50 protein-coding genes (1 of these 50 only partly in view) are annotated in these 57671 nt (G+C 69.2%); 28 read left to right on the forward strand and 22 right to left on the reverse strand.

What is annotated here, in order from left to right; all coding sequences use genetic code 11:
• Nucleotides 1-339, reverse strand: partial view of a LuxR C-terminal-related transcriptional regulator gene (locus tag NDR87_RS27785; protein WP_251916254.1) — the 5' portion only. Its footprint begins 2187 nt before the window's first position; only the first 339 of its 2526 coding nucleotides appear in the window; it begins with the start codon at nucleotides 337-339; the stop codon falls past the left edge of the window.
• Between the two features lie 9 nt (nucleotides 340-348).
• Nucleotides 349-2013 carry an Hsp70 family protein gene (locus tag NDR87_RS27790; protein ID WP_251916256.1) on the reverse strand — a complete coding sequence of 555 codons (1665 nt, stop codon included), beginning with the start codon at nucleotides 2011-2013 and terminating at the stop codon, nucleotides 349-351.
• 258 nt (nucleotides 2014-2271) lie between these two features.
• On the opposite strand from NDR87_RS27790, the gene NDR87_RS27795 reads away from it, so the two are divergent.
• The 3 genes from NDR87_RS27795 (at nucleotide 2272) to NDR87_RS27805 (ending at nucleotide 8056) form a co-directional block, all read left to right on the forward strand.
• Entirely contained in the window at nucleotides 2272-4587 is a 2316-nt protein-coding gene (locus NDR87_RS27795; RefSeq protein WP_251916258.1) for an IniB N-terminal domain-containing protein, read from the forward strand.
• Nucleotides 4588-4610: 23 nt separating this feature from the next.
• Entirely contained in the window at nucleotides 4611-6437 is a 1827-nt protein-coding gene (locus NDR87_RS27800) for a dynamin family protein (protein WP_251916260.1), read from the forward strand.
• Nucleotides 6438-6511: 74 nt separating this feature from the next.
• A complete protein-coding gene (locus NDR87_RS27805) occupies nucleotides 6512-8056 on the forward strand; it encodes a dynamin family protein (RefSeq protein ID WP_251916529.1) in 1545 nt (514 codons plus the stop codon).
• Nucleotides 8057-8071: 15 nt separating this feature from the next.
• Here the strand turns inward: NDR87_RS27805 and NDR87_RS27810 are convergent, their stop codons facing one another.
• The gene (locus tag NDR87_RS27810; protein ID WP_251916261.1) at nucleotides 8072-9232 is read right to left on the reverse strand and encodes a zinc-binding dehydrogenase; all 1161 of its coding nucleotides are present in this window, start codon (nucleotides 9230-9232) and stop codon (nucleotides 8072-8074) included.
• 245 nt (nucleotides 9233-9477) lie between these two features.
• Between NDR87_RS27810 and dnaK the strand changes: the two genes are divergently transcribed.
• The 5 genes from dnaK (at nucleotide 9478) to NDR87_RS27835 (ending at nucleotide 15268) form a co-directional block, all read left to right on the forward strand.
• Nucleotides 9478-11319 carry a molecular chaperone DnaK gene (gene dnaK, locus NDR87_RS27815; RefSeq protein WP_251916263.1) on the forward strand — a complete coding sequence of 614 codons (1842 nt, stop codon included), beginning with the start codon at nucleotides 9478-9480 and terminating at the stop codon, nucleotides 11317-11319.
• Nucleotides 11316-11984 carry a nucleotide exchange factor GrpE gene (gene grpE / locus NDR87_RS27820; RefSeq protein ID WP_251916265.1) on the forward strand — a complete coding sequence of 223 codons (669 nt, stop codon included), beginning with the start codon at nucleotides 11316-11318 and terminating at the stop codon, nucleotides 11982-11984. Before dnaK ends, grpE begins: the two co-directional genes overlap by 4 nt.
• Before the next feature lie 21 nt (nucleotides 11985-12005).
• Complete coding sequence (gene dnaJ / locus NDR87_RS27825) at nucleotides 12006-13181, forward strand: molecular chaperone DnaJ (protein WP_251916267.1); 1176 nt, start codon at nucleotides 12006-12008, stop codon at nucleotides 13179-13181.
• Nucleotides 13181-13573 carry a heat shock protein transcriptional repressor HspR gene (locus NDR87_RS27830; protein WP_251916268.1) on the forward strand — a complete coding sequence of 131 codons (393 nt, stop codon included), beginning with the start codon at nucleotides 13181-13183 and terminating at the stop codon, nucleotides 13571-13573. Before dnaJ ends, NDR87_RS27830 begins: the two co-directional genes overlap by 1 nt.
• Before the next feature lie 522 nt (nucleotides 13574-14095).
• Entirely contained in the window at nucleotides 14096-15268 is a 1173-nt protein-coding gene (locus tag NDR87_RS27835; protein WP_251916270.1) for a globin domain-containing protein, read from the forward strand.
• A gap of 9 nt (nucleotides 15269-15277) precedes the next feature.
• On the opposite strand, the gene NDR87_RS27840 is transcribed toward NDR87_RS27835, so the two are convergent.
• From NDR87_RS27840 to NDR87_RS27850, 3 genes are all read right to left on the reverse strand, one after another.
• Nucleotides 15278-16060: an FAD-binding oxidoreductase gene (locus NDR87_RS27840; RefSeq protein WP_251916272.1), complete on the reverse strand. Its 783-nt coding sequence runs from the start codon at nucleotides 16058-16060 to the stop codon at nucleotides 15278-15280.
• Between the two features lie 268 nt (nucleotides 16061-16328).
• A complete protein-coding gene (locus tag NDR87_RS27845) occupies nucleotides 16329-17489 on the reverse strand; it encodes an FAD-binding oxidoreductase (RefSeq protein WP_251916274.1) in 1161 nt (386 codons plus the stop codon).
• Nucleotides 17490-17617: 128 nt separating this feature from the next.
• Nucleotides 17618-18544: an NADP-dependent oxidoreductase gene (locus NDR87_RS27850; protein WP_251916276.1), complete on the reverse strand. Its 927-nt coding sequence runs from the start codon at nucleotides 18542-18544 to the stop codon at nucleotides 17618-17620.
• Nucleotides 18545-18805: 261 nt separating this feature from the next.
• Between NDR87_RS27850 and clpB the strand changes: the two genes are divergently transcribed.
• The 7 genes from clpB (at nucleotide 18806) to NDR87_RS27885 (ending at nucleotide 26247) form a co-directional block, all read left to right on the forward strand.
• Nucleotides 18806-21361 (forward strand): ATP-dependent chaperone ClpB, encoded by a 2556-nt coding sequence (gene clpB / locus NDR87_RS27855; protein WP_251916278.1) that lies wholly within the window; start codon nucleotides 18806-18808, stop codon nucleotides 21359-21361.
• Between the two features lie 81 nt (nucleotides 21362-21442).
• Complete coding sequence (locus tag NDR87_RS27860; RefSeq protein ID WP_251916281.1) at nucleotides 21443-22264, forward strand: DUF5666 domain-containing protein; 822 nt, start codon at nucleotides 21443-21445, stop codon at nucleotides 22262-22264.
• A 66-nt stretch (nucleotides 22265-22330) separates the two neighbouring features.
• Nucleotides 22331-23401: a hypothetical protein gene (locus NDR87_RS27865; RefSeq protein ID WP_308212158.1), complete on the forward strand. Its 1071-nt coding sequence runs from the start codon at nucleotides 22331-22333 to the stop codon at nucleotides 23399-23401.
• Nucleotides 23402-23570: 169 nt separating this feature from the next.
• The gene (locus tag NDR87_RS27870; RefSeq protein WP_251916283.1) at nucleotides 23571-23858 is read left to right on the forward strand and encodes a hypothetical protein; all 288 of its coding nucleotides are present in this window, start codon (nucleotides 23571-23573) and stop codon (nucleotides 23856-23858) included.
• Nucleotides 23855-24400, forward strand: coding sequence for an orotate phosphoribosyltransferase (gene pyrE / locus NDR87_RS27875; protein ID WP_251916285.1), 546 nt, complete (start codon nucleotides 23855-23857; stop codon nucleotides 24398-24400). Before NDR87_RS27870 ends, pyrE begins: the two co-directional genes overlap by 4 nt.
• A 94-nt stretch (nucleotides 24401-24494) precedes the next feature.
• The gene (locus tag NDR87_RS27880; RefSeq protein ID WP_251916287.1) at nucleotides 24495-25553 is read left to right on the forward strand and encodes a beta-ketoacyl-ACP synthase III; all 1059 of its coding nucleotides are present in this window, start codon (nucleotides 24495-24497) and stop codon (nucleotides 25551-25553) included.
• A 4-nt stretch (nucleotides 25554-25557) separates the two neighbouring features.
• Nucleotides 25558-26247, forward strand: coding sequence for a lysoplasmalogenase (locus NDR87_RS27885; protein WP_251916289.1), 690 nt, complete (start codon nucleotides 25558-25560; stop codon nucleotides 26245-26247).
• A 9-nt stretch (nucleotides 26248-26256) separates the two neighbouring features.
• Here the strand turns inward: NDR87_RS27885 and NDR87_RS27890 are convergent, their stop codons facing one another.
• The 3 genes from NDR87_RS27890 to NDR87_RS27900 are packed head-to-tail and all read right to left on the reverse strand — an operon-like array spanning nucleotide 26257 to nucleotide 28784.
• Entirely contained in the window at nucleotides 26257-26703 is a 447-nt protein-coding gene (locus NDR87_RS27890) for a hypothetical protein (RefSeq protein WP_251916291.1), read from the reverse strand.
• Nucleotides 26704-26760: 57 nt separating this feature from the next.
• On the reverse strand, nucleotides 26761-27423 hold the full coding sequence (locus NDR87_RS27895) for a response regulator transcription factor (RefSeq protein WP_251916293.1): 663 nt from the start codon (nucleotides 27421-27423) through the stop codon (nucleotides 26761-26763).
• Nucleotides 27420-28784, reverse strand: a complete 1365-nt coding sequence (locus NDR87_RS27900; protein WP_251916295.1) for a sensor domain-containing protein — start codon at nucleotides 28782-28784, stop codon at nucleotides 27420-27422. Before NDR87_RS27900 ends, NDR87_RS27895 begins: the two co-directional genes overlap by 4 nt.
• Before the next feature lie 113 nt (nucleotides 28785-28897).
• Here NDR87_RS27900 and NDR87_RS27905 point away from each other — a divergent pair, with 113 nt between their 5' ends.
• Nucleotides 28898-29221 carry a DUF4190 domain-containing protein gene (locus NDR87_RS27905; protein WP_251916297.1) on the forward strand — a complete coding sequence of 108 codons (324 nt, stop codon included), beginning with the start codon at nucleotides 28898-28900 and terminating at the stop codon, nucleotides 29219-29221.
• Nucleotides 29218-29895 (forward strand): TrmH family RNA methyltransferase, encoded by a 678-nt coding sequence (locus NDR87_RS27910; RefSeq protein ID WP_251916299.1) that lies wholly within the window; start codon nucleotides 29218-29220, stop codon nucleotides 29893-29895. Before NDR87_RS27905 ends, NDR87_RS27910 begins: the two co-directional genes overlap by 4 nt.
• A 4-nt stretch (nucleotides 29896-29899) precedes the next feature.
• Here the strand turns inward: NDR87_RS27910 and NDR87_RS27915 are convergent, their stop codons facing one another.
• On the reverse strand, nucleotides 29900-32149 hold the full coding sequence (locus NDR87_RS27915) for an excinuclease ABC subunit UvrA (RefSeq protein WP_251916301.1): 2250 nt from the start codon (nucleotides 32147-32149) through the stop codon (nucleotides 29900-29902).
• A gap of 62 nt (nucleotides 32150-32211) precedes the next feature.
• Between NDR87_RS27915 and NDR87_RS27920 the strand changes: the two genes are divergently transcribed.
• Both NDR87_RS27920 and NDR87_RS27925 read left to right on the forward strand, forming a co-directional pair.
• Entirely contained in the window at nucleotides 32212-33189 is a 978-nt protein-coding gene (locus tag NDR87_RS27920; protein ID WP_251916303.1) for a YafY family protein, read from the forward strand.
• A gap of 43 nt (nucleotides 33190-33232) precedes the next feature.
• Nucleotides 33233-34381, forward strand: coding sequence for a glycoside hydrolase family 76 protein (locus tag NDR87_RS27925; protein ID WP_251916305.1), 1149 nt, complete (start codon nucleotides 33233-33235; stop codon nucleotides 34379-34381).
• A gap of 4 nt (nucleotides 34382-34385) precedes the next feature.
• Here the strand turns inward: NDR87_RS27925 and NDR87_RS27930 are convergent, their stop codons facing one another.
• Nucleotides 34386-35105 (reverse strand): DedA family protein, encoded by a 720-nt coding sequence (locus NDR87_RS27930; protein WP_251916307.1) that lies wholly within the window; start codon nucleotides 35103-35105, stop codon nucleotides 34386-34388.
• A 4-nt stretch (nucleotides 35106-35109) separates the two neighbouring features.
• The gene (locus NDR87_RS27935) at nucleotides 35110-35808 is read right to left on the reverse strand and encodes a VTT domain-containing protein (protein WP_251916534.1); all 699 of its coding nucleotides are present in this window, start codon (nucleotides 35806-35808) and stop codon (nucleotides 35110-35112) included.
• 246 nt (nucleotides 35809-36054) lie between these two features.
• On the opposite strand from NDR87_RS27935, the gene fbaA reads away from it, so the two are divergent.
• Complete coding sequence (fbaA, locus tag NDR87_RS27940) at nucleotides 36055-37092, forward strand: class II fructose-bisphosphate aldolase (protein ID WP_251916310.1); 1038 nt, start codon at nucleotides 36055-36057, stop codon at nucleotides 37090-37092.
• 87 nt (nucleotides 37093-37179) lie between these two features.
• Nucleotides 37180-38301 carry a BTAD domain-containing putative transcriptional regulator gene (locus NDR87_RS27945; protein ID WP_251916312.1) on the forward strand — a complete coding sequence of 374 codons (1122 nt, stop codon included), beginning with the start codon at nucleotides 37180-37182 and terminating at the stop codon, nucleotides 38299-38301.
• On the opposite strand, the gene NDR87_RS27950 is transcribed toward NDR87_RS27945, so the two are convergent.
• Nucleotides 38298-38630: an excalibur calcium-binding domain-containing protein gene (locus tag NDR87_RS27950; protein ID WP_251916314.1), complete on the reverse strand. Its 333-nt coding sequence runs from the start codon at nucleotides 38628-38630 to the stop codon at nucleotides 38298-38300. The two genes, NDR87_RS27945 and NDR87_RS27950, sit on opposite strands and share 4 nt — an antisense overlap.
• A 181-nt stretch (nucleotides 38631-38811) precedes the next feature.
• On the opposite strand from NDR87_RS27950, the gene NDR87_RS27955 reads away from it, so the two are divergent.
• Nucleotides 38812-40278 carry a DUF4185 domain-containing protein gene (locus NDR87_RS27955; protein ID WP_251916317.1) on the forward strand — a complete coding sequence of 489 codons (1467 nt, stop codon included), beginning with the start codon at nucleotides 38812-38814 and terminating at the stop codon, nucleotides 40276-40278.
• On the opposite strand, the gene NDR87_RS27960 is transcribed toward NDR87_RS27955, so the two are convergent.
• Nucleotides 40275-41315, reverse strand: a complete 1041-nt coding sequence (locus NDR87_RS27960; RefSeq protein ID WP_251916319.1) for a fused (3R)-hydroxyacyl-ACP dehydratase subunits HadA/HadB — start codon at nucleotides 41313-41315, stop codon at nucleotides 40275-40277. The genes NDR87_RS27955 and NDR87_RS27960 overlap by 4 nt on opposite strands.
• A gap of 191 nt (nucleotides 41316-41506) precedes the next feature.
• A complete protein-coding gene (locus NDR87_RS27965; protein WP_251916321.1) occupies nucleotides 41507-44362 on the reverse strand; it encodes a hypothetical protein in 2856 nt (951 codons plus the stop codon).
• A gap of 82 nt (nucleotides 44363-44444) precedes the next feature.
• Here NDR87_RS27965 and NDR87_RS27970 point away from each other — a divergent pair, with 82 nt between their 5' ends.
• Nucleotides 44445-44900, forward strand: a complete 456-nt coding sequence (locus NDR87_RS27970) for a DUF3151 domain-containing protein (protein WP_251916323.1) — start codon at nucleotides 44445-44447, stop codon at nucleotides 44898-44900.
• 30 nt (nucleotides 44901-44930) lie between these two features.
• Entirely contained in the window at nucleotides 44931-46064 is a 1134-nt protein-coding gene (locus NDR87_RS27975) for an aromatic acid exporter family protein (protein WP_251916536.1), read from the forward strand.
• Nucleotides 46065-46337: 273 nt separating this feature from the next.
• Here NDR87_RS27975 and NDR87_RS27980 read toward each other — a convergent pair whose 3' ends face one another.
• Complete coding sequence (locus NDR87_RS27980) at nucleotides 46338-47126, reverse strand: site-2 protease family protein (RefSeq protein WP_251916325.1); 789 nt, start codon at nucleotides 47124-47126, stop codon at nucleotides 46338-46340.
• Nucleotides 47123-47782: a hypothetical protein gene (locus NDR87_RS27985; RefSeq protein WP_251916327.1), complete on the reverse strand. Its 660-nt coding sequence runs from the start codon at nucleotides 47780-47782 to the stop codon at nucleotides 47123-47125. The genes NDR87_RS27980 and NDR87_RS27985 overlap by 4 nt, the downstream gene beginning before the upstream one ends.
• 508 nt (nucleotides 47783-48290) lie before the next feature.
• Between NDR87_RS27985 and NDR87_RS27990 the strand changes: the two genes are divergently transcribed.
• Complete coding sequence (locus NDR87_RS27990; RefSeq protein ID WP_251916329.1) at nucleotides 48291-49580, forward strand: adenylosuccinate synthase; 1290 nt, start codon at nucleotides 48291-48293, stop codon at nucleotides 49578-49580.
• Nucleotides 49581-49680: 100 nt separating this feature from the next.
• Here NDR87_RS27990 and NDR87_RS27995 read toward each other — a convergent pair whose 3' ends face one another.
• Entirely contained in the window at nucleotides 49681-51177 is a 1497-nt protein-coding gene (locus NDR87_RS27995) for a PLP-dependent aminotransferase family protein (RefSeq protein ID WP_251916332.1), read from the reverse strand.
• A 62-nt stretch (nucleotides 51178-51239) separates the two neighbouring features.
• Here NDR87_RS27995 and NDR87_RS28000 point away from each other — a divergent pair, with 62 nt between their 5' ends.
• From NDR87_RS28000 to NDR87_RS28010, 3 genes are all read left to right on the forward strand, one after another.
• Nucleotides 51240-51428 carry a hypothetical protein gene (locus NDR87_RS28000; RefSeq protein WP_251916334.1) on the forward strand — a complete coding sequence of 63 codons (189 nt, stop codon included), beginning with the start codon at nucleotides 51240-51242 and terminating at the stop codon, nucleotides 51426-51428.
• A 77-nt stretch (nucleotides 51429-51505) separates the two neighbouring features.
• Nucleotides 51506-51778: a hypothetical protein gene (locus NDR87_RS28005; RefSeq protein ID WP_251916336.1), complete on the forward strand. Its 273-nt coding sequence runs from the start codon at nucleotides 51506-51508 to the stop codon at nucleotides 51776-51778.
• 52 nt (nucleotides 51779-51830) lie between these two features.
• Nucleotides 51831-52391 carry a methylated-DNA--[protein]-cysteine S-methyltransferase gene (locus tag NDR87_RS28010; RefSeq protein WP_251916338.1) on the forward strand — a complete coding sequence of 187 codons (561 nt, stop codon included), beginning with the start codon at nucleotides 51831-51833 and terminating at the stop codon, nucleotides 52389-52391.
• A gap of 23 nt (nucleotides 52392-52414) precedes the next feature.
• On the opposite strand, the gene NDR87_RS28015 is transcribed toward NDR87_RS28010, so the two are convergent.
• From NDR87_RS28015 to NDR87_RS28030, 4 genes are all read right to left on the reverse strand, one after another.
• A complete protein-coding gene (locus NDR87_RS28015) occupies nucleotides 52415-52888 on the reverse strand; it encodes a hypothetical protein (RefSeq protein WP_251916340.1) in 474 nt (157 codons plus the stop codon).
• A 218-nt stretch (nucleotides 52889-53106) separates the two neighbouring features.
• Nucleotides 53107-55722: a LuxR family transcriptional regulator gene (locus tag NDR87_RS28020; protein ID WP_251916342.1), complete on the reverse strand. Its 2616-nt coding sequence runs from the start codon at nucleotides 55720-55722 to the stop codon at nucleotides 53107-53109.
• Between the two features lie 99 nt (nucleotides 55723-55821).
• Nucleotides 55822-56919, reverse strand: a complete 1098-nt coding sequence (locus NDR87_RS28025; RefSeq protein ID WP_251916344.1) for a CaiB/BaiF CoA-transferase family protein — start codon at nucleotides 56917-56919, stop codon at nucleotides 55822-55824.
• A gap of 117 nt (nucleotides 56920-57036) precedes the next feature.
• On the reverse strand, nucleotides 57037-57609 hold the full coding sequence (locus tag NDR87_RS28030) for a hypothetical protein (protein WP_251916355.1): 573 nt from the start codon (nucleotides 57607-57609) through the stop codon (nucleotides 57037-57039).
• Nucleotides 57610-57671 lie beyond the last annotated feature (62 nt).

Here is a 57671-nt window from a genome sequence, read left to right on the forward strand (position 1 = left end):
CGTGTCGTGCGGGCGGGGGCGGGCCGCGGCGACGATCGTGCAGCAGCCCGCCTCCACCGCGGCGGTGAGCCTGCCGAGTCGGTCGGCGTCGAGGGTGTGGGCGTCGTCGATGATCAGGGCGGGAGCCGCGGCGGGGTCGGCGGTATCGATCTCGTCGCAGGAGGTGACGCCGCGGCCGCGCAGGCGCTGCCGGAGGGCGGCGAGGAGCGTGGACTTGCCGGTGCCGGAGCGGCCGCGGATCAGATAGACCCGCGGCTCGCGGTCCTGGGCGTCCAATTCCCGGAGAATCTCTCGCGCGCCCGGCAGGGATTCGAGCGCGACTGCGTTGGTGGCGACCACGTTTCGACCTCAGCCACCCGTATGACCGAGTACCTGGCCCGGGGCCTGCAGCACGGTGCCGAGGGTGTTGCCCGCCTGGCCGAGGCCGTCGTTGAGCGTGCCGCCGATATCGGGCAGCGGGCGGCTGGGCGCCGTGGGCGGCGACGGCTGCTGCACGGTCGGCGGCTGCACCGTCGGCGCGGATGGCGCCGGGGGCGGAGCCGGGGCCGGATTGGGTTGCGGGGCGGCGGCATTGGGCTCGGGCGCGGCCGGGGCTCCGGCGGCGGGAGCGGGTTGCTCCGCCGCGGGCGTCGCGGATGTGCCCGGTGCGGCGGGAGCGGTGGTGGATTTCGCGCCGACCGACGCCGCGGTCCGGGTCCGTCCCCCGGGTGCGGAACCGTTGTCCGCGACCGGGGCCGCGACGCCGGGAGCGCTGGTCGGTGCGTCGGTGGCCGAGATCGCAGGGGAGGGAGACGAATTCGAGGTCTGCGAGGTCTGCACCGCCGTGCCGAGCGCGAGTGTGCCGGTCGCGAGCGCCGCGACGGCGACCGCGGCGCCGCCGATGAAGGCCACTCGTCGCCAGGCGCCACGGCGTTCGGGGCGCGGGGACTGCGGCAGGGGTGGCAGCACCGGCGAGCGATCCGGCTCCGGAAGTCGGTGCCGCAGTGCGGGAATGGCGTCGGTGGGTGCGGCCGGGAGTTCGGGCTCGGCCACGGTGTCGAGTGCGGCCGTCGACTGTTCGGCCGCCAGCAGGGCGGCGCCGGAGGCGGCGGTGTGTGCGGGTTCGGCGGCCGAGACGACCGCCACGCCGAACTCGGTGGAGACCAGCTCGGTCAGCAGCGGAATCGCGGCACCGCCGCCGGTGAGCAGGATCTTCTCGATCGCGCCCAGGCCAGCTCGGCGCGCGGCCTGATGGATCAGCTCCAGCGAACCGAGCAGCGGCTCGCGCAGCAGGTCCTCGAGCTCGTCGCGGACCAGGCGGACATCGCGGGCGGTGCCGGACAACCGGACCGGAACCACCGTCGCGGTAATTCCGGAAAGCTCCTCTTTCGCTTTTCCGCAGCGTTGGCGGAGGGCGGCCAATTCCCTTTCGACCATCGGGTCGAAGGGGTCGAAATCGTTTTCACCCTGAACGTTTGCCAGCACGTAACGCATTGTCAGTAGATCGAATTCGGCGCCGCCGATCTCGGTGGAGCGCAGCGGTTCGGCGAGCAGTCCGCCGCACGGTCCGGTGCCGACCGCCGAGACGGTGACCCCGGTCGTGCCCAGGTCGTACACCAGCACCGCGGCGGCATCGATGGGGCCGCGCGCGGTTTCCAGCCAGCGCACCGCCGCCACCGGCTCGGAGACCAGCGCCACCTCGGACAGGTCCGCGCGGTCCAGTGCGGCTCGCTGCGCCGCCGCCGTATGGCGCGACCACCACGCCGGATGCGCGAGCATCGCGGCGCTCGGACCGGTCGTATTGACGGTGTGACTGACCAGTTCGGCGACGAGATCGGCGGCGGCGATCGAGGTGCCGTCGTCGGTCAGGATGGCGACCGGATCGCCGACGCGGGACAGGAGGTCCGTCGTTCCCGGTGCGCTCGGCCGGACGTGTGCCGCGGCGTCGCGAAGATCGCCGCCTCCCCCCGAAGTCGTCACGGCGACCGTGTTCGACGACCCGACTGTGATGCCGAGCGCCAGGCCCTGAGTCATTCGAGATCCCCTTGTTCATTTGCGCGGGTGAGGTCGGCGCGACCTACGGGGCCTGTCGGTTGCTGGGGGGACCTCGTTACTTCGATTCGGGTAACACTGGGGAAATTCCCCTAATGCCATGCTTGCCCCCAATGCGCTCGGCTTCGCGATGAGGGGGTTTCCCCCCGTTTCGGCGTAACGGATCGTCTTCCTAGCGTGAAAGGCAATTCGACTACCGCGGATCGCCACTAGGTCCGCCGAACCAGGAGACGACGTGCGATGAGTCCCAACGCGATTCTCGAGTTCATTCTCGGCCTGCTGCGCGATCAGGAGGCCGCGGTGGGCTACTGCACCAATCCGGCCCAGGCGCTGGCCGCCGCGGGTCTGGAGGCGGTGACGCCGGAGGATATCGCCGCCGTGGCCCCTATGGTGGCCGAATCGGCGCTGATCAGCGGCGGTTCGCAGCTGGCGGCGATCGTGGCCGCCGGTGCCGGTGTCGCCGCGAGCGCCACCGCTGCCGCGAGCGCCACCGCCGCCGCGACCGCGGCGACCCAGGCGAATCTGGCCGCGGGCCTCGCGGCCGGGGTGAATACCGGCGTGCAGGGTGGCACCGGCCTGGACATCGGCCTGTCCGGTGTGACCGGAGCCGACCTGGGCGCGGGCCTGTCCGCGGGTCTGCAGACCGCGGCCGGATTGGGCGCGAACCTGTCCGCCGGATTGGGTGCGGCCGCCGCGGCCGGGGCAGGCGCGGTGGGCGGCATCGAGGCCGGACTCGCCGCCGGGATCGGTGCCCTGACCGGTGCCGCCGCGACCCTCGGCGAAACGGTCGCCGGCGGTGCGAACGTGACCGCGGGCATTGATGCGGCCCTGCACAGCGATATCGGCGCCGACGTGACAACCGGCCTCGAAACCGGTTTCAGCACGGCCGCCACGGCCCTCACCAACACCACCGCCGACCTCACCGGCGCGGTGAACGGCACCCTCAACGGTGTGACCGATGCCACAGCCCACCTCGGCACGAACCTCTCCGCAGCCCTGAACACCGCGGTCGACGCGGGCACCGACCTCGGCGCGTCGCTGAGCACCGGCCTGACGGCCGGACTGCACGGTGCGACCGGTGCGGCCGGGAATCTCGGCGCGGCGCTGGATGGTGCGGCGCGGGCGGATGCGGATCTGGGTGCCTCGCTCGGCGGTGCCGCGCAGGCGGGCTCGAATCTCGCTGACTCGCTTGGTGGTTCGGTGGCCGGTGGGCTGCAAGGTGCGACCGGTGCCGCTGGGAATCTGGGCGCGGCGCTGGGTGGTGCGGCGCAGGCGGGTACTGATGTGGGTGCCTCGCTCGGCGGTGCCGCGCAGGTCGGATCGAATATCGGTGCTGGGCTGGGCGGTTCGCTGACCAGCGGGCTGGAGGCCGGGGTGAACGGGGCGACGGGTGCGGCCGGGAGCCTTGGTGGGGCGCTGGGTGGCGCGGCTCAGGTGGGCGCGGATCTGGGCACCCCCGTCGAGGGTGCCGCGCAGGTCGGCTCGAATCTTGCCGGCTCGCTGGGTGGTTCGGCGGCCGGTGGGGTGGAGGCCGGGTTGCAGGGTGTGACCGGTGGCCTCGGTGGGGCGCTGGGCGGTGCGGCTCAGGTAGGGACGGAGGTGGGTGCTTCCCTCGGCGGTGCGGCGCAGGTCGGCTCGAATGTCGCCGGTTCGCTGGGTGGTTCGGCGGCCAGTGGGTTGGAGGCCGGGCTGGGTGGGGCGGCCGGTGCGGCCGGGAACCTTGGCGGGGCGTTGGGTGGTGTCGCGCAGGCTGGGGCCGGGCTGTCCTCGGGTGTGGAAGGGGCCGTGGATAGCGGGTTGCGTGCCGTTGGTGATGTGACGTCCGGCGTCGGCGGGGCGGCGCAGGTTGGATCTGGCTTGGGCGCAGGGCTTTCCACCGGTGTGGGTGGGGCTGTGGATACCGGGCTGCATGCCGGTGGTGATCTGACGTCCGGTGTGAGCGGCGCACTCGGTGGGGCGGGCCAGGTTGGAACCGGTTTGGAGGCGGGGTTGTCCTCGGGTGTGGATGGTGCGCTGGGTGGGGCGGCGCATGCCGGGTCCGGTTTGGACGCGGCGCTTTCCACCGGTGTGGGTGGGGCTGTGAATACCGGGCTGCATGCCGGTGGCGATGTGGCGTCGGGCTTGGGGGGTGCGGCCCAGGTTGGAACCGGTTTGGAGGCGGGGCTGTCCTCCGGTGTGGATGGTGCGCTGGGTGGGGTGGCGCATGCCGGGTCCGGTTTGGGCGCGGGGCTTTCCACCGGTGTCGGTGGGGCTGTGGATACCGGAGTGCATGCCGGTGGTGAGGTGAGTTCGTCGGTCGGGGGGAGTGTGGAGTCCTCGGTGGCGAATACCTGGTCCAGCGTGGATGTTTCGCAGGCGTTCGGGAGTGGGGTCGGGACCTCGTTCGGGACGGGTGTGGACGCTGGTGTCGGTGGGTCCGCGCACGGGGCGATCGACAGCACGCTGGAGGCGGGCGCGCAGGGGTCGAGCGGGCTGTTCGGGGATGCGGGTGGTCATCTCGGCGGTGGCGTGGAGACGCACGCCAGCGGTGATGTCACCGGCGGACTGCTGCACTGAGCGAAGGGCGAGTGAGGACGGGTATGGGGATCGTGGTGGCCGGGGCCGCGAGCAGCGCACCGGCATTGCCATTGCCGACGGTGCTCGCGGAGACCATCACCGCCGCACGCGCCGCGCAGCGCGACGACCTGGTCGGTCGGCTGGAGCAGCTGGCCGACCGGGTCCGCGATCCGCGGCGGCGGATCGTGGTGGCGGGGCTGGGAAATCAGGGCAAGAGTCAATTCGTCAACGCCCTGTTGAATCTCGACGTCTGCCCGGTCGGTGACGATGCGACCACCACCGTCCCCGTCCTGCTCGCGCACGGCCCACAGCCGCGGGCCGAGCTCGTGCTCGCCGGTCCAACCGGTACCGAGGCGGACGGCCGCCGAATGCCGCTGCCGCTCGACGCGATAGCCGCGGTCACCCCGCATTCCCCGCACGGCCACGTACTGCGCCTGGAGATCCAGGCCCCCAACCCCCTGCTCGCCGACGGCATCGTGCTCGTCGACACCCCGGCCATCGGCGGCCACGGGAATCCCGGAGCCACCAGCGTTCTCGGCCTGGCGCCGACGGCCGACGCGGTACTGGTGCTATCCGACGCCTCGACCGAACTCACCGAACCCGAGGTCGACTTCCTGCGCCAGGTCCACCAGCTCTGTCCGGCGGTGGCGCTGCTGCTCAGCAAGATCGATCTCTATCCGCACTGGCGACAGGTCCATCAGGCCGACGAGCAGCATCTGCACCGCAACAATCTGCGGCTGCGGATCCTCCCCGTCTCCGCACTCCTGCGCGCCCACGCCATGCGACTGCGCGACGAACAACTCGGCCGCGAATCCGGCTTCGGCGCCCTGTTCGACTTCCTGCGCGACCAGGTCGTGGCCCGCGACCAGGCCGCGACCCGCCGCGCCGTGGCACTCGACATCTCCTCCGCCGCAGAACATCTGGCTCTCGCCCTGGGCAGTGAGCTGGTGGCCCTGCGCGATCCCGAGCGCGGCGCCGTCGCCATCCGCGAACTGCGCACGGCCAAGACACAGGCCGAGGATCTGCACCGCCGCACCGCCACCTGGCAGCAGACCCTCGGCGACGGCATCGCCGACCTGGCCGGAGACATCGACCATGATCTGCGCGACCGGCTGCGCGCCATCGGCCGCACGGCCGAGGAGTGGATCGACGAGAACGATCCGGGACGGCTCTGGGAGCATATGGCCGAATGGCTCACCGCGACGGTCGACACCGCCATCGGCGACAACCTGCTGTGGACCCACGCCCGAGCCCTGCACCTGGCCGAGCGGGTGGCCGAGCACTTTCGGGAATTCGGCGCGGTCGATCTGCCGAATGTGCGCGCGGGGCTGGATCCGGCGGGTTCGCGGGTCGACTCGATCACCCTCACCGATCTGGAACCGGATCTGGGGCTGGGCCACAAGCTGCTGGTCGGCATGCGCGGCTCCTACGGCGGCATGGTGATGGTCGGCCTGGCCAGCACGGTCGCGGGACTGGCGCTGATCAATCCGGTCTCGCTTGGCGCCGGAGTCCTGCTGGGCGGCAAGGCCTTCCGCGACGACAAGCGCGAACGGCTGATGCGCCGCCGCAACGAGGCCAAGAATGCGGTCCGCCGCTATCTCGACGACGTGAGCTTCGAGGCGGGTAAGGAGTCGCGCGACCGGCTGCACCGCGTGCACCGGGTGCTGCGCGACCACTTCACCGGCATCGCCGACCGCAGCCTGCGCTCGATCAACGAGTCGCTGCAGGCGGCCCAGGACGCGGCCGGGGTGGAGACGGCCCGGCGCAACGAGCGCTGCGCCGAATTGGAGCGGCAACTGCGCATCGTGGCCGAGCTGCGCCGCCATGCCGATGCCATGCTGCCCGGGTAAACCGGGAGGCCGTGCACCCGCTCCGGTACGGTGACCGCGTGAGTTTCGAGGTCCCCGGCGCGACCCAGGGCATCATGCCCGAGGCCCGCCGGTTGGTGGCGGCCGCCCGGCAGGCGTTCGCACCGCGTTCCCGCCCGGCCGCACAGCTCGACGAGTGCGCCCGCAGGCTCGATCAGCCGCTGCGGGTGGCGCTGGCCGGTCATCTCAAGGCCGGTAAGTCGACGCTGCTCAATGCCCTGGTGGGACAGGACATCGCCCCCACCGACGCGACCGAGTGCACGCGGATGGTCACCTGGTATCGCAACGGTTCCGCCCCGCGGGTGACCGCCTTCGCCGCCGACGGCTCCCGGGCCGATGTGGTGGTGCGGCGGCAGGCCGGCGCGGACGGACTGCCCGGCGCGCATGGATTGACCTTCGATCTGACCGCGCCGCGCTGGGACCGCGGGCCCGCCCGCGAGGTCGATCACCTCGAGGTGGAATGGCCCGCCGCGGCGCTGGCCCGCACGACGATCATCGATACCCCCGGCACCTCCTCACTGTCGCGGGAGGTATCGATCCGAACGGCGCGGCTGTTGACGCCGGAGGATTCCGAGTCGGCGGCCCCGCCGGGTGCGGACGCCATCGTCTACCTGCTGCGCCGTCTGGACGCCGCCGATGTGGGATTTTTGGAGCGAATCGGCTCGACGACCGGACGATCGGGACCGCTCGGGGTGATCGGCGTGGTCTCCCGCGCCGACGAGATCGGCGCGGGCCGCATCGATGCCCTGCATTCGGCGCGTGATGTCGCGGCCCGTTTCGCGGGCGAACTCGAGCGAACCGGCTTGTGCCAGGCGGTGATCCCGGTGGCGGGCCTGCTCGCCTTCGCCGCCGTCACGCTGCGGCAGCGCGAATACGACGCGTTCGAGGCGCTGGCCACGGTCCCGGCCGAGGAATTGGGTGCGGCGCTGCTGTCGGCGGATCGGTTCGCCCGCCCCGATCTGCCGCTGCCGGTGCCGCCGGAACTGCGCGCCCATCTGGCGGCCCGCTTCGGCCTGTTCGGAATCCGCATGGCCGTCACCCTGATCCGGCTCGGCGTGCGCGATTCCGCCTCGCTGGCAACGGAACTGACCCGACGCAGCGGCCTGGACGAGCTGCGCTCGGTGCTCGACATCCAATTCGCCCAGCGCGCCGACCAATTGAAGGCGCATTCGGCCCTGACCGCGCTGGATCGCATTGTCTCCGCCCATCCGGGCACCGCGGCGGATCAGCTGCTGCCCCGGGCGCGCACGCTGCTGGCAGATGTGCACGGCTTCGCCGAGCTGCGCCTGCTAGGCCGCCTGCGCACCGACGAACTCCCGCTTCCCGCCGACGATCTCGCCGAGATGTATCGCCTGATCGGCGGTTCGGGCATCGCGCCGCAGCTGCGCCTCGGACTGCCTGCCACCGCCGATCCGGCGACCGTGCGCGCGCAAGCCCTTGCCGCCGTGCGCAAATGGCGCGCCCGCGCCCGGCATCCGCTGGCCGACCAGGTCACCGCGAACGCCTGCCTCGTCGCCACCCGCAGTGCCGAGGGCATCGCCGAACTGCTGCGTGAGCCGCCCACCGCGCCGCTGACCCGGGTGCGCCCACGCCACCCATGATCGGCCGCGGCCGGTTCAGGGGGCGGTCGCCGTGGCGGCGGGATCGATGAGGATCTTGGCGTGCTGTTCCGGACTGGCCAGGGCGGCGAAGGCGTTGTCGACGCCGTCGAGCCCGACCGTGCCGGTGATGAGCGGGGACGGATCGACCTTGCCGTCGGCGATCATATGCAGTGTGTCGCGGAATTCGCCCGGGTCGTAGCCCAGGACGAAGCGCAGGTCGATCTCCTTGTTGATGGCCATCGCGGGATGGATGGTGTCGGCCTGCATACAGACGCCGACCACGACCACCCGCGAGCGCGGGGGCGCGGCGGTGAGGATGTCGTCGATGATGCCGGGCACGCCGACGCATTCGAATACGACCGGCCCCGACGGCCCGGCGTCCAGGGTGTGCGCCAGCCGGAAGCCGTACCACCACGGCAGATTCGGGATCCGGCGCAGCCGTTCCATGGCGTCGAAGCCGAGATTGAGCACGTCGGTGACGCGGGTGATGCGGGTCTTGCGCGGCGCGGCGGTCCACGGTGCGTCGGTGGCGGGGTCGACCACCACATCCGCGCCGCAGCGGGTGGCGAGCTCCCGCCGACGCGGTGAGAAATCGCTGGCGACAACGGTTTTCACCCCCGCCGCCTTCAGCATCACGACGACCGCGAGTCCGATCGGCCCGCAGCCGATGACGTAGGCGGTCTGCTTGGTGCTCACCCGGCCCCGGCGCACGGCGTGCCAGGCCACCGCCATCGGCTCGGTGAGTGCGGCATGGTCGGTCGAAACTCCGTTGGGCACGGGAAATGTCATCGACTCCTGGACCACGACCTGTTCGGCATACCCGCCGGGCGCGGCCTCGGACAGTCCGGTCAGATGCGGTTCCCGGCCGTGCCGCAGGATCGGCAGCGCCACCACCCGGGTGCCGGGCCGCCACCGTTTACGACAGTCCGGGCCGTATTCGATGATCTCCCCGACGAATTCGTGACCGAGCACGATGCGCTGATCGGACCGCATGAAGTGGTCGTAGCCGGTGGCCCGGGACAGCTCGGCCAATTCGTCGCAGTGCACCCGCGCGTGCAGATCCGAACCGCAAATGCCGCAGCGCAACACATTGATCAGCACCTGGCCGGGCCCGGGCCGCGGCGGCTCGATATCGGCGACTTCCAGTTTGCCTTCGGAACAGACGACTGCCTTCATACCGGCACGGTACCGCGCGGGGTGATGGAGGTCACTGCGCTGCGTGGGCGCGGGTGGGTCATCGGTGACCACGAAAAAATCTTGGTCCCCCGGGAATCATCCGGAGCGGGTGGTCGTTGAGCTGTACAACACCAGGTTGAGCGAGATGCACTCAAGTCTGTGGTTGACTCGGATAGGGTCGGCGGGCAGGATTGAGCGGACCCCGCTCAGTGTTGTGAGATGTACGTCAACTAGGAGGAACCACTATGGCTCGTGCGGTCGGTATCGACCTCGGGACCACGAACTCGGTTATCGCCGTTCTCGAAGGCGGGGAGCCGGTCGTCGTCGCCAACTCGGAAGGATCGCGCACCACCCCGTCGATCGTCGCGTTCGCGAAGAACGGTGAGGTGCTCGTCGGTCAGCCCGCCAAGAACCAGGCCGTCACCAACGTCGACCGCACCATCAAGTCCGTCAAGCGCCACATGGGTGAGGACTGGACGGTCGAAATCGACGGCAAGAAGTACACCCCGCAGGAGATCTCCGCGCGCACGCTCATGAAGCTGAAGCGCGATGCCGAGGCCTATCTGGGTGAAGAGATCACCGACGCGGTGATCACCGTCCCCGCCTACTTCGAGGACGCGCAGCGCCAGGCCACCAAGGAGGCAGGCCAGATCGCGGGCCTGAACGTGCTCCGCATCGTCAACGAGCCCACCGCCGCCGCGCTGGCCTACGGGCTGGACAAGGGCGACAAGGAGCAGACCATCCTGGTCTTCGACCTCGGTGGCGGCACTTTCGACGTCTCGCTGCTGGAGATCGGCGAGGGCGTCGTCGAGGTCCGCGCCACCTCCGGTGACAACCACCTCGGTGGCGACGACTGGGACGAGCGCATCGTCAAGTGGCTGGTCGACAAGTTCAAGGGCAGCTCGGGCATCGACCTGACCAAGGACAAGATGGCCATGCAGCGGCTGCGTGAGGCCGCCGAGAAGGCCAAGATCGAGCTGTCGTCCTCGCAGTCGACCTCGATCAACCTGCCCTACATCACCGTGGACGCGGACAAGAACCCGCTGTTCCTCGACGAGCAGCTGACCCGGGCCGAGTTCCAGAAGATCACCTCCGATCTGCTGGACCGCACCCGCAAGCCGTTCCAGTCGGTCATCAAGGACGCCGGCATCTCGGTCTCGGATATCGACCACGTCGTGCTGGTCGGCGGTTCGACCCGCATGCCCGCCGTCTCCGAGCTGGTCAAGGAGCTGACCGGCGGCAAGGAGCCCAACAAGGGCGTGAACCCGGACGAGGTCGTCGCCGTCGGCGCCGCCCTGCAGGCCGGTGTGCTCAAGGGTGAGGTCAAGGACGTCCTGCTGCTCGATGTCACCCCGCTGTCGCTGGGCATCGAGACCAAGGGCGGCGTGATGACCAAGCTGATCGAGCGCAACACCACCATTCCGACCAAGCGGTCGGAGACCTTCACCACGGCCGACGACAACCAGCCGTCCGTGCAGATCCAGGTCTTCCAGGGTGAGCGCGAGATCGCCTCGCACAACAAGCTGCTCGGTTCGTTCGAGCTGACCGGTATTCCGCCGGCCCCGCGTGGCGTGCCGCAGATCGAGGTCACCTTCGACATCGACGCCAACGGCATCGTCCACGTGACCGCCAAGGACAAGGGCACCGGTAAGGAGAACACGATCAAGATCCAGGACGGCTCCGGCCTGTCCAAGGAGGAGATCGACCGGATGATCAAGGACGCCGAGGCGCACGCGGCCGAGGACAAGCAGCGTCGCGAGGAGGCGGAGACCCGCAACCAGGCCGAGTCGCTGGTGCACCAGACCGAGAAGTTCATCAAGGACAACGAGGACAAGGTCCCGGCCGAGATCAAGGGCAGGGTCGAGGCCGCCATCGCCGAGGCCAACGAGGCGCTGAAGGGCACCGATATCGCGGCCATCAAGACCGCGGTGGAGAAGCTGGCCACCGAATCGCAGGCTCTCGGCCAGGCGATCTACGAGTCCAGCGCGCAGGATGCCCAGGCGTCCGGCAACGGCGCGGGCCCGAGCCAGGCCTCCGATGACACCGTGGTCGACGCCGAGGTTGTGGAAGAGCCGGAGAAGAAGTGACGAATCAGAGCCCGGAACAGGAGCCGGTCACCATCGTGGACAACCGCAAGGTAGATCCGGAGACGGGCGAGGTTCGTCAGGCCGCGGCGGCCGAGGGTGCCGCCGCGGCTCCGGCCGATTCCGCTGGAGAGAACCAGGATTCGGCCCAGCCCGCCTCGGAGAACGGTTCGGATTCACTGGCCGACGCGATCAGTGGTGAGCTTGCCGAGCGCACCGCGGATCTGCAGCGGCTGACCGCCGAGTACACCAACTACCGCCGCCGCGTCGAGCGCGACCGCAAGGCCGCTGTCGAAACCGCCAAGGCGGCGGTGGTCACGGAGCTGCTCGGCGTGCTCGACGACCTCGACCGTGCCCGCGCGCACGGCGATCTGGAGTCGGGACCGCTGAAGTCGGTGGCGGACAAGCTCTCCGACGCGCTGCGCAAGCAGGGCCTCGAGGAATTCGGCGTCGAGGGCGAGCCCTTCGACCCGACCCTGCACGAGGCGGTGCAGCACGAGGGCGACGGACACGATCCGGTGATCGGTGTGGTGATGCGCAAGGGCTACCGCTTCGGTGACCGCGTGCTGCGGCACGCCCTGGTCGGAGTCACCGACGGGGTGGCAGATCTGGCGGCGACGCCGGATGCGACGAACGCTGGCACGGATGCCGGCACAGGCGAGCAGTAGGAAGAAAGGAGGAGATGCCCGGTGAATCGGGAGTGGCTGGAAAAGGACTTCTACAAGGAACTGGGTGTTTCCTCCAGCGCCACCCAGGACGAGATCAAGAAGGCCTACCGCAAGCTGGCCCGTGATCTGCACCCGGACAAGAATCCGGGGGATGCCAAGGCCGAGGAGCGGTTCAAGACCGTCAGCGAGGCGCATGCCGTGCTGTCGGATCCGGAGAAGCGCAAGGAGTACGACGAGGCGCGCAGGCTCTTCGCCAGCGGCGGCTTCGGCCGCGGCGGCTTCTCGCCGGGTGGTGGCTACGCCGGACAGGGCGGCTTCAGCGAGTTCAACCTGGGCGATATCTTCGGCGGCGCGGCTTCGGCCGGAGCCGACGGGGGCCTGGGCGATCTGCTGGGCGGCCTGTTCAATCGGGGCGGCGCGGGCGCGCGAGCGTCGTCGCGGCCCCGGCGCGGCAGTGATGTGGAGACCGAGACGACCCTCGGCTTCCGCGAGGCCGCCCAGGGCGTGACCGTCCCGCTGCGGATGACCAGCCCGTCGCCGTGCACCACCTGTCACGGCAGCGGCGCCAAGCCGGGGACCAGCCCGCGGGTCTGCCCGCATTGCAATGGAACCGGCGTGATCAGCCGTAATCAGGGCGCGTTCGGATTCAGCGAGCCGTGTGACGACTGCCGCGGGACCGGGTCGATCATCGACGATCCGTGTTCGGACTGCCGCGGCACCGGCATTCAGAACCGGACGCGCACGATCACCGTGCGCATCCCGCCCGGGGTGCGCGACGGTCAGCGAATTCGGTTGGCGGGTCAGGGCGAAGCGGGCCTACGCGGCGCCCCGGCGGGTGATCTGTATGTCACTGTGCACGTCAGCCAGGACAAGGTCTTCGGCCGCAACGGCGACGACCTGACCCTGGTGCTGCCCGTCAGCTATGCCGAATTGGTTTTGGGCACAACGGTTTCCGTGCCTACACTGGACGGTCGGGTCGGCGTGAAGGTGCCCCCGGGCACCGCCGACGGCCGGACGCTGCGGGTGCGCGGGCGCGGTGTGCCCAAGCGCGGCGGCGGTGCCGGTGATCTGCTGGTGACCGTCAAGGTCGCGGTACCGCAGAAGCTGGACGACAATGCCTCCGAGGCCTTGCGGCGTTATGCGGAGGCGGAGAAGGAAGGCGGGTTCGACCCGCGTGCCGGATGGGCAGGGGCGTGATGGACCGGGAGCCACAGGACAGGACGACGGGCACCGAGTACTTCATGATTTCGGTGGCGGCTCAGCTGGCCGGTATGCACGCGCAGACGCTGCGTACCTATGACCGGCTGGGACTCGTTACGCCGCAACGCACTTCGGGCGGCGGCCGGCGCTATTCGGCCCGCGATGTGGAGCTGCTGCGCGAGGTGCAGCGGCTGTCGCAGGACGAGGGCGTCAACCTGGCCGGTATCAAGCGGATCATCGAACTCACCAATCAGGTCGAGGAACTGCAGCAGCGGGTCCGCGAGCTGACCTCGGAGGTCGAGCGACTGCGCTCGCGCTATCTGCCCGAACTGTCGCCGCAGCGCAGTACCGCGCTGGTGGTCTGGCAGCCACGCAACAAGCGCCGGTAGTTCTCCGCGGAAACACCTGTAAGGCAGCGCCTCTGGAGACAGAGGCGCTGTTTTCGTCCGACGAAATCCCTTTCGCATCATTGCGTTTTGTTGCGAGTTATGTGCTGAGCTTTCATCTGAACGGACACCACTTACGAGTGGGACATTCGTACCGAACTGGGCGCGGCGATCGCCAAATCGTTGCCGAAAGGTCGGTTTTGTCCTGCGGGGAGAGTGCGTGAGAAAGCGAGATCGGTTGCCGCACAATCGCTGCAAATCCGAGTTTTTCATGTAGAACCGTGCAAATCGATTGAGGCGCAGGCCGATACACTCGGCGTGTCCTGTACTAATGGTCTGTTTCGGGCGGTGAATGACCAAGAACGCCTGGTATTTTCGGAATTACACACGTGTTGTTTAAACGACGCGTTCCGTTGCTGGCAAACCTCGCCTACACTCGTTTGACATCGGCTGCTGTCGAGTGTCCCGCAGCACCTCACTCGCCGGCTAGGCCTGGTTCTAGTGCGAAATGGGGTTGTGAGACAAATGGATTCGCGGACCGTCGCATTGATAAGAACGACGTTCAAGGCGGTTGCTGCGGAGGAGGGGGGACCGGAGAAGCTCGCCCGGTCTTTCTACGCCATCCTGTTCACCGACCATCCACATGTGCGCGACTTCTTTCCGGCGGCCCTGGACGCCCAGCGCGATCGGCTCGTGAAGGCGATCGGCTACGTCGTCGATCGGCTGGAGGAACCGGAGAAGCTACTGCCCTTCCTGGCCCAGCTCGGGCGCGACCACCGCAAGTACGGGGTGACGGCGGAACACTACGCGGCTGTTGGCACCTCGCTGCACGCGGCGCTGCGCGCCTATACCGGCACCGAGATGTGGACCGACGAGGTGGAGCGGGCCTGGGACGAGGGCATCGGGCTGATCGCCGAGACCATGATCAAGGCCGCCGACCAGGAGGACACGCCGCCCTACTGGACCGGCACGGTCATCGAGAATCGCGCGGTGCTGCAGAATCTGTCCGTGGTGCGGCTGCGCCTGGACCAGCCCATGCAGTACGCGGCCGGGCAGTACATCAGCGTGCAGATCCCGGCCCGGCCGCGCATGTGGCGCTACCTGTCCCCGGCCATACCCGCGAATGCCAACCGCGAGGTGGAGTTTCATATTCGTGCCGTGGCCGGTGGCTGGGTGAGTCCGGCCATGATCGGGCATACCGCCATCGGTGATCAGTGGCTGCTCGGCTCGCCGCTGGGCGGGCTCGGCGTGCCGCGCAATACCCGCCGCAAGATGTTGATGGTCGGCTGCGGGACCGGAATCGCCCCGCTGCGTGCGCAACTCATGGCGATGACCCAGCGCCGTTCGAATCCGAAGGTGCGGCTGTTCGTCGGCGGCCATCATCCGTGCGATCTCTACGATCTGCGGACGCTGAGCGAGCTGGCCGTCGCCAATAAGTGGCTCACGGTCACACCCGTGGTGGAGAACGAGGAAAACCCCTGGTGGTATGTCGATTCCGGGGACGAGCGGGCCGGGGAGCTGCCGGGGCTGGAGCCGCGCCGGATCGGTCAGATCGGCAGGGTGGTCGCCGCCGAGGGGCCGTGGAAGGACCACGACGTCCAGATTGTCGGCTCGCCCTCGATGGTGCAGACCACCAAGTTCCGCCTGATGGCCGCCGGGACGCCGACCAAGAACATCCGCCACGATCCGTTGTTCTGAAGGAAAACCTCAAAGTCCTTCGTAGCGAATGGCTTCCGCCGGAGTGCCGGTCTGGATGAGCCGGTCCACCGTGGCGCGGGTCATGCCCGGGGAGCCGCAGACCAGGACCTGGTGGTGCAGTAGCGGGCCCATATCGCCGATGACCTCGGGGAGGGTGCCCTCGAGCATTTCGTCGACGTCGAAACCGATGTCCACCCGGCTGTTCTCGTACCACTCGTCGACCCAGTTCGGATCGTCGGCGTATTCGACCACGGGAACCACCGTGAGCCAGGGCATATCGCCCGCGAGCAGGTACAGCATGTCCGAGGCGTAGAGGTCGCGCGGGGAGCGACCGCCCACGAACAGATGGGTGCGCGGGGGCTCGGGGCGGCGGGCCAGTTCGAGCAGCAGGGCGCGTAGCGGCGCCAAACCCGTTCCGCCCGCGATCATCACGACATCGGTGGCCCAGTCGTCCACCGAGAGCCAACCGCCCGGATCGCTGATCCGCCACTCGTCGCCCGGCCGGGTGTCGGCCACGATGGAGCCGCTGCACCAGCCGCCCGGCACCGTGCGCACATGGAATTCCAACTTGCCGTCCAGCGAGGGCGGCAGCGCGGGTGAGAGCCGCCGCCGCAGCCCCGGATGCTGCGGCACCTGCACCTCCACCGATTGTCCGGCCACGAACGGCACGAACTCTCCGATGAGCCGGATCACCGCGATGTCGTGGCGCAGCCGATGATGACCGACCACGGTCGAGGTCCACTCCTGCGCATCGAGCCGGATCTCACCGGTCGCGCCGGGGTCCAACGTCACGCTCTCCCTTGCCTTTCCCGTTCCCCGCTGTTCCTGTACGCAACGCCTCCGCCCACCCACTGTTCCCGTGGGCAGCCCGAGCGCTTCCGCCCCCTCGTTCCTGTGGAGGGCTCGTGCGTTTCGGCTCCCTCGTTCCGGTGGGGCTCGTGCGTTTCGGCTCCCTCGTTCCGGTGGGGCTCGTGCGCTTCGGCTCCGTAGTTCCGGTGGGGCCCGAGCGCTTTCGCCCTATCCCTTTTCCTGTGTGATGTCGGCACGCTTTTCGCCGACATCACACAGGATCCGTCATGATGATCGACTCCGGCGTCCCCACGGCCAGTAGGGCGCGCTTGGTGTCGGCGATCATGCGGGCCGAGCCGGCGATCTGGATCTGCCGGTCGGCCCAGGCGCCGAAGCTGGCAACCACCGCGCCCAGATTACCGATGAGTCTGCGGTGCATGCCGAACGGCGGATCGGCCGGGGGATAGGGATGCCACCACGGGTTGGATTCGTTCTCGCACACCGGAACCACGGTCAGCCACGGATTGCTCAGCGACAGCTGCCACATGTTCTCCACATCGTAGAGATCGCAGGGGTAGCGGCCGCCGATGAAGAAGTGCACCCGCGGATTCATCCCGCGCCGCCCCATCTCGATCAGCTGCGCGCGCAGCGGGGCCACGCCCGTGCCCGCGCCGATCATCAGCACATCGCGCCCGCTGTCGCGGTCCACGTGCAGCGCGCCCAGCGGTCCCGCGATCGACCATTTGTCGCCGACCTGGGTCTCGTTCACGATGGCCGGGCTCACCCAGCCGGTGCGCACCTTGCGGACGTGGAACTCGATCTCCCCGTACGGATTCGTGGGAATCGCCGGGGACAGGTAGCGCCACATCTTCGGCCGCTGCGGAATCGACACCGGAACATACTGTCCGGCCTGATACGGAATCGGACTCTCCGACTGTAACCGCACGATCGCCAGATCATCGAGGACGCGGCGGTGCCCGACCACCGTGGCCTCCCAATACGGTTGCGATTTGTCCGAATTCGCGCCGATCGCCATCGAGGCGGAGATGAGGATGCCGATATCGCGCCAGCCCTCCTCCAGCTCCCGGCTCCAGCCCGTCGCCCCGTGATAGGTGCGGAACGCGGCCACCAGCGCCCGCCCCGCGATGTCGTAGTGCGCCGCCTCGACCCCGTACTTGCGATGATCGCGGGCCAACTGCTCCAGGAACCGCTGCGCCCGGTCCCAGTCCTCGAGATGATCGAGCACGAATTGGATGGCCGTGACCACCTTCTTCGGCATCATGTCCATGGCGGGGGGGAAGAGTTCACGCAGGTGGGGATTCTCGGCGAACATATGACCGAAGAACGCGCTGATCAACCGTTCGGGCCCGTTGGGCGCCTCGAGTATCGACCGGAAGTTGGCGCGGACCAGCGCTGCCGAACGCGCATCCACGACGTCGAGCTTCCTTTCTGCATGCATCTGCCCGGGGACCGCACGCCGCTCGGCGGTCCTTCGCGTCAAGTATCCAGGAATTATCCGCAGTCGCTCGGTTATGGGGTGATTGAGTAAGCCACAGCTCATCACATGACGAGCACTGCCCTGCCGGAGCGGTCATCGAGATCGAGGATCTGCGGGAGTTCGACGAGCGGACGGGCGATGTCGACGGGGACCACCATATCGCCCGCGACCACCCGCTGCAGCACCCGCCGCAGCTCGGCGGCGTCGCCGGTGGGTTCGATGTTGCAGCCCTGTAGCCCGCGGGCCCGCAATGCCTCGACATCGACGGCGCCGACCGTGCTGTAGACCTGCCCACCCGCCCGCACGACCCGGCTCAGGTGGATCAGCGTGGCCGGGGTGGAGACCGGATCGAACAGCACGTCCACGCCGTGGGGGTGGCGGTCCCGGAGCTGATCCACGACGGGGGCCTCGATGTAATCGACCACCTCGGTCGCACCCAGCCGGATCATCCGGTCGGTGTCCTCGGGCCGGGCGACCGCGATCACCCGGGCGCCCGCGGTGGCGGCCAGCTGCATGGTGAACGTTCCGACGTCCCCGGCGGCGCAGTTGATCAGCACCCACTGTCCCGGGGTGAGGCCGGCGGCGTCGACCAGGCGCTGCGCGGTCAGTCCGGCCGTGGGCAGGGCCGCGGCCTGCACGGTGCCGATGCCGTCGGGGATGCGGGCGATCGTGCCGTCCGCGGGCGCGGTGGTGTACTCGGCGAAGCTGCCGTGGCCGACGCGCGGGGCGAGGAAGGTGCCGACCACGCGGTCGCCGACGGCGAAGGTGGTCACATCCGAGCCGATCGCCGAGACCGTTCCGGCGCCGTCGATGCCCGGGATCATCGGGAAGTCGTGCGGCAGTTCGTCGGCGAGCAGGCCGTCGATGAGCATGCGGTCGTAGGTGGTGAGTCCGGCGGCGGCGAGCCGGATGAGCATATGACCCGAACCCGCGTCGGGGGTCGGCATCTCGGAGGGTTCCGGGACACCGCCGAACTCGCGTACCACCATCGCGCGCATCGTCTCGCCGATCCTTTCCGAAGGAAAAAGCCTGCTCAGCGTGGGTAAGGACAATTCGGACGGTCTGGCACATCGTAAGGGGGATCGACCGGATCGTTACGTAAGCGAGGGTTGTCGGTTTGTCTCGGCGCGTAGATTCGGGCCGGACGAGGCGGGCATTGCGGAGAACGCGGAAATTTTCCAGACTTGAGCGGAACAGACTCAACTCCTACGACGTTGGATCTGTCGGAAGCGACTAGTAGGAAGGTGACAGTGGACTCGTTCAATCCCACCACCAAGACCCAGGCGGCCCTGACCGCCGCCCTGCAGGCGGCCTCGGCCGCGGGTAACCCGGAGATCCGCCCGGGGCACTTGCTGGTGGCGCTGCTGGATCAGACCGACGGCATCGCCGCCCCCCTGCTGAAGGCCGTCGGCGTCGACCCGGCAACGGTGCGGCGCGAGGCCCAGGACATCGTCGACCGGCTGCCGCGCGCGACCGGCGCGACCACGACCCCGCAGCTCGGCCGCGAGGCCCTGGCCGCCATCACCGCCGCCCAGCGACTGGCCACCGAACTCGGCGACGAATACGTCTCCACCGAACATCTGATGGTGGGGCTGGCCGACGGCGATTCCGACATCTCCCAGCTACTGCTGAAGTACGGCGCGACCAAGGACGCGCTGCGCGAGGCGTTCACGACCGTGCGCGGCAACGCGCGCGTCACCACGGCCGACCCCGAGGGCACCTATCAGGCCCTGGAGAAGTACTCCACGGATCTGACCGCCGCCGCGCGCGAGGGCAAGCTCGATCCGGTCATCGGCCGCGACACCGAGATCCGCCGCGTCGTGCAGGTGCTGAGTCGCCGCACCAAGAACAACCCGGTGCTGATCGGCGAGCCCGGTGTCGGCAAGACCGCGATCGTCGAGGGCCTGGCCCAGCGCATCGTCGCCGGTGACGTGCCGGAGTCGCTGCGCGGCAAGCGGCTGATCTCGCTCGATCTGGGCGCGATGGTCGCGGGCGCGAAGTACCGCGGCGAATTCGAGGAGCGGCTCAAGGCCGTCCTCGAGGAGATCAAATCCAGTGCGGGACAGATCATCACGTTCATCGATGAGCTGCACACGATCGTCGGCGCGGGCGCGACCGGCGAATCGGCGATGGACGCGGGCAACATGATCAAGCCCATGCTGGCCCGCGGCGAGCTGCGCCTGGTCGGCGCGACCACGCTGGACGAATATCGCCAGCACATCGAGAAGGATCCGGCGCTGGAGCGCCGATTCCAGCAGGTACTGGTCGGTGAGCCGTCGGTGGAGGACACCATCGGCATCCTGCGCGGGCTCAAGGAGCGCTACGAGGTGCACCACGGCGTGCGCATCACCGACTCCGCGCTGGTGGCCGCGGCCACGCTGTCCGACCGCTACATCACCTCGCGGTTCCTGCCCGACAAGGCGATCGACCTGGTCGACGAGTCGGCCTCGCGGCTGCGCATGGAGATCGACTCGCGGCCGGTGGAGATCGACGAGATCGAGCGCGCGGTGCGCCGCCTCGAGATCGAGGAGATGGCGCTGGAGAAGGAGACCGACGAGGCCTCCAAGCAGCGGCTGGAGAAGCTGCGCTCCGAACTGGCCGACGACCGCGAGAAGCTCAGCCAGCTGATGACCCGCTGGCAGAACGAGAAGCAGGCCATCGACTCCGTGCGCGTCATCAAGGAGCAGCTGGAATCGCTGAAGGGCGAATCCGAGCGCGCCGAGCGCGATGGTGATCTGGGCAAGGCCGCGGAACTGCGCTACGGGCGAATCCCGCAGCTGGAGAAGGAACTCGCCGAGGCCGAGCGCAAGGCCGGTGCCGCGCCGGATGGGCAGGTCATGCTCAAGGAGGAGGTCGGCCCGGACGATATCGCCGAGGTGGTGTCGTCGTGGACCGGAATTCCGGTGGGCCGCATGCTCGAGGGCGAGACCCAGAAGCTGCTGCGCATGGAGGAGGAGCTGGGCAAGCGGGTCGTGGGGCAGCGGGAGGCCGTCGCGGCGGTCTCGGATGCCGTGCGCCGCGCCCGGGCCGGGGTCGCCGACCCGAACCGGCCGACCGGCTCGTTCATGTTCGTCGGCCCGACCGGTGTCGGTAAGACCGAGCTGGCGAAGGCGCTGGCGGACTTCCTGTTCGACGACGAGCGGGCCATGATCCGCATTGATATGAGCGAGTACTCCGAGAAGCATTCGGTGGCTCGCCTGGTCGGCGCGCCGCCCGGCTACGTCGGTTACGACCAGGGCGGTCAGCTGACCGAGGCGGTGCGGCGGCGGCCCTATACGGTGGTGCTGTTCGACGAGATCGAGAAGGCCCATCCGGACGTGTTCGACATCCTGCTGCAGGTGCTCGACGAGGGCCGGTTGACCGACGGCCAGGGTCGCACGGTCGACTTCCGCAACACGATTCTCATCCTCACCTCCAACCTGGGGGCGGGTGGGGACAAGGACCACGTCATGAACGCGGTGCGCTCGGCCTTCAAACCGGAGTTCCTCAACCGGCTCGACGATGTGGTGATGTTCCACGCGCTGAACGAGGAGCAGCTCGAGGACATCGTCGACATTCAGCTGGCGCAGCTGCAGAAGCGCCTGGCGCAGCGGCGGCTGAAGCTGGATGTCAGCGATTCGGCGCGGTTCTGGCTGGCCGTGCGCGGCTACGACCCGGTCTACGGCGCTCGTCCGCTGCGTAGGCTGATCCAGCAGGCGATCGGTGATTCGCTGGCCAAGGAACTGCTGGCCGGTGAGGTCGCCGACGGCGATCTGGTGAAGGTCAACGTCTCGCCGAACGGCGACGGATTGATCGTGGGTCGCTGAACGAATGCCGCACCCCCGGTGGGGTGCGGCATTCGCCGTTGTTTCCTGATGTAATCCGAAACTGCACCTACCCTGGTTCGCATGACGAATCCGAGCGACCCGTGGGCGCAGCGACCGGCTTCGCCCGATGCGCCGACCGAACAGGTCGGGACGTCGGGCCGCCCGGAGGAGCGGCAACTGCATACGACGGAGTACTCGGAGGCGTACGGGTACGGGGTCGCCGCGACCGAGCCGTATCAGTATTTCGGTCAGCCGCCCGGCCCCAATGCCACCCGGGAGCTGCCCGCCTACGACACCCAGTGGGGCGCCTACGAGAGCGGCTACGGCGCGCCGGGAACCTATGAGCAGCAATGGAATTCACCCGGCGCGCCGCCGCCGGGCGGGATCCACCCGCCGACCGGGGTGCCGCCGCGGCCGCCGCGGCGCAATCGGACCGGGCTGTGGATCGCCCTCACGCTGGCGATCCTGGTGCTGGTCGTGCTGGGCGGCGTCGCGGTGGGAATGCTGCTGGCGGGCGGCGGCGATTCCACCTCCTCGTCCGCTGCGGGCACCACCACCACCCGCTCGGCCCCGTCCACCCGGATTCCGCTGAATCCGCCGCCGCGCACTCCGGGCACGCCGCCCAGCGTGCCCCCGCTGCCCGGCCTCGGCGATATCGACAACCTCGGCGCGACCATGGGCACCATCGCCGCCAACGACGGCGTCACGCTCACCATCGACTCGCTGCTCGGCGAGCAGGTCACCGTCCGCACCGACGCCAAAACCCAAGTGGTCTCGTCGGGTTCGGGCAGGGTGGCCGACCTGCACCCCGGCGATATGGTGGTGGTCCAGGGCGACAAAACCCCCGACGGCTCGATCCTCGCCAAGATCATCATCAGCACCGCCCTGTCCGGTCCGCGCTGATCCCGACACGAACACAGGGGATGCGAAGCCGCCTCACTGCGGACTCTGGTTCTAGACTCGACATCGATGGCGATGACGGCGATGTGGTTCGGGCTGGCGGCGATCGCACTGATTGGTGCGATCGTGCTGCTGTATTTCGATCGGCTCCAGCGGCAGCGGACCGGTCACGTGCGTCAGGTGTGGGCGAAATCGCAGGGCTACACCTATGTCTCGGTCGAGCCGTCGCTGGCCTCGACGTGGCGACGCGGTGCGATGGCCAAACTCGGCTATCTGTCCGCGGTCGATGTGGTCTCGGGTAACCGGCGCGGCGAGAAGTTCGTGCTGTTCGATCTGGAGGACGCGGCGACGCTGGTCGCGGTGCGCCGCCACATCGGTTCCGATATCGATATCGATCTGCGCCTCAAGACCGCCGCACCGCCCAAGGACGCCGATCTGGAACTGCTCGGCGCGATCGGTGATCGGGTCGTCTTCGCCACCAATCCCGATATCGCCCGTCACGCCGTCGATCAGCGCATGGTCGCGTTCATCGAAACGCTGCCCGAGACGGTGCAGCAGCTGTGGAGCGAGGGCAACTGGTCGCTGGGCATGCTGCCGGTCGGCACCTCCTCGAAGGATTGGGAGGCGGCCATCGACGCGGTGCTGCGGCTGTCGGGCCTGCTGCACGTGCTGCCGCCGGTGGCTGGGGAGAAGGGCCGCGCGGAGTCCGACGACGCCGAACCGAGCCGCCCGCGCGGTCGCTCGAATCCCGCGCCCGAATCCGACGAGATCCCGTCCCGTCCGTCCGGCGCCGCCCGGGTGTTGCCCCCGAAGTCCGCGCCCGAACCGGACGACGACGAGGACAGCAACTACCGCTACGAATATCGGGACGAGGACGCCGAGGACTACACCCCGCTCGTCAAGGACATCGCGGGCGAGACCGATCCGGAACCGCCGCGCCGCCCCGCCCTGGCGGTCGTGCCCGATCCGCGCAACCGCGTGCGGCGCAACTGGCCCCCGGCCGAGGAGCTACCCGAGGACGGGGACGATTCGGCCGCCGACGAATTCGAGGACAGCTTCGTCGAGGACGAACTGCCCGATCGTCCCGGCGGCCCGTTCCACCCGGGATTCCGCCCGTATCAGGGCCCCGCACCCCGGTGACCCCACCCGCCGCGCGTCTGCCCGGCACCACCCGTCCCGTCGCCCTCGGCACCGGACCCACCTCAGGCCTGGGGCAGACCGCTGCCCAGCGGGCGTCGAACGCCGCGGCCGTGATGGAACTCACGGCCGCCGGGCGGCCGCCGACGATCGCCCCGCCAGGGGATCGATCGTGAAGGCCAACGTCATATTCTTTACCGAGGGGCCGGCCGGGGAACCGGCCGGGACCGAATTCCACCGGCGTGCCGGTATCGAGGTGTCGTCGTTGCCGAAACCGTTGTGGCTCGGCGCCGATCGGGTCGTGGCCGGTTCGCTGCGCGACCTGGAGAAGAACCGGGTGATCAGCGTGCCCGGTGTGCAGTACAAAGCGCTGACGGCGGTCGCCGGACTGCTCCCGCGGTCCGTCCAGGGCCGCCTCATCCGAGGCATGTTCAACGCACGCGGAAGGACACATACATGATCGAGTCGACCACTGACCGAGATAGATTGGCCGAGCTCGTGCGCGAGCTCGCCGTCGTGCACGGCAAGGTCATCCTGTCGTCGGGGAAGGAGGCCGACTACTACGTGGACCTGCGTCGGGCCACGCTGCAGCACCAGGCCGCCCCGCTGATCGGCAAGCTGCTACGGGAGCTGGTGTCGGACTGGGAGTTCGACGCGGTGGGCGGGCTCACCATGGGCGCGGATCCGGTGGCGCTGGCCATGCTGCACGCGCCGGGCCGTCCGCTGGACGCGTTCGTGGTGCGCAAGGCCGCCAAGACGCACGGCATGCAGCGCCAGATCGAGGGTCCGGACGTGGCCGGTAAACGTGTTCTGGTGGTGGAGGATACGACCACGACGGGCAATTCGCCCCTGACCGCCGTGCGGGCGCTCCGCAACGCTGGGGCAACCGTGGTCGGCGTGGCCACGGTGGTGGATCGCGAAACCGGCGCCGATCAGGTGATCGCCGCCGAGGGACTGGAGTACCGCTCGATCCTCGGGCTGAAGGATCTGGCGCTCGGCTGAACCGTGAGATACGCATCTGCGCTGGGCCGACCCAGCTCGCTGGGTTAGCCTGGACGATGTTGGTCCGTCAGTGGTGAAGGGTCGTGTGAGCACCGTGGTGAGCATTGCAATCAACCGGGGGCGCGAGAATGTGGCGATGCTCGGCATCGGCGCCTACCGACCCAAGCGCATCGTCAGCAACGCCGAGGTGTGCGAGGTGCTGGACTCGACTCCCGAGTGGATCTTCGAGCGCACCGGCATCCGGAACCGGCGCTGGATCAGCGGCGACGAGACGCTGCGCACGATCGCGGCGGCCGCTGGGGAGCGGGCGATCGTCAACAGCGGAATCGACCGGGCCAAGATCGGCACCCTGATCCTGGCCACCTCCAGCTGGCTGAAGCTGACCCCGCACGGGGCCCCCTCGGTCGCCTACGACCTCGGCATCAACGGTATTCCCGCCTTCGATCTGACCTCCGGCTGCGGCGGTTTCGGCTACGCCCTGGGCGTGGCCGCCGACCTGATTCGCGCCGGATCGGCGGAGTACGTGCTGGTGATCGGTGCGGAGACGATGACCGTGGGCCTGGACCCGACCGACCGCGGCACCGCGATGATCTTCGGCGACGGTGCGGGCGCGGTGGTGGTCGGGCCGAGCGAGGACAACGGCATCTCCCCGACGGTATGGGGCAGCGACGGGGAGAACGCCGAGGCGATCGCGCAGGACGTCGACTTCCTGGAATTCATGAACAAGGCCCAGGCCATGCAGGGCACCGATCCGGCCGTCGATCCGATCGGCCGGATGTCGCTGCGGATGGAGGGGCAGCGGGTGTTCCGCTGGGCGGCGGTCACATTGCCGCGGGCGCTGTCGACCGCGCTCGAGGTGTCCGGGGTGGCCAAGGACGATATCGAGGTCTTCATCCCGCACCAGGCCAACGCCCGGATCAACGAGCTGATGAAGAAGAACCTCGGCCTCGCCGACGACATTCCGATGGCCAACGACATCGAGAACACCGGCAACACCTCGGCCGCCTCGATTCCGCTGGCGATGGAGGAGATGTTGGTCACCGGCAAGGCCAAGGGCGGGCAGCTGGCGCTCGTGCTCGGCTTCGGCGCGGGGCTCAGCTATGCGGGCCAGGTGGTCACGCTGCCGCCCGCCCCGATCGAGCCCAGCTTCTGAGCCCATGCCCCGACCCCTCCGCGCGGCCTATGCCGGTGCCGCGGCAGTGACCGTTCTCGGCGCCGTCACCGGTCGCGATCGGCTGCAGTGGTTCTCGAAGCCGCTGTTGATGCCGCTACTGGCGGCCGATGTCCGGCACGGTGGCCGGGCGCTCGCCCCGGCCGATCGCGCGCTGCTGCTCGGTGCACTGGCCGCCGCGACGGTCGGCGATGTACTGCTCATCGATCCCGACGACGATCGCCGGTTGGTCGCGGGGGCCTCGTCCTTCGCGGTGATGCAGGCCGGCTACGCGGCGCTGTGGCTGCGGCGCGGAGCCCGGCCGCGGGTTGCGGTGGCCGCGCCGCGGGTGGCGGCCTGGTTCGGGGCGGCCGCGCTGCTGCGGGTCAAGGCGCCGAATCTGGTTGCGCCGCTGGCCGCCTACGGGGCCACGCTGGGCACGGCGGCCGTGCTGGCCTCCGATCCCGAACTGGCTCCGGCGGCGAAAACCGTTGCGGGGATGAATGTTCCGGGCCGGGACGCGCGCAGCCGACTCGGCCTCGGCGCGCTGCTGTTCACGCTCTCCGACGGGCTGATCGTGTTGCGCCGGTTGTTCGCGCGCAGCGCCCGGTCGCGACGGGTGACCGAGGGTGTGATCCTGTCGACCTACGCCGCGGCCCAATATCTGCTGACCGACCCGCGCGCGCACGAGAGCTGACCGCGGCGGCTAGAGGCAGAGGATGATGCGATCGCGGTCGGCGGGATCGACGCGTATCGAAATCGTCTCGCCCACGGTGATTCTCGGCTTGTCGATCGGCGCGACGTCGTAGACGATCGTGCCCCGGTAGGGTTCCGCGCCAGGCACGGTCAGCCGCAGATCCAACTGGGCCAGTTCGGTGTGGTGGTCGGTCGGGGCGAGCGGATGAACCGCCTCGATGGTCGCCCAGCCCTCCAGGCCGTGGCGCAGCAGCCGACGATCTGCGCGCGAGGGTCGTTGCGCCAGCAGCATCCCCAGGCCGACGCAGGAGCCGAACAGACCCACCAGCGCGACCAGCTGATACGGCAGCGTGCCCGGTGGGGTGCGATGCACGACCCAGCCCAGCCAGAGTCCGAGGATCATCAGGTACCCGACGGTCACGCCGAGCACGGTGCGAAGTATGCGCGCGTGGTCCATGACCCCTCCACCGCCGCTTCGGAGAATTCCAGAATAGGCGTGGCGGGCCGGACATGGTTACGACTTGAGCCGCAGCACGGCCAGCACCCTGCGGTGATGCATATCCGACGGCGGCAGTTCCAGTTTCAGGAAGATATTGCCGATATGCTTTTCCACCGCCCGCTCGGTGACGGTGAGCGCCTGGGCGATCGCGCCATTGGACAGGCCCTGGGCCATGAGCTCGAGCACCTCGCGTTCGCGCGGGGTCAGTCGGGTCAGCGAATCCTGCTGCCGTGCGGCGCCCATCAGTTGACTCACCACCTCCGGATCCAGGGCCGTGCCGCCGGTCGCGACCCGGCGTAGGGCATCGACGAACTCCCGGACATCGGCCACCCGGTCCTTGAGCAGATAGCCGACCCCGCTCGCCCCGCCCGCGAGAAGTTCGGTGGCATAGCGGGTTTCGACCCACTGCGAGAACACCAGGACCCCGGTGTCGGGAAACTTCCGGCGCAGTTCGATGGCGGCCAGCAGGCCTTCGTCGGTGAACGAGGGCGGCATCCGCACGTCGACCACCGCGACATCGGGTCGGTGTTCGGCGACGACCTCGCTCAGACGAGTCGCGTCGCCGACCATCTCGACCACCTCGTGACCGCGATCGGTGAGCAGTCCGGCCAGGCCGTCGCGCAGGATGGCGCTGTCCTCGGCGATCACGATGCGCAGGGGGTTGGCTGGTGAATTCATTGTGGTCCCGCAATCGGAAGAGTCATGGTGATGACGGTCGGTCCGCCCACCGGGCTGTCCACCGTGAGGGTTCCGTCGACCGAGCGGGCCCGCGCAGCCAGGCCCGAAAGACCGCCCGCCACAACGGCATTCCCGTTCGACTCGGTCGGCTGTAGTGCGCCGCCCCGACCGTTGTCGCGCACGCCGACCATCATGGTGTCGGGACCCGCGGGCAGCACCGAGACCCAGGCCCGGTCGGCCCCGGAGTGCTTGACGACATTGGTCAGCAGCTCGGCGACCGAGAAGTAGGCGATGGCCTCGATGGCGGGCGACGGCCGCTGCGGCAGGAGCACCCGCAGCTCGACGGGCACGGCGCAGCGCGCGGCCAGGGTTTCCAGCGCCGGTTCCAGGCCGAGTTCCAGTGCGGGCGGATGGATTCCGCGCACCAGCTCGCGCAGTTCGGTCAGCGCCTCCTTGGAGCTGGCCCGGGCGTCGGCGATCAGCTCGGTGGCATCGGTGCCCTCGGCGATGCGCTCCTCGGCGCGGCCCAGGGTCATGGCGATCGTCACCAGCCGGGCCTGGGTGCCGTCGTGCAGATCGCGTTCGAGTCGGCGCAGGGTGGCGGCGGAGTTGTCGACGGCGGCGCGGCGGCTCTCCCGCAGTTCGGCCACGCGCCGGTCGGAACCGGTCGGGGTCAGCAGCGCCAGCGCCAGCACCCGATGCAGCCAGCACATGCCGCGGATCAGCCACGGCAGCGCGAAGCAGGCGAGCACGCCGAGGGCGGACAGCCCGAGGGCCCGGGGCCAGGTGTCGATATAGAAGTCGCCGAACTGGGCGAGCGAATGGCGTTCCACGCCTTGGGGATCGACGTTGATCGGGTGGAACAGCGCCCAGGGGATCACCGAGATGGCGGTGAACACCATCATCGCGATGACGACGAGCACGAAGTAACCGCCGAACAGCCCGAGCGCGACCTCACCGACCAGGAATACCAGCGCCCGCCACGAGGTGACGTCGGTCAGCACGCTGCGGAACCAGCCGAACAGCCCCGGCCGCGGCGCGAACGGCGGCGGCGCGGGCATCGGCGTGGCCAGCAGTTTGGCGGCGAGGGCGCGATAGACGCGGCCCCAGACCCGTCCGCTCAGCAACACCAGTGCGGTGGGAATGCCGAGCAGAAAGATCGAGGGGGCGAGACTGGCCGGATACGCCACCAGCACGTACACCATGGCGAGGAAGCCCAGCGGCGCGGCCACGATCAGATAGGCCAGCTCCCGCCACGTTCGGGCCTCGAACGGCGCGCGCAGCACGGCACGGATCACCCGCGTCGCGGCAGGCTCGCCGGGCTCGAGCGCGACGGTCGGTTGGGCGAAGGTCTCGGTCATGCTTCCATGCTGGTCGGGAGGCGGTCTTCGGACGAGGGAGCAGCCCACCGAATCCGTGGTGGGGCCAGCCACACCTGGCTGGGACGAGCCTATCCGCCGCTACGATGACGCCCGTGAGTTATCCCCCATCCCCGCCGCCGTACGGCCACGGCTACATGCCGTATCGACAGCAGGAACATCCCCAGGCGACCACCATCCTCGTGCTGGGCATTCTCGGATTCTTCTGCGGTCTGGTGGCGCCGTTCGCCTGGGTGATGGGGCGCAAGGCATTGCGCGAGATCGACGCCTCGGGCGGCATGCTGGGCGGGCGCACGAATGTGCAGATCGGCTACATCCTGGGCATCGTGTCGACCGTTCTGATGATCGCCTCGATCGTCTTCCTGGTGTTGTACGCGATCGTCATGGTGGCCGTCGTGGGAACCTCCTACTCCGCATGAGCACCGCCGTGCCCGAGGATCAGTTGCCCGGCCCCACCGAATGGGGTGAGCATCCGCACGGCGTCGGGCCGTGGGCCGACGAGTTCGGCACGCCGCCGCCGGACGATCCGCGGTTGGATCCGGAGCTGCTGGCCTACGGCGATCGGCGCAATGTGGTCGACGCCTACCGGTACTGGCGGCGGGAGGCGATCGTCGAGGACATCGACCGCCGGCGGCACCCCTTCCACGTCGCGATCGAGAACTTCGGCCACGACGCGAACATCGGCACGGTCGTGCGCACGGCCAACGCGTTCGCCGCGGCGGCCGTGCACATCGTCGGCCGCCGCCGCTGGAATCGCCGCGGCGCCATGGTCACCGACCGCTACCAGCGCATCGAGCATCATCCGGAGGTGGCCGACCTGCTGGCGTTCGCCGAACGCGAGGAGCTGATGGTGGTCGCGGTCGACAACGTGCCCGGCTCGGTTCCGCTGGAGACCGCCCGCCTGCCGCGCAACTGCCTGCTGCTGTTCGGTCAGGAGGGTCCGGGTGTCACCGATGCCGCGAAACAGGCCGCGGTCATGACGGTTTCGATCGCCCAGTTCGGCTCGACCCGCAGCATCAACGCCGGGGTGGCGGCCGGAATCGCCATGCATGCCTGGATCCGCCAGCATGCGGATCTGACCACGGCCTGGTAGCGGTCTACCCCTCGCGCAGCGCGGCCCCGGTCACCGAATCCTCGCATGCGGCAAGCTCTTCCGGGGTTCCCTCGAAAACCACCCGGCCGCCGCGGCGGCCCGGCCCGGGGCCGAGGTCGACGATCCAGTCGGCGGCGCGGATCACATCGAGATTGTGCTCGATGACCACGAGCGTATTGCCCTGTTCGATCAGCCGGTCGAGCACGCTCAGCAGCCGGTCGATATCCGACAGGTGCAGGCCGGTGGTGGGTTCGTCGAGGATGTACAGGTCGTGGCGTTCGGGGCGGGTCAGCTCCTTGGCGATCTTCAGGCGCTGGCATTCGCCGCCGGACAGCGTGGTCAGCGACTGGCCCAGGCGCAGATAGCCGAGGCCGACCTCGTCGAGCTGGCGCAGAGCCCGGGCGATGGCCGGATCGGGCAACCGGCGCACGGCCTCGGCGACGGTCAGATCGTCGACGTCGGCGATGCTCAGCCCGTCGACGGTGTAGGAGAGCACCTCGGGGGTGAAGCGGCGACCGCCGCACGCCTCGCAGACGGTCTCCTGACCCTCCATGAACGCCAGGTCGGTGTAGATCACGCCGACGCCCTTGCACACCGGACAGGCCCCGGCGGAGTTGGCGCTGAACAGCTGGGCGCTCACATTGTTCTCGCGCGCGAACAGCTTTCGAATGGGGGTTGCGACACCGGAGTAGGTGAGCGGGGTGGAGCGGCGGTTGGTGGCGACCGGGCGCTGATCGACGATGGTCGCCGGATGCTGGGCCACCAGTTCGGCGGCCAGGCTCGACTTGCCCGATCCGGCCACACCGGTCAGCACGGTCAGCACGCCGGTCGGAATGTCCACGCTCACCTCGCGCAGGTTGTTGCGGGTGGCGTTCTCGATGCGCACTTTGCCGGTCGGCACGCGGGGCGTCCGGGGCTTGCGCCGCGACCGCAGCGCGTGGCCGGTGGGGGTGTCGGCCTTCGCGAGCCCGCGGAAGTCGCCCTCGTAGATCACCCGGCCACCCGCCGCACCCGCCTGCGGGCCCATCTCCACGATATGGTCGGCCTCGCGCATGACATCCGGATCGTGCTCCACCACCAGCACCGCATTGCGCTTGTCCCGCAACGACTTCAGCAGTTCGATGGTGGAGCGCACATCGTGCGGATGCAGGCCGACGGTGGGCTCGTCGAAGATGTAGAGCATCTCGATCAGGCTCGAGCCCAGGTGCCGCACGGTCTTGATGCGCTGGGATTCGCCGCCCGACAGCGTGGTCGTCGGGCGGGCCAGCGACAGGTAGCCCAGCCCGATCGCGGCCATGGCGGCGAGCTTGTCGTGCAGTGCCGACACCACCGGCGCGACCTCCGGATCCCGCACGCCCACAATCACATCGGCCAGCTCCTCGACCTCCATCCGGCTCATCTCGCCGATGGTGCGGCCCAGCACCTTCGCCGAGCGGGCCGCGGGCTCGAGCCGTTCGCCGTGGCAGTCCGGGCAGACCTCCGAACGCGTGAAGCGGTCCAGCACGGCCTGTTTGCGCTCGGACAGGTTGTCGGAGGTGTGCAGGTAGATGCGCCCGAACAGCTCCAGCACGCTCTCGTAGTCCTTCGGCAGGCCCAGCCGCTCGGCCGCCTTGCCGCCGCGCAGCAGGGCGTCGAGGGTCTTGCGGTCCCATTCGCCCAGCGGCTTGTCCCCGTCGAACTGCTGGTACCCGAGATAACGGCGCAGCCAGTACTTTCCCTCGCTGAAGCCGGGCATCAGGATGCCCCCCGCCGACATCGGCAGTTTCGGATCGATGAGCTTGTCCACATCGGGGGCGAGCACCTCGCCGAGGCCGGTGCAGGTGGGGCACATGCCCTTGGGGTCGTTGAACGAGAAGTGGTTCGACTCGCCGACGAACGGCTCGCCGACCCGCGAAAACAGCAGGCGCAGATAGGTATACGCGTCGGTGATGGTGCCGACCGTCGACCGGGCATTGCCGCCCAGACGCTTCTGGTCGATCACCACCACCGGCGACAGGCCCTCGATCAGGTCCACCACCGGCCGCTCCCAGCGCGGCAGCCGATTGCGCACGAACGGCGGGTAGGTCTCGTTCACCTGATACCCCGCCTCGGCCGCGATGGTGTCGAACATCAACGACGACTTGCCCGATCCCGACACTCCGGCGAAGACCACCAGGCGCCGCCGGGGCACATCGATGTCGACATTGCGCAGATTGTTGGTCCGCGCGCCGCGAATTCGGATGGCCGCCTCGTTCTGCCTCGTCACTTGGTCCATATCACCGACCCTAAAAGTAGATGTGGCCAGGTTCTGGCCGCATTTCCGGGAGAATCGATCTCATGTCCGATGTGACCCATCGCATGCTCGAGCTGCTGGCCTACCTGCAGACCGGCCGACGGTTCAGCGGCGCCGAACTGGCCGAGCGGCTGGGCGCCAGCCCGCGCACCGTGCGCCGGGACATCGAACGCCTTCGGGAGTACGGATACCCGGTGACGACCCAACCAGGCCCCGGCGGCTTCTATCGGCTCTCCGCGGGCGCCACACTGCCGCCGATGGTCTTCGACGACGACGAGGCGATCGCCACCATCGTCGGACTGGGCATCCTCGCCGCCGCGGACACCCCGGGCATCGGCGGGGCCGCCGATCGCGCCTTCGGCAAGATCGACCAGCTGCTCCCGAAACGCCTGCGCGCCAGGGCAACCGCGCTGCGCGGCACGCTGGAGGCGACCACGCTCGCCGCACCGCCGATCGATCCGGAGGTGCTGGCCCGGCTCGCCGCGGCCGCGGCGCGGCATGAGCACGTGACCTTCACCTACACTGCCCGCGGCGGCGACACCACCCGCCGCCGGGTCGAACCGTACCGCCAGGTCTATCGCCATCTGCGCTGGTATCTGCTGGCCTGGGACGTCGACCGGGCCGACTGGCGCACATTTCGGCTCGACCGCATCGACGAGATCACGGTTGTGGGAACGACCTTCCAGCCCCGGCCGCTTCCGGCCGAATCGGGCGCGGCCTATCTGCACGCCGCGCAGACCGCGCCCCGGCACCGCGCGGTCGTCACCGTCGAGGCCCGCGCCGACGCGGTCGCCGACGCGCTGAAGTTCCAGGAGTGCGTCGTCGAACCGATCGGTCCGGACCGCTGCTCGGTCACCACCTGGGTCGATTCCTTCGAATGGCTGCTGGTCAATCTGGCCCTGCTCGACGCCGACTTCGTCATCGAGCGGCCCGCCGCGTTTCGCGAGCGGTGCCGGACGGTCGCGGCACGCCTGCATCGGGCGGCGGGACGGCCGGATCGCGGTCCCGACACATCCGGGTAACAAATCGGGCGCGGACGCGGTTACGGGCTGGCACCATTGACCCATGATTTCGCGGAGTGATCACCCCGCCGAACCCACTGCCGAGGTCTGGGGCCAGCGCGCCGACAAGGCCGAATCCGCGATCGTCGCCCGGCATCTACGCCGCCTGTGGGCGACCCCGGGCACCGAGCTCGGCGTGGTGGGCTGGCCCGCGACTCGCCGCGAACGCGCCTTCGCCTCCTGGCACTACTGGTGGCAGTCGCATCTGCTCGACTGCCTGGTCGACGCCGCCAATCGCGAGCCCACCCCGGCGCGCAAGCGCCGCATCGCCGCCGTCGCGCGCACGCACCGGCTGCGCAACCTCACCGGCTGGACCAACAACTACTACGACGATATGGCCTGGCTGGCGCTGGCGCTGGAGCGGGCCGAGCGCAATCAGGGCGTCACCGAGGTGCGCGGCGGGCTGATCGCGCTGGAGAAGGAGCTGGTCTCGGGCTATCGGGTGCAGATCGGCGCGCTGCCGTGGCGCAAGAACTCCGATTACTACAACGCGCCCGCCAACGGCCCGGCTGCCATCGCGCTGGCCCGCTTCGGCCACTACGACCGGGCCGCCGATATCGCCGACTGGCTGGACAAGACGCTGCGCGATCCGGAATCGGATCTCATCCTGGACGGCATCCACCTGCCCTCCGGCGAGATCGAGCGGCCGGTGTTCAGTTACTGCCAGGGCGTGGTGCTGGGCCTGGAGACCGAATTGGCCGTGCACACCGGCGATTTCCGACATATCGAGCGGGTACAGCGACTGCTGCGCGCGGTGGAGGATCGGATGACCACGGGCGGCATCGTCGCCGGGGGTGGCGGTGGCGACGGCGGCCTGTTCAACGGCATCCTGGCCCGCTACCTCGCGCTGGTGGCGATCATGCTGCCGGGTGAGTCGGCCGATCAGGACACCACCCGCCGTCGCGCGGCCGCGATCGTGACCGCCTCGGCCCGCGCGGCCTGGGAACATCGGCTGGAGGTGGAGGGCGACCCGCTGTTCGGTCACAACTGGGCCGAGCCCGCCCGGCTGCCCACCGGCACCAAGGGGGCGGGTTACTTCACGGCCGGTGGCTCGGTGACCGCCTCGCGCACGCCCGAGCGGGATCTGTCGGTGCAGCTGTCGGGGTGGATGTTGATGGAGGCCGCGCACCTGGTCACGGCCGCCGGGTTCTGAGGTCCTACTTGTTCGTCATATCGGCGTGCTGGTCGCCGACGACCGGGATCGGCTGGGTCACCTCGACGTCGAAATCCTCGGCCGGCCGCGACATTTCGATGCGGTACTGGCGAATCCCGAGAATCGTTCCGGCGATCAGGCCGACCACCAGCGTGGCGATCACCGAGGGCAGCAGCCACGACACCCGATCGAGAAATCCGCCCGCGTAGTAGCCGACCAGCAGCAGCACCGGCGCCCAGATCACCGCGCCGATCGAGCTGGCGATGGTGTATCGGCGATGGTCCATCCCGGCCGCGCCCGCCACCAGCGGGCACAGCGTGCGCACCCAGGGAATCCAGCGCGCCACCAGCACCGCCAGGAAGCCGTGCCGCCGTAGCAGCTCGCTCACCCGGTTCAGGTTGTGCGCGTTGATGTATCGCCCGTTCTTCCGGGCCACCAGATGGTGGCCGGTGCGGGCGCCGATCACATAGCCGACCTGGTTACCGGCGATCGCCGCGACCATGGTGGCGATCGCCAGCCCCCAGACCTGGGCGTGTCCGGTCGCATGCGAGGCCAGCACGATGCCCGCGGTGAGCAGCATCGAATCGCCCGGCAGGAACAGGCCGATGATCAGTGCGCACTCGAGGAACACGAAGACGATGACAACGGTCCAGACGAGTGCCGGCCCGGCCGACTGCAGCGGATCCAGTCCGCCCAGCGCGAGGGGTAGCGGCGTGGTGGACAAGGCGTCAGCGGGTGGGTTCGTTCGTCGGGACGGGGGTTTCCTCGATCTCGAGCACCGGTTCGTGATTGCGCAGCTTCTTCGCGATCGAGATGATGCCCGGCAGGATCGAGACGAACACGATGACCAGGAAGATCGCCTCGACATTGTCGCGGATGAAGGCGACGTTGCCGAGGAAGTAGCCGAGGATGGTCACACCGCCGCCCCACAGCAGGCCGCCGAGAATGTCGAAGGTGACGAACTTGCGGTAGTCCATCTTCGACACCCCCGCCAGCACCGGCATGAAGGTGCGCACGATCGGCACGAATCGGCCCAGGATGATGGTCTTGGGCCCGTACTTCTCGAAGAAGGCGTGCGTCTCGGTGACATAGCGCTGCTTGAAGAAGCGCCCGTCCTCCTTGTGGAACAGCGCGGGGCCGATGGCCCGCCCGATCCAGTAGGCGGTCTGGTCACCGAGGACCGCGACCACCGACACCGCGGGCACCAGCACCCAGATCGAGACCGGGGCGGGTGTCTGCGCGGCGAGCAGGCCGCCGGTGAACAGCAGCGAATCGCCCGGCAGGATCGGAAACAGCAGCCCTGTCTCGATGAAGACGATGACCAGGATGGCCGGGAGCACGGCATTTTTCAGCCATGTCTCCGTCAAGAGGTGCATGGGGTCGAGCAGCGCTTTGATTCCGGAGCTACTCGCGACAGCATCAGATATGGCCAGCAAGGTCACGGGCACCACAGTACCGGGCACCCCGCTATCGCACAGAACGTCAGGGCAACCTCACAGGGCAGCAGCGCGTTCGCCCCTGTCCCCAGGCGGCTGCACCCCCTGTCCCCAGGGCGGCTCCACCCCCTGACCCCGGCATGCTCTTCGCCGGGGTGCCTTCCACAGGAATACCTCGGGAAATTAGGGTATGACCTGACAGAACCGTCCAACGCCGCACACACGGAGGTCACTGCAGTGCCCATCGCGACTCCGGAGGTCTACGCCGAGATGCTCGGTCGGGCCAAAGAGAACTCCTTCGCCTTCCCCGCGATCAACTGCACGTCATCGGAGACGATCAATGCGGCGATCCGCGGTTTCGCCGAGGCCGGCAGCGACGGCATCATCCAGTTCTCCACCGGCGGCGCCGAATTCGGCTCCGGCCAGGGCGTGAAGGACATGGTGACCGGCGCGGTCGCGCTGGCGGAATTCGCGCACGTGGTGGCCGCCCGCTACGACGTCACCATCGCGCTGCACACCGACCACTGCCCCAAGGACAAGCTGGACACCTTCGTGCGCCCGCTGCTGGCCATCTCGCAGGAGCGGGTCAAGGCCGGGCAGAACCCGCTGTTCCAGTCGCACATGTGGGACGGGTCGGCGGTGCCGATCGATGAGAATCTGGAGATCGCGAAGGAACTGCTGAAGCAGACCTCCGCAGCCAACATCATCCTCGAGGTGGAGATCGGCGTCGTCGGCGGCGAGGAGGACGGTGTCGAGAACGCCATCAACGAGAAGCTCTACACCTCGCCGGAGGACTTCGAGAAGACCATCGACGCCCTGGGTGCCGGTGAGAACGGCAAGTACCTGCTGGCCGCCACCTTCGGCAATGTGCACGGCGTGTACAAGCCGGGCAATGTGAAGTTGCGCCCGGAGGTGCTGGCCGAGGGCCAGCGCGTGGCCGCCGCCAAGCTGGGCCTGCCGGAGGGCGCCAAGCCGTTCGACTTCGTCTTCCACGGCGGTTCGGGCTCGCTGAAGTCCGAGATCGAGGATTCGCTGCGCTACGGCGTGGTGAAGATGAACGTGGACACCGACACCCAGTACGCGTTCACCCGCCCGATCGCGGCGCACATGTTCTCCAACTACGACGGTGTGCTGAAGGTGGACGGCGAGGTCGGCAACAAGAAGGTCTACGACCCGCGCAGCTACCTGAAGAAGGCCGAGGCCAATATGGCCGCCCGCGTGGTGGAGGCGTGCAACGACCTGAAGTCGTCGGGCAAGTCCGTCAGCGCGAAGTAGTCGAGGAGTTCAAGGGTGCGGCCGGTGCGAACACCGGCCGCACTCGCATGTCTTGCCGACCTACCCAACGACTGATTTCGTGAACATATGAGTGGCGTCCTGGACGTCCGGGTGCTGGGCCCGGTGCGGCTGCTGGTCGACGGCGAACCCGTACCGGTCGGCGGACCGAAGCCGCGGGCGCTGCTGGCCGCGCTCACCGTGAATCGCCGCCGCGCGGTGTCCTCGCAGGCGCTGGCCGATCTGGTGTGGAACGAGCAGCCGCCGGACGCCTATCTGGCCAGCCTGCAGGTGTTCGTTTCGAATATTCGCAAGGCGCTGCGCAATTCGGGGGTGGATCCGGCGAGCGTGCTGCGCACCGAATCGTCCGGCTATCGCCTCGACATTCCGGATGACGCCTGCGATCTGGGGCGTTTCGATCTCGCCCGGCGCGCCGGCGCCGAGGCCGCGGCCGTCGGTGCGCACGAACGCGCCGCGCGGCTGTTCGGTGCGGCCCTCGACGAATGGAGCGGCCGGGCGCTCGACGATCTGGCCGGACTGCAGTTCGCCGACGCCTTCGCCGCGGCGATGGACGAGGAGCGGCTGCTCGCCGCCTCGGCCCGCATCGACGCCGAGATCGCCTGCGGCCGGGCCGCATCGGTGATCGGCGAGCTGCTGGCGACGACCGCCGCCCATCCGCTGCGTGAACCGCTGTGGGTGCAGCTGATCACCGCGCTGTACCTGTCCGGCCGCCAGGCCGACGCCCTGGACGCGTGTCGGCGGGTGCGCGCGGTGCTGGCCGACGAACTCGGCATCGACCCGGGTCCGGCGCTGATCGAGCTGGAGAAGCGGGTGCTGCGCCAGGAGCCGTTGGACATTCGCGAGATCGCCGCCGTGGAGCGGCTGGCCAAGGCGATGACCGAGACGGTGACCGAACATCCGCGCCCGGCCCGCGGCGGCCGGTTGCTGCTGCCCGGCGGGCGCACCGCGCCGATTCCCCAGGGCGGCCTGCGGATCGGCCGGATGACCGATAACGATCTGGTGCTCGACGACCCGAAGGTCAGCCGCTATCACGCGCATGTCCAGCCCAGTCGGGCCGGTCTGCTGATCCGGGATCTGCAGTCGGCCAACGGCATCTACGTCAACGATCGCCGGATCGACAGCGGCGCCATGCTGACCGACGGTGACGCGATCCGCATCGGTGCGACCGTGCTGCGCTTCGAGGCCGACTAGTTCTCCCAGACCTCGCAGGCGATACCGTCGAGGTCGGGATCGAGATGGGCGCCGTATCCGGTCTGTCCGGCGTAGAGCACGGTTACGCCCGCCGCGTGGGCCGCCGCGCAGTTGGCGTAGTACGGGGTCTTGGTGGTGGAAGGCTTCCGGTCCGGTTTCTGGTAGCGGTATTCCCCATTCTGATCGACCGTCCAGCCCGAATCGCCTCCGCCGGGGAGGGGGCCGGAGGGTTCTCCGGCGAGGGCGGCCGGCGCCGACACGGCGCCGAGGGCGAGCAGTCCGGCGGCGAGAACGGGCGCGACGGTGCGGGGATTGATCGAAAACTTCACGGCGACAATCCTGTTCGAGATTCGTTCGCTCCCACTGTAGGCGCGGATCCTGAGATGTCCCCCAGGATTTTTGAACGTACGGCCGGTTTCTCCGGCGTGGAGTGCCGTCGATTGCCGGGTTCGTCCCCTAGGGTCGCTTCGCGGGGGATCAAGCGGTGGACCGATATCGAGGGGTTGGTGTATGGCCATGCGGCTGCTGTCCGCCGTCGGGGCGGTCGTCGTCGGAGCGGGGGCGCTGGTGGGTGCGCAGCATCCGAGCGCCGCCGCCGAAAGCGCTTCCGGCGCAACGTTGGTGGGCATCGGACCGTGTCCGATCGATCCCGTGCCCGTCCATCAGCCACTGGTGCCGAAGACGCTCGAGGTGCCCGTGCCCTATCCGGTGGTCACCGTCGATCCCGGGCCCCCGCCCGCCACGTCGCCGGTGCGCGTACCGATGGAGCTACCCCCGGATCCGTGCACCAATCCGTGCCCGGATCTCACCGACCATCCGGATCCGCCGCCGGGCCTGTTGAATCGGATGGGAATGCCCGAGCTGCTGCTGAACCCCAAGCCGTTCTTCTTCGCGCTGCCCTCGGGGCCCTCACCCGATCCGATCGCGCCGCCGCCGGTCCGCGTGGAGCCGCCGACCGAACCGGCCGCCCGGGTGGCGGCCCGGCCCGCCCCGCGCGTGCACGAGGTGCGCGAGGTCGCGAAGCTGACGGGTGCGCATTCGATCAACCGGACGGACAAGCGGTGGCAGGTGTACGGGACCGACCTCGGCATCATGTGGGAGAGCGCGCCCGGCGAAATCGCCCTGGCCTTCGGCGATACGGTCGGCGTCGGCTTCCATCCGCCCGGCGGCATGGGCTCGGACTGGCGCAGTAATCTGCTGGCGTTCAGCAGCGATCGGGAGCTCAGCGACGGCGTCGTCTTCGATCGCATGGTCACCGACGACCGGTGCCATGCCGCGGAGGTGCTGCCCAGTCGCAAGATGGACAATGTCGAGATCACCACGATCCCGACCTCCGGCTTCGCGCTGGGCGAGCGGCAGTATCTGAGCTATATGTCGATTCGGACCTGGCACAGCATGCCGGGCACGTTCTACACCAACTACGGCGGCATCGCCTATTCCGACGACCACGGCCAGACCTGGACCAAGGATCCGCACGCGCGCTGGGACAACATCTTCGGTGTCTCCAATTTCCAAGTGGGCGCGATGGTTCCGCAGGGCGACCATGTCTACATGTTCGGCACGCCCAATACCCGGCTGGGTTCGGTGGGCCTGGCACGGGTGCCCAAGGACGCGGTGCTCAATCCCACCGCGTACCAGTACTGGCGCGACGGCGCGTGGACCCCGGTCGGTGGCGCGGCGTCGGCCTCGTCCATCGTCGACGGTCCCGCGGGCGAGCTCTCGGTGCGCTACGACGCCGACCGGGGGCGGTGGCAGATGAGCTATCTCGATACCGCGAAGGCGGCCATCGTTGTGCGCGAGGCGGATTCGCCGCAGGGCGTGTGGTCGGAGTCGGCGCAGCTGGTGTCGGCGACGCAGTATCCGGAGCTGTACGGCGGCTTCATCCACCCGTGGTCGACCGGATCCGACCTCTACTTCACCATCAGCACCTGGAGCGATTACAACGTCTACCTGATGCACGCCCGGCTGGACGACTAGGTCAGCCGCACCTGCGCGATGGCACGCCCGAACAGCTTCTTGCCGACCGAGGTGGCGCCCAGCAGCACGGTCGCGGTGCGGCGCTCGGGATCGAGCGCCTTGATCCGGGCGCTGAATTCGATCTCCGCCGGGGATGTGGCCTCGACCGGGACGAAGCCGGAGAAGCGCACGCTGTAGGTTTCGATGGCGGTCGGATCGCCCAGCCAGCTGGACAGATAGTCCGCGCCCAGGCCCATGGTCAGCATGCCGTGCGCGACCACCGTCGGCAGCCCGGCGAGTTCGGCCGCGCGATCGCTGAAGTGGATGGGGTTGGCATCGCCGGAGACGCCCGCGTAGTTCACCAGATCGCCGCGGGTCAGGTGGCGGGTCGCCACCGGCAGCTGGTCGCCCACCGCGAGGTCGTCGAAGCTGGGCAGGGTGTGCACCGTCCAGTCGCGACGCGAGTCGGCCAGTGCCGGTGCGACCGTGGCCTGTTCGGGCTCGAGCGGGATCAGCACCTCCGGATCGGCGCTGGCGTCGCGGCGGTGCATGACCAGACCCTCGACCAGGCGCACGATGTTCGGATCGATCTCCTCGCCCAGCCGCGCGACGATCGTGGTGGTGCCCACCTGGACGACCCGGTCGGTCTCGTCGACGACGGTGGTCTCGAGGACGATGAAGTCGTTGCCGCGCACCCGCCGAATGGAGTCGATCTTGGCCTCGATGCGCAGCCGATCCCCGGCCTGGATCGGCCGATGGATTTGGAAGACCTGATCGGTCTGCAGCATCTGCGACAGGTCGTAATCGGTGAGGACGTTGTCCAGCAGTGCCTGGGTGGTGATGCCGCCGATCACTGAGGTGAAGGTCGGGGGTGCGACGATGCCGTCGCAGCCGAGCTTGCCCGCGTCGGGCTCGTAGCGGTGGGCCGGATGGTTGTTCTGCACCGCCCGCGCGAATTCGCGGATCTTCTCCCGGCCGACCTCGTAGTGGTCGTGGACACGATAGTGCCGACCGGCCAATGCCGTGGATGCCGGCGCATCGGGTGCCAGCTCCGGCATATCCCTTGCTCCCTCACACTCTTACTGCGTAAATCCCTGGCGCGGGCCCACCGTTGATAGTTCCGAACGGAAAGAATTGGCCCGCGAGTCCGGGCCATGCTACCGACGGTGTCGGACCGCTGACCACCCGTCTGTGATGTTCATCGCGAACCGGGCGCTGGACGTGACACCCGGCGCGATGAACATCACAATCAGCCCGCGGCGTTCGGGGGGTCGCAGACCTTCCAGCCGTCGGGGGTGTGCTGCAGATCGAAGGTGCGCACGACCGCCCGGGTGGGATCGGCATCGGTGTACACGGCGGCCTGCGCGGTGGCCTTCGCATCGGTGATCTGCACCGCGTCGATGCTGGCGATCTTCGGAATCTTCTTCTGCTCCACCGCGAGTCGATGCACACCGGCGTACTGCTCCGGGCCGATGTTCTGGTAGAAGTCGTGCAGCGGGCCGCAGGTGACCTCGCGCAGCTTCGGCAGGCTGCCGTCGGCCAGGGCGTCGGTGTAGCTGCCGATGGCATCGCGGACCTGCGCCTGCGGCGAATTGTCCGTACCGGCGCGTAATCCGAATACCGCCGCGATCACCGCGACGAGCACCACGGCCGCCGCACCCGCGATGAGCAGCCAGCGCTTGTTGCCGCCGCCGTCCGCGGTGGTGGCCGCCGGTCCGGCCGACGCGGCCGGTGGCACCCGCTGCGGCTGCGCGATCGGGCGGGGCGCGACCGGGCGTGGGGCCTGTGGGGAACGGGAGATCGACTGGTCCGGAACCGTGGGCCGGACATCGGCCGGGGACGGGGCGCCGGTCGCCGCACCCACCGGGCGCTGCGGACCGATGTTCTTCGGACCCGGGCCGGAGCGCGGGGTCGCCGGGGGTTTCCCGACGGGACCCGGCTTGGCCGCCCCAGACGCGACCCGATCGGTGCCCGGCTGTCCGGGGCCGCCGGGGCGCCGGGCGCCGGGTTGCTGAACGGGCAGGATGGTGGTGGCGGCATCCGATGGGTTGGAAACCTTCGGCAGCGCGACGGTTTTCGCGTCGTCGCCGGTTTGTTCCGGCTGCGGCGCCGATTTGGGTATCGCGACGGTCTGTGCCTCCGGGGCCGTGCCCTGGGGCGAATCGCCCTGCGGCACAGTCTTTTCCGAGGCGTCCGCGTCCCCCGCCGACTTGCCCTCGGCCGCAGCGACATTCGCCGCACCGAATCGTGCGGTGGGAGCCGCCGGATCCGATTCGCTAGGCGGCTCGCTCGCGGCTCGGCCGGGACCGATCGGGCGGAACGCGGCAATCGCGCCTTGGCCCGGCCGGGCGATGGGCGGCTTGCGCTTCGCGTCGTCCGCCGATTCGGTTGTCGCGGGTTCGGCGGGTGCGGGCGTGGAATCGCTGTCGCCCCTGCCTGTTTCACGGGTCGGCCGTGCGGGTGCCGAATCAACCTTGTCAGGACCGGTTTCGATCGTGCCGGGGCCGCTGTCCTTCTTACCCGTCGCGGTTTCGCGGGTCGGCAGGGATGGGGTGGGCCGTGCTGTTTCGCTCTTGTCGGCGCTGGTTCCGGTCGTGCCGGGGTCGCTGTCCCTCTTTCCCGTCGCGGTCTCGCGGGTCGGCGAGGGTGGGGTCGGCCGTCCTGTATCGCTCTTGTCTGTGCCGGTTTCGATCGTGCCGGGGCCGCTGTCTTTTTTGCTCGTCGCGGTTTCGCGGGTCGGCGAGGGTGGGATGGGCCGTGTGGCGGCGTTCTTGTCGGTGCCGGTTCCGGTCGTGCCGAGGCTGCTGTCTTTCTTGCCGGTTGCGCTTTCGCGGGTGGGCAAGGGTGGGGTCGGCCGTGCGGCATCGCCTGTGCCGGTGGTGGTTCCGGTCGTGCTGGAGTCGCTGTCCTTTTTGCCCGTCGCGGTTTCGCGTACCGGCGGGGACGGGTTCGGCCGTGCCGGTGCCTCGTCGACCCTGTCGGCGTTGGTCTCACTCGGGCCGGGATCGCCGACTTTCTTGCCCGTTGGGGTTTGGCGGGTCGGCAGGGGTGGGGTGGGCCGTGTCGTATCGCCCTTGTCCGTTGCTGCTCCGCGCACCGGCAGGGGCGGGGCCGGGCGTGCGGGCGGCGTCGGCTGCTGGGGAGTGCCGGTCGGTGCGTTGCTGTCGCTCGGGGGCGGGGTTTTTCCGGAGTCGCCGTGCTGTCGGCCTGGCGTGGTTGCGGGAGTCGGCACGGGTGGATTCGGGCGCGCGGCCGCTGAACCGCTGGCCTTCTCGTCAGGTGCCGAGGACGACTGCGGTCGGGGCTGGCCGGAGCCGATCTTGTCCGGCCCGGGACCGCCCGGCCGCTGAGCGGGCGGATTGCCCTGTGCGGCCGCGGGCGCGCCGCGGACCGGACCGCGCGGCGGGAGTTCGATCGGGCCGGCGGGCGCGCCCGGCTGCTCCTTGGGCTTGCCGGCGGCGGGGCCGCGCGGGGGCAACTCGATCGGGCCGGCGGCATTGGTCGGTCCCGGGCGGCCGGTGGCGAACTGCGGACCGGCCGGGCGAACCGGTGCGGCGGCGGGGGGTACGCGACCGGCCGGATTGGCTTGGTCCGCAGCCGGATTCGCGCCCGGTCGATCGGCCTTCGGCGGTGTGCCCGGAGGCTGCTGGGCATTCGTTCCGGCGGATCGAACGTCACGGGGCCGGAGGGCTCCGGCCGAACCGGGTGAGCGCTGACCCGGGCTCGGCGGCGTACCCGCCGGATTGGGCTGTCCGCCTGCGGGATTCGGGCCCGCGGGCCGGTTGGCTCCCGGCGGATTCGTGCCGGGTGGCGCACCCGTCGGTCCGGGACGGCCGGTGGCGGGCGCGCCGGGACGCGGCGGCGTGGTGCTCGCGCCCGGGCGCGGCGGCGCCGGGGAGGGTGCGACGGAGGGACGAGTGCCGGGCGTGGGGGTCGAGGGGCGGCTGGCCTGGGTCGGCGCGGACGGCGAACCGGGGGCGGGTTCGCGGGTGATGCGCTCGGTCTTCCCGGCGTCGGGCGTGTCGCCCGAGGGCGCGGTCGGACGTTGCTCGGCACCGGCGGCGGACGGCTGCCGGTCGGGCTTCTGGTCGTTCGGGTCGGACACGCGCTACCCCTCGCTCAACGTCAACAGTGCACTCAGGTGGTCAGCCTAACGAGCATTTCCGGCAGCGGTGCACAATGAGCCCATGACCTCCTTCGGTGATCTGCTCGGACCGCAGCCGGTATTGCTACCCGAAAACTCCGAGGCGGAGGAGGCGCTGCTCGACAACCGGGACCCGGTGCAGGTGGCCGCCGCCCATCCCACCGCATCGGTCGCATGGGCCCAGCTTGCCGAGGATGCGCTGGGCCGCGCCGAGGCCGCCGGTGCCGATCCGGAGGGCGCCGTCAGCGCCGACACCATCGCCGCCTACGCGTTCGCCCGCACCGGCTACCACCGCGGCCTGGACCTGCTGCGCCGCAACGGCTGGAAGGGTTTCGGCCCGGTGCCGTGGAGCCACGAGCCGAACCGCGGTTTCCTGCGCAGCGTCGGCGCGCTGGCCCGCGCGGCCCAGGCCATCGGCGAGAACGACGAGTACGCCCGCTGCCTCGATCTGCTCGAGGACTGCGATCCGCGCGCGGCCTCCGAACTCGGCCTCGACTGACCCGCAGCCGAATTGGCACTCGACACGGCGATCACGGTCGAAGCGTTTCGCGAAAGCGGTAAACAGCGCTTTCGCAACGGCCTGACCCGGCTGCGCAAATCCGCGCTGCCGATCGTCCAATGCGCGGTGGGCGCGGCCCTGGCCTGGTTTCTCGCGCATCGGGTGATTGGCCACCCGCAGCCGTTTTTCGCGCCCATCGCGGCGATCATCTCGATCGGGGTGTCGTTCGGGGCGCGGTTGCGCCGCTCGGTGGAGCTGGTGGCCGGGGTGGCGGTCGGCATCGGCATCGGCGATCTGTTCATCTCCCGCGTCGGCGCGGGCGCCTGGCAGATCGCGCTGGTGGTGGCGGTCGCGATGGCGACCGCCGTCTTCCTCGACGGCGGCGCGGTCATTCCGATGCAGGCGGCCAGTTCGGCGGTGCTGGTAGCCACGCTCATGCCGCCGCATTCCGGCGGCGGCACCAACCGCATGATCGACGCGCTGGTCGGCGGGCTCGTCGGCATTGTGGTGGTGGCGGTCATTCCGCTGCATCCGGTGCGCCGGGCCCGTCAGCAGGCCGCCGACATTCTCGCGGTGGTCGGCAGGGCCCTGACCGAATGCGCCGACGGACTGCTCGAGCAGGACCCCGAAAAGATCCGTCTCGCGCTGGAATCCGTGCGCGGTACGCAGCCGCAGATCGACGGGCTGCGCAGTGCGCTGGAGGGCGGTCGCGAGGTCAGCCGCATCTCGCCGCTGTACTGGAATTCGCGCCGCCGCCTGGAACTGATCCGGGCCGCCGCCGATCCGCTCGACAATGCCGTGCGCAATGTGCGCGTGCTGCTGCGCCGCGCGCTCACCCTCGTGCGCGACGACGAAATCCTCGATCCGCGGCTGATCGAGGAGGTCGACGAGCTCGGCAAGGCCATCGATGTGGTGCGCCGCTATATGCTCGCGGACCCGGGCGAGCAGCCCGATGCCGCCGAGGCGACCCGGGTGCTGCGCCGCGTGGCCAAGGGCGCGACCAAGGATCTGGTGTCCGGAGCCGGACTGTCCGCGCATGTCGTCTTCGCCCAATTGCGCTCGGTGGTGGTGGATTTGATGCAGGTGTGCGGTGTCAAGCGGCTGTCGGCGATCGCACTGCTTCCGCCGACTGTGAAACATCCGTACGTCACCCCCGAGGACTGAGCGAGTAGGCGGCGAAAGATCTTCGGGTAGTGCACTACTCGTGTTCGCGGTCCGCCGCGCTCGTAGTTTTGTGGTGACCGCATCGACGAGGGGTGGTGCGGTCGGAACTTCGCCGAGGCAGCGGATGCCGTACGGCCGCCGATGTGGACGGCCGATAACCGGGTCCGGCGTTCGCGCCCAGCGAAGCCGGGCCGCTCGGCTCGAGAAAGCGGGTCGGGCGGCCCTCCTTCGGGGGGCCGTCGGCGGAGTAAGGGGGCTGCCGACGGTCTCCCGTCACGACCAGAAGGTCACCAGGTACAGACCGGCCTGATGCCAGATCGGCGGCACGCCGGACAGGTCGAACAGCGTGTTCACCAGCCCGAAGAAGGCCCGCCGGGCCGGTTCCAGCCCCCACAGCACGGCGAACAGCAGCAGCACGCCGAACGGCTTGAGCTGATCCAGTGACCGGCGCGTCCGATAGCTCAACGAGGGCTCGAGAATTCCGTACCCATCGGTGCCGGGGATCGGCAGCAGATTCAGCACGGTCGCGGTCACCTGCAGGAAGGCCAGGAAGCTCAGCCCGAACCAGAACGCAGCATGCGACTGCGCCGAGCCGAACAGCCGCACGATCACCAGCAGTACGACCGCGCAGATCGCATTGATCGCGGGACCGGATCCGCTGATCAGCCGCTGCACCCGCGGGGAGAACAGGTGGGAGTGCACATAGACCGCGCCGCCGGGGAGGGCGAAGCCGCCCAGTGCGATGAAGACGATCGGCAGCCCGATCGACAGCAGCGGGTGGCTGTATTTGAGCGGATTCAACGTCAGATATCCGCGCAGCTCCACTTCGCGGTCGCCCGCCCGCCACGCGGTGTAGGCGTGCCCGAACTCGTGCAGACACACCGAGACGATCCAACCGAAGACGACCAGCACGAATACACCGATCCGGGCCTGCGTCGACGACCAGTGCTCGGCGTCCCAGGCCAGCGCTCCGCCCACCGCGGCCAGCGCCACGATCAGCAGGAATACCGGGCTGGGCCGGACCGCGCCGGAAACGCGGCGGGCGTCGAAAGAACGGTTCATCGCACGAGCATCCAGGGCTCGTGGTGGCGGTAGAAGCTCGACCGCGGCACCGTGCGGTCGCTGGCGATGCCGTCGCGGGTCACCAGCGCGCCCGGGGTGCCGACCTGCACGGCGCGCCCGGCGACCCAGCGCCGCCTGCGCAGCCCGCGCTGCACCGTCGCGCGCACGCCCGGTTCCTCGAGGGTCGGCGAAATATGCAGCGCCGTGACCTTTCCCGTGAACAGCCGGACGTCGTCGACGTAGGCCTCGCCCTCCAGCTTCTCCCCGTCGCGCCCGGTGATCGTGGCGCGCCCGACCAGCACCTTGCCGGTGTCGTCGCGGATCAGCGGCGTCGGCAGGGGCTTACCCTCGAGCGCCCGCTTCGCTGCCGCCGATCCGGTCCCGGTCTGGTAGGCCCGCGACCCGTAGGTGCGATCGACGGGCACATATCCGATCTCCACATGCAGTCGCTCGGTGCGCAGCAGATGCGTGAGCACCGCCGCCAGCCCCGCGTCCTCGCCGAGCACGATCAGCCGCGGCAGGCTGTCGGCGGCCAGCACCGGCAGCAACTCATCGATCGCGCTGGGCTCCGGAATGGCCGCGGTCTGAGTCAGTGGCAGCGATGCGAGCGCGATCGGCACCGGAGCGCCGTTGCAGCGGAGAACATGGGTACTCAACTGCGGTACACCCTCCTCGGACCAGACATCCATCGTCCTCGCTGCGCCCGGCAGGCCCTCGTCGCCCACCTCCGGCTGCCACCATAGCCCGCCATGCCCTCGCCTCGCTGCGCTCGGCGAGGGAACGAGACCGAGCCGCCGCCGGGGAGAGACTCGGCCGTCGCCGGGGAGTGGACTTGGCTGTCGCGGGGGAGTGGACTTGGCTGTCGCGGGGGAGTGGACTTGGCTGTCGCGGGGGAGTGGACTTGGCTGTCGCGGGGGAGTGGACTTGGCTGTCGCGGGGGAGTGGACTTGGCCGTCGTCGCGGAGTTGTGCGATGCCTCACGGCAATAAGCCCTCCGCCCGAGCGCCCCTCTCGTTTCCCCACCGAGCGAAGCGAGGTTGGGGTGAGGTGGAGTCCGAACCTTGGTTCACCTATCCACTAGACTGTGCTCCCGGCCACCGCCTCGGAAACGGCAGGTAGCTGCAGCACGACGGGTGTTGCGCGTCGAACCGTAGGAGACTCGAAATGCCGGCAATCGTCCTGATCGGCGCCCAGTGGGGCGACGAGGGTAAGGGCAAAGCTACCGATCTGCTGGGCGAGCGAGTCCAATGGGTGGTGCGCTACCAGGGCGGCAACAATGCGGGGCATACCGTGGTACTGCCCAATGGGGACAACTTCGCGCTGCATCTGATTCCGTCGGGCATCCTCACTCCGGGCGTGACCAATGTCATCGGCAACGGCGTGGTGGTGGATCCGGGCGTGCTGCTGGACGAACTGGCCGGACTCGAGGAGCGCGGCGTCGACACCACGCGGCTGCTGCTGTCGGCCGACGCGCATCTGATCATGCCGTACCACGTGGCCATCGATAAGGTCACCGAACGCTTCCTGGGCAACAAGAAGATCGGCACCACCGGCCGCGGTATCGGCCCCTGCTATCAGGACAAGGTCGCCCGCGTGGGCGTGCGCGTCGCCGATCTGCTGGACGAGAAGATCCTCACCCAGAAGGTCGAGGCCGCACTGGAATTCAAGAATCAGGTGCTGGTCAAGATCTACAACCGCCGCGCGCTGGATCCGCAGCAGGTCGTGGACGAGGTGCTCACCAAGGCCGAGGGCTTCGCCCATCGCATCAGCGACACCCGCCTGCTGCTGAACCAGGCCCTCGAGCGCGGCGAGACCGTGCTGCTCGAGGGGTCGCAGGGCACGCTGCTCGACGTCGACCACGGCACGTATCCCTATGTGACATCGTCGAATCCGACCTCGGGCGGCGCGGCCGTGGGGTCCGGCATCGGGCCCAACAGGATCGGCGCGGTGCTCGGCATCCTCAAGGCCTACACCACCCGCGTCGGCTCGGGCCCGTTCCCGACCGAGCTGTTCGACCAGTCCGGCGAATATCTCGCCAAGACCGGCGGCGAGGTCGGCGTGACCACCGGCCGCGCCCGCCGCACCGGCTGGTTCGACGCCGTGATCGCCCGTTACGCCACCCGCGTCAACGGAATCACCGATTACTTCCTCACCAAGCTGGACGTGCTCTCCAGCCTGGATCGCGTGCCGATCTGCGTGGCCTACGAGATCGACGGCGAGCGGGTCGAGCAGATGCCGACCACCCAGACCGAATTCCACCACGCCCGCCCGATCTACGAGGAGATGCCCGGCTGGTGGGAGGACATCTCCGGCGCCCGCACCTTCGAGGATCTGCCCGCCAATGCCCAGGCCTACGTCCGCCGCCTCGAGGAACTCTCCGGCGCCCGTGTCTCCTGCATCGGCGTCGGCCCCGGCCGCGACCAGACAATCGTCCGCCACGACATCCTGGCCTGACCCAGACCCCTCGCCCAGTCGCACCCCTTCTCGCGCTTCGCACCCCCTGTGGATGCCCGCAACCAGTGCGAAGGGCGAGAAAGGGTGCGGCTGTTGGATTTCAGTAGAGAGTCGGAGGGGCGAGGGGTTCGGCGGCGTGGGGGGACAGCGCTCCGTAGGCCGCCGCGATGGACTTCACCGCCAGGCGCAGGTCCGCCTCCTCGTGGGTGAAGGGCAGTCGCAGGAAGCGTTCGAACGCGCCCTGCACGCCGAAGCGCGGACCCGCCGCGAGCAGCACGCCGTGGTTGGGGGCGGTGGCGGCCAGGGCCGTGGAGACCGGGGCGGGCAACTGCACCCACAGCGACATGCCGCCCGCACCCTCCACGGCTCGCCAGTCGGGCAGCTCCTCGGCCATTGCCTCCAGCAAACTCGCTCGGCGCGAACGCAATTGGTCGCGGCGGCGGGCCAGGATGGTGTCGGCGTGCTGGAGCAGATATCCGGTCGCCAGCTGATCCATCACCGGCGTGCCCAGATCCATGCTGGACCGGGTGCCGAGCAGCTTGGTGATCAGCGTCTGATGGGTGCGGATCCAGCCGACGCGTAGACCGCCCCAGAACGACTTGGACGCCGAACCGATGCTGACGATTTCGGTGCCGCGCGCGAAAGCCGCTACGGGCGGACAGGTTTCGCCGTCGAGCTGTTGATCGACCATGGACTCGTCGACGATCACCGTCATTCGGGTCTCGCGGGCGATGGCAGCCAGTTCGGCGCGCGCCTCGGCATCCATCAGCAATCCGGTCGGATTGTTGAAGTCCGGCACCAGATATGCGGTGCTGGCGGCGGTTTGCCGTGCGGCGCTGCGGATTCCGTCGAGATCCCAGCCCGCCTGGGGATGTTCGGGGCGCAGCGGCACCGGCACCGGCCGGGCCCCCACATCGCGGATCGCCTCGATCGCGTTGGGATAGGTCGGATGATCGATCAGCACCCGCTCGGCCGGGGCGGTCAGGACGTTGAGCAGCAATCGCAGACCGTGCTGCGCGCCGAGGGTGATCAGGATCTGATCCGGATCGGTGGGCAGCCCGCGCTCGGTGTAGCGGCGCGCGACCGCCTCGCGCAGGGTCAGCACGCCGATCGGATCCATGCCGTGGGTGCCGAGATAGATCGGAAGTCCTTGTAGCGCCGCGGAATACGCGTCGGTCATCTCCGGCGGGGCGGACATGGCCGCGTAGGTCATATCGATCGTCGGCAGCTCACCCTCCGACATCAGCGCGAGGATGCCGCGGGTGGGCTTGTTCCCGTCGTGCTTCACGCTTGCCGGGAGTGCGACCGTACTGCGCGAACCCTGGCGGCTGAGCAGATAGCCGTGCTCGCGCAGCAGGGTGTAGGCGGAGGTGACCGTGGTCCGGCTGACGCCGAGGGCGGTGGCCAGATCGCGCTCGCTCGGCAGTGCCACGCCCAGCGGGGCCCGGCCGTCGTGGATAAGCAGCCGGATGCCCTCGGCCAGGGCCAGATAGGCGGGCCGGGCCGAGCGGCGGCTGGCCGCCTCGTCACCGTCCTCGTGCCGCCATCGGCCCAGGTCGCGGGTGAGGGTGGCCGCGCTGATCACTCGGGTTGCCATGCAGGCCAGTATTGCCCTGCTGGCTATGTATTTCAAGTCCAGCTGGCGTGGAGTATGTGCGCATGCTCACTTTGCTGATCGTCGGGGTGGTCGTGGTCGTGGCCGTCGTTGTGATCGGCGCATATGCGCCGAGTGCGGCGGAACGCAAGGCTTTCCGGCGCGCGAGCCTGGCGATACGGCACTCGCTGACCGACTGGGATGCCGCGCGGGCTCCGGATGAGGCCAATTTTCAGAAGTGGACTGGTCGATGAGGGGCTGAGCCCAAATTAAGGCCAGTATTGCGACAGTGGATATTTGATCAAGGTCCAGATCGCCACAGGATGGAGGCATGATCTCCTTCCTGGTCGCCCTTGCCGTGGTTGTGGCCTTCGCCGTGACCGTGTACCGCTATGCGCCCAACCGAGAGGATGGAGCCGCGCGGTTGTTCGAGCGGTACCGCCCGCATGCGCCGATGGCGGACTGGTCGATGTCGTATTACGAAGAGCAGCGCCAATATTCGGAGCTTGCCGCCATTCGCGCCCGCCAGGCCGAGGCAGCCTGCCCCGAACCGGCGACGTCGCCGCGGCCGCGTCTGTTCGGCCGCCGGGCGGTCCAGTTCTGAAGACTGGACTCATTACCTCGAAACTGTCGGTCCCGTGCGGCAAACTGGGCCCATGCCCGAACCGGACCGGCCGGCAGTTTCGGCCGCGCTCTTCGACACGGCGATCGGCACCTGCGCGATCGCCTGGACCGAATCCGGCGTGGCCCGGTTCCTACTGCCCGAGGCCACGCCCGCCGCGACCCGAGCCGCGGTGCTGCGTCGCTACCGCGGCCGCGAGGTGCGCGAGGCCGAGCCCGCCGAGGTGATCGCCCGCGCCATCGCCGACATCCGCGCCCACCTCGCGGGCACCCTGGCCGACCTGCGCTGGATCCCCTTGGACCACAAGGGCATTCCAGAATTCGACCGCGCCGTCTACGAGGTCACCCGCGCCATCGACCCGGGCCACACCCTCAGCTACGGCCAGGTGGCCGCCCGCGTCGGCGCCCCCCACGCCGCCCAGGCCGTAGGCCAAACCCTGGGCCGCAACCCGATCCCCCTCATCGTCCCCTGCCACCGGGTCCTGGCCGCCGACCATGCCCTACACGGCTTCTCGGCCCCCGGCGGCCTGATGACGAAGGAACGCCTGCTGGAAATCGAACGCACCCCGGGCTTCGGCGAACCGACCTTGTTCTGAACGGCCCCGAGAGCGAGGTGGCGCTACGGCTTCGGACGGTCTCTGGCGCCCGGGTCGATGGCGTTCTGCAGACCCTGCACGACCTCCGGGGGGACCTGTTCGGGCATGGGGGCCTCGAAGTCGCCTACGCGGATGCTGTGTGGTGGTGGGGGTGGGGGTGTTTCGGTTTTCTGGGGGGTTGTGGGGCGTTGGCGCGCGGGTGGGGCGGCGGGGGTCTGGGGGGTGGCGGCGCGTAGTTCGGCGGGTTCCTCGGGGGCGGGGGAGGCCGGGGCGGTGACGCCGGGCTGGACCGGGCCGGGTTCGGCCTGGGCGAGGGTGGTGTAGCCCAGGGCGATCGCCAGCGGGAGTGCGGCCAATGCGATGCGAATTCCAGTCGGTACGTTCAGACTTCGACGCCACACGTCGAGACCACCACCCTCCCCGGGGATTTCCAAGCACAAACGGGCGACCGTGCGTCGCTCGAGAGCATCGTAGTTGGCGATCAGCCCCGTAGCCATCCCTCGAATTTCGATGGCATCGTGCAATGGCCGGATCGTCGTTGAGGGAGTGCGATTTCGTCGACGCACGGGATTGGTATGGAGCGAGAGAGCCCGAAGGCGCTACGCGGGCTGCCGGAACATCCGGACGAGCCGATGAAACACGCCGCGTCCCAGCGACGAAGCCGCGGACAATTCGAGGTGAGACTCACCGATAACCGATGAACTGTGCAGCGATCCTAGCTCCGCTGTTTGCCGCTCGGCGGCTCTCCCCGCATCAGCTCCGCGAGCGCCTCCCGATCGGTGACATCGAGTTTGATGCAGGCGCGATACAGATGCCCCTCCACGGTCCGCACCGACACCGTGAGCCGGTCGGCGATCTGGCGATTGCTGAGCCCGGCCGCCACCAGATTCGCGATCTCGCGCTCGCGCGCGGTCAGCGGCAGCGGCTGGGCGGACTGCCGCAGCGCGGGGGTGCTCGCCCCACCGCAGGCCGCGGCCAAGCGATTGGCGGTCGCGGCCGACTCCAGCAGCCGACGGCGATCACCCGAGCGTTCATGTGCCGAGGCGGCCTGAGCCGCCGCGTCCGCGGCCGACAGCAGCGCCCCGATCTCCTCGAATTGCGTTGCGGCGGAATCCAATCCGGGCCCGTCGTTGGACGCTACCGCCACCGCGTGCCTGGCCTGGATCTGCACCAGACGCCCATCGATCCGGGCCGCGAGATCGGCCAGCCGCCCCGCGACCGACTGATCCCCGAAGCGGGCGGCGGTATGCAGCGCCATCGCCTCGATGGCGTGCTGATGGGCCCGCGCGGCGGAGTCGGCCGCCGCGACGGCCAGCCGCACCGCGGGGCTGACCGTTCCCTCGGCCGCGGCCTGCCAGGCCTGCGCGATCTGCAGCTGCGGTTCGTACACCGCGCTGTGCCGCCCGCCGCGCGCGACCGCCTCGGCGATCGTCTCGGCCGCCTCGGTCGCCCGCCCCAGCGCCGAATAGGCCTCGGCCAGCCGGATTCTCGCCGGAAACATCCATGCGGCCGCCCCCTCTGCGTGCAGCGCGGCCAGCGCATGTTCCAGATTCTCGATGCCGTCGGGGAACCGGCTCTGGGCCACATCCACGGTGCCCTGCAGGATGCGCGAAAAGCCCCACGCCAGATACTGTCCCGGCGCGGAGTAGCCGTAATAGGTCGCGGCCCGCCGCCGCGCGGCCTCCAGATCACCGGTGAAGGTCAGCGCCAACACCTCGGCGTGGGTGGACATGAACCGGTTGAGCCCGTCGATATGCGATTCCACCTCGTGGCCGCGCTCGGCGTACTGCCGCGCCGCCTCGCCGCGCCCCATCAGCGCCAGCGCCAGCCCACCGCCGAACGAGGCCCACCACACCGCCCACGGCGGCGCGTCCGCGGTCGACATGACCTGCTCGGCGTCGACGAACGCGGCCTCCAAACGGTTTTCGTTCACCGCGCACGCGGAAGCCAAGCCCTGCAAGGTCGATGCGATCTTCGGATGCGTGATCCGCTCGCGCACCAGCGCCAGCACCTCGTTGGCGCGATCGGCATCACCCATGGCCCACAACAGATTCGACACCCGGGTACTGCCCCACCGCGCCAGCTGGACCTCATTGAGCTGATCCGGATCGAAACTGGCCAGCGTGCGCTCGGCCTCGATCCGATGCCCCTGCCACAGCAGCGCCCGGGCGAGCAGATCGGCCGCCTCCACCCCGCCGCTGCGCTCCACCGCCGCCCGCGCGAACCGCTCGCCCAGCGGAATGTTGGCCAGTCCGATGGCATCCTCGGACGCGGCCACGAACAGCTCGAGATCCGCGGACTTGTCACTGTCCAAGGCCAATTCGGCCAGCCGGATGCGGTCGGAGGCGGATTTGATCGGGCGTTCGCGCAGCGACGAGTACAGCCGCCCGCGCAGCCGCCGCGCCGAAGCGATGCCCAGTCGGCGGCGGATGACCTCGCCGAACAGCGGGTGGTTGTAGCGCACCAGCAGCTGATGGCCGTTCTCGACGATCCGGATGACGCCGCGCGATTCGGCCGCCTCGACGCACTCCTCGCCCGCCAGCTCGGCCAGCACGTCCAGATCGATCGGCTCGCAGAAGGTCAGCAGCTCCAGCACCCGCAGCACATCCTCGGGCAGCTGTTCGACCCGATCCTCCAGCAGCGCGGCCAGTTCCGAGGTGACCGCCGCCCGCCCGCGCAGCTGCCAGACGCCGTTGACCTGCCGCAGCGTGCCCGCCTCCAGCGCGCCCTCGACCAGATGCCGCAGGAACAGCGCGTTACCGCCGGAGGACTCCCACATCAGATTGGCGGTGAAACCCTCCAACTGCCCGCCCAGCATGGACTCCACCAGCTCGACGCTCTGGCGCTGGCTGAACGGCCGCAGGTCGACCCGCAGCAGATGCCCGTCCTTCCACAGCGAGGTCACCGCATCGGGCACCTGCACCCCGCTGCGCACCGTGCAGACGATGCGCGCCGCCTTATCGATGGCCAGCTGCAGCAGCAGGGTCGCCGAGAGCTGATCCAGCAGATGGGCGTCGTCGACCCCGATGATGGTGTCCCCGTCGGCCAGCAGCGCCTCGCGCGCGGCCGCCATGAAGGTCACCGGATCGTGGGCGGTGTAGACGCCAACCATATGCGCGAACACACCCAGTGGAATGCTGCGCGCCGATTCGGTCCCGGCGACCCAGCGCACATTGCCCCCCACCGCGGCGGTGGCCTGCCGGGCCAGCGTCGTCTTGCCGACCCCCGCATCGCCGGTCAGGACCGCTCCGACGAATTCCGTGCCGGTGAGGGCCGCCCGAATCGCGTCCAGTTCGCCGCCGCGCTCGATCATCGGCCAATTCCGAGCCATGCGAATTACTCTAGTGCGCGAGGCGATCGTGAGCGGTGCGAACGAACACCGAACGGTAACAAGCGGATCCGACGAAGATGCGCAATCGCTACCGGCACGTTATGCGGTCCACACCTGGTCGATAGGGGTGGCCTCGGACGGGGGTGGAGTCGGGATGCCGCCCGGCGTGCGGGAGAAGCGCGGCGCGGGCGCGTGCTGCACCACCCCGTCGATCTCGATCAGGCCGGTCCGGGCTACGATATGCGCATTCTGCTCGGCCTCGGTCAGCGTCAGCACGGGCGTGCAGCAGGCGTCGGTTCCCTCGAAGATCGCCGTCCATTCGTCGCGCGTTTTCGATTTGAACCTCTCGGTGAACAATTTGCGCAACTGCTCCTGGCCGTTGGGATCGATCTGATGCGGCAACCCCTCGGGATCGATTTCGAGGCCCCGCAGCAGCTCGGCGTAGAACTGCGGTTCGATGGCCCCGACGGCCATGTACTTGCCGTCGGCGGTCTCGTAGGTGTCGTAGAAGGCCATACCGGTGTCGAGCAGATTGCTGCCGCGCTCGTCGGACCACAGACCCACACCCTTCATGCCCCAGATCATGTGCGACAGCGCCAGCGCGCCATCGATCATCGCGGCGTCGATGACCTGTCCCTTACCGGAGCTCTGCCGCTCCACCAGCGCGGCGAGGATGCCGAACACCAGGAACATCGAGCCGCCGCCGAAGTCGCCGACCATGTTCAGCGGCGGCACCGGCCGCTCACCCTTGTGGCCGATGGCGTTCAGCACGCCGGTCAGCGAGATGTAGTTGATGTCGTGGCCCGCGCGATCGGCCAGTGGGCCGTACTGTCCCCAGCCGGTCATTCGCCCGTACACCAGCCGCGGATTGCGCTCCAGCGCCACCTCCGGCCCCAGGCCCATGCGCTCGGTGACCCCGGGTCGGAAGCCCTCGATGAGGACGTCGGCCTTGTCGATCAACCCGAGCACCCGCTCGATCTCGGCCGGATCCTTCAGATTCGCCTCGACGATGGTCCGCCCTCGCCACTGCGGCCGTTCCATGAATCCGGGCAGCAGACCCGGCCGCTGCACGCGCACCACATCCGCCCCCAGATCCGCCAGCAGCAGCGCCGCATGCGGTCCGGGGCCGATCCCGGCCAGCTCGACAACCCGAATGCCCGCGAGCGGGCCCTGTTTCGCGGTGGATGGAGTGCTCACGCCCTACCTCGGTTCGTCATCGATCCTGCGCACCGGATCACATCCGGTTGTTGTCAGTATGACAATAGGGGGTGAACGCGTCCGGCGGCACCCGTGCCGCCGGACGCGCGGTGCGATCTACCGCCCGGCCGAGCCGGTCCCCGGCAGGACGCCGCTATCGCGGTTCTCGACGGGTTTCACGGTTCCCATCAGCCAGGCGCGCTCGGACGGCCGATCGCGGTTCACGCACTCCTGGTAGGCGTCCCAATCCCAATCCCCGCGCAGCTGTTGACAATTCCAGGTCGAGGTGAGGATGTCGACGGTGACGACGACGTCGTAGTTCCAGCGCGTCGCCGAACGGCCGTAGGCATCGGTCACCTCGCGGGCGGTGTTGCAGCTGATGTCGAAGGCGCGGACCTCGAGGTCGGCGAAGCCGGAGCCGCAGGGCATGCCGTCGTCGGGCGCGGGATCTCGGGTGATCGGGGGTGCGGTCGTGGTCGTGGTCGTGGTGGTGGTCGGCAACGGCGACGTGGTGGGCGGGACGGCGGTCGTGGTGGGAGCGAGGGTGGTGGTGGAGGTGGCCGTGGTGGTGGGAGGTGTGGTGGTCGGTGTGGGGGCGAGGGTGGTGTCCGGTCCGGTGGCGTTCGCGTAGGCGAAGGCGGCGAGGGTTGCGGCGGCGGCGCCGAGGGCCAGGGTGCCCACGAGTCGCATGGGGTCTCCGATCTGAGGAATCTTGCTGTCGCACCGCGCGTTTCGACGACAGACCCCCGTAT

Source organism: Nocardia sp. CDC159, from assembly GCF_023740735.1.
Taxonomy (GTDB): domain Bacteria; phylum Actinomycetota; class Actinomycetes; order Mycobacteriales; family Mycobacteriaceae; genus Nocardia; species Nocardia pulmonis.

Excerpts from the sequence above, each read along its gene's own strand:
- pyrE (WP_251916285.1), top strand. The coding sequence starts at position 23,855 with ATGATCGAGTCGACCACTGACCGAGATAGATTGGCCGAGCTCGTGCGC.
- NDR87_RS27790 (WP_251916256.1), bottom strand. The coding sequence starts at position 2,013 with ATGACTCAGGGCCTGGCGCTCGGCATCACAGTCGGGTCGTCGAACACG.
- NDR87_RS27945 (WP_251916312.1), top strand. The coding sequence starts at position 37,180 with ATGAGTGGCGTCCTGGACGTCCGGGTGCTGGGCCCGGTGCGGCTGCTG.
- NDR87_RS27980 (WP_251916325.1), bottom strand. The coding sequence starts at position 47,126 with ATGAACCGTTCTTTCGACGCCCGCCGCGTTTCCGGCGCGGTCCGGCCC.
- NDR87_RS28015 (WP_251916340.1), bottom strand. The coding sequence starts at position 52,888 with ATGGCTACGGGGCTGATCGCCAACTACGATGCTCTCGAGCGACGCACG.
- NDR87_RS27960 (WP_251916319.1), bottom strand. The coding sequence starts at position 41,315 with ATGCCGGAGCTGGCACCCGATGCGCCGGCATCCACGGCATTGGCCGGT.
- NDR87_RS27955 (WP_251916317.1), top strand. The coding sequence starts at position 38,812 with ATGGCCATGCGGCTGCTGTCCGCCGTCGGGGCGGTCGTCGTCGGAGCG.
- NDR87_RS27850 (WP_251916276.1), bottom strand. The coding sequence starts at position 18,544 with ATGGTGGTACGCGAGTTCGGCGGTGTCCCGGAACCCTCCGAGATGCCG.
- NDR87_RS27800 (WP_251916260.1), top strand. The coding sequence starts at position 4,611 with ATGGGGATCGTGGTGGCCGGGGCCGCGAGCAGCGCACCGGCATTGCCA.
- NDR87_RS27835 (WP_251916270.1), top strand. The coding sequence starts at position 14,096 with ATGGATTCGCGGACCGTCGCATTGATAAGAACGACGTTCAAGGCGGTT.
- NDR87_RS27895 (WP_251916293.1), bottom strand. The coding sequence starts at position 27,423 with ATGAATTCACCAGCCAACCCCCTGCGCATCGTGATCGCCGAGGACAGC.
- NDR87_RS27805 (WP_251916529.1), top strand. The coding sequence starts at position 6,512 with ATGCCCGAGGCCCGCCGGTTGGTGGCGGCCGCCCGGCAGGCGTTCGCA.
- NDR87_RS27920 (WP_251916303.1), top strand. The coding sequence starts at position 32,212 with ATGTCCGATGTGACCCATCGCATGCTCGAGCTGCTGGCCTACCTGCAG.
- dnaK (WP_251916263.1), top strand. The coding sequence starts at position 9,478 with ATGGCTCGTGCGGTCGGTATCGACCTCGGGACCACGAACTCGGTTATC.
- NDR87_RS28030 (WP_251916355.1), bottom strand. The coding sequence starts at position 57,609 with ATGCGACTCGTGGGCACCCTGGCCCTCGGCGCCGCCGCCGCAACCCTC.
- NDR87_RS27795 (WP_251916258.1), top strand. The coding sequence starts at position 2,272 with ATGAGTCCCAACGCGATTCTCGAGTTCATTCTCGGCCTGCTGCGCGAT.
- NDR87_RS28010 (WP_251916338.1), top strand. The coding sequence starts at position 51,831 with ATGCCCGAACCGGACCGGCCGGCAGTTTCGGCCGCGCTCTTCGACACG.
- NDR87_RS27860 (WP_251916281.1), top strand. The coding sequence starts at position 21,443 with ATGACGAATCCGAGCGACCCGTGGGCGCAGCGACCGGCTTCGCCCGAT.
- NDR87_RS27970 (WP_251916323.1), top strand. The coding sequence starts at position 44,445 with ATGACCTCCTTCGGTGATCTGCTCGGACCGCAGCCGGTATTGCTACCC.
- NDR87_RS27915 (WP_251916301.1), bottom strand. The coding sequence starts at position 32,149 with ATGGACCAAGTGACGAGGCAGAACGAGGCGGCCATCCGAATTCGCGGC.
- NDR87_RS27890 (WP_251916291.1), bottom strand. The coding sequence starts at position 26,703 with ATGGACCACGCGCGCATACTTCGCACCGTGCTCGGCGTGACCGTCGGG.
- NDR87_RS27885 (WP_251916289.1), top strand. The coding sequence starts at position 25,558 with ATGCCCCGACCCCTCCGCGCGGCCTATGCCGGTGCCGCGGCAGTGACC.
- NDR87_RS27925 (WP_251916305.1), top strand. The coding sequence starts at position 33,233 with ATGATTTCGCGGAGTGATCACCCCGCCGAACCCACTGCCGAGGTCTGG.
- NDR87_RS27990 (WP_251916329.1), top strand. The coding sequence starts at position 48,291 with ATGCCGGCAATCGTCCTGATCGGCGCCCAGTGGGGCGACGAGGGTAAG.
- NDR87_RS28020 (WP_251916342.1), bottom strand. The coding sequence starts at position 55,722 with ATGGCTCGGAATTGGCCGATGATCGAGCGCGGCGGCGAACTGGACGCG.
- NDR87_RS27900 (WP_251916295.1), bottom strand. The coding sequence starts at position 28,784 with ATGACCGAGACCTTCGCCCAACCGACCGTCGCGCTCGAGCCCGGCGAG.
- NDR87_RS27830 (WP_251916268.1), top strand. The coding sequence starts at position 13,181 with ATGGACCGGGAGCCACAGGACAGGACGACGGGCACCGAGTACTTCATG.
- NDR87_RS27910 (WP_251916299.1), top strand. The coding sequence starts at position 29,218 with ATGAGCACCGCCGTGCCCGAGGATCAGTTGCCCGGCCCCACCGAATGG.
- NDR87_RS27810 (WP_251916261.1), bottom strand. The coding sequence starts at position 9,232 with ATGAAGGCAGTCGTCTGTTCCGAAGGCAAACTGGAAGTCGCCGATATC.
- NDR87_RS28000 (WP_251916334.1), top strand. The coding sequence starts at position 51,240 with ATGCTCACTTTGCTGATCGTCGGGGTGGTCGTGGTCGTGGCCGTCGTT.
- NDR87_RS27995 (WP_251916332.1), bottom strand. The coding sequence starts at position 51,177 with ATGGCAACCCGAGTGATCAGCGCGGCCACCCTCACCCGCGACCTGGGC.
- NDR87_RS27865 (WP_308212158.1), top strand. The coding sequence starts at position 22,331 with ATGGCGATGACGGCGATGTGGTTCGGGCTGGCGGCGATCGCACTGATT.
- NDR87_RS28005 (WP_251916336.1), top strand. The coding sequence starts at position 51,506 with ATGATCTCCTTCCTGGTCGCCCTTGCCGTGGTTGTGGCCTTCGCCGTG.